The organism is Flavobacterium piscinae (assembly GCF_004122145.1).
In the GTDB taxonomy this organism is placed as follows: Bacteria; Bacteroidota; Bacteroidia; order Flavobacteriales; family Flavobacteriaceae; genus Flavobacterium; species Flavobacterium piscinae.
Window position 1 is genome coordinate 1 of sequence record NZ_SBKQ01000015.1, and the last position, 57,671, is coordinate 57,671.

Below are 57,671 nucleotides of genomic sequence, written 5' to 3' on the forward strand. Positions count from 1 at the left end.
AAGGAGAGTAGTAATATACTTCTTCCCTTCACAAGACTTTTGTTTTTTTTCTTTCTAAGCTTTTGAATTATTTATAAAAAATGACGAAATATTTAACAATTTTAATTTGGTAAAACCATAGTTATCGAGGGGCAATCTTTTGTTTGACAAACGATGGAGTCTAAGGAAAATGGAAAATTACTACATATTAATATAAAATATTGAATATATGGGTTTTAAATTAGCAATGCAACAGTAAAACTTTTATTATTTTAAGCATTTTAACAGATTTTTAAGTATTTCAACGGGAAAATAATCGATTTAAAAAAAAACTTTCATATTATTAGTAACATTAAATGAAGTTATTAATCTCTTATCTATAAAAATGAAAAAACAAATTTTACTTTTCATCGTATTGCTTCTTACAGCAATCGGTTATGCTCAACAACCGGAAAAAAAGAATGACTGGGTTGAAAATTACTTTAGTTATTCGCCTGATGGTAAACAACATTTTACTTTGAGTGAGGACCAAATTATTATTAAGTTTTTACCCGGTGTCAGTTTTGAACAACAAGCCGATATACTTAAAAGAGAGACCTTATTAAAGCCACTCTCTAAAGACATGTTGTTGCCTGCTCCGGCCGTAACTATTGCTCAAGTGAACGGGAATGTAGGAGCTGAACAGTTGAAAGCTTTATTGAAGAGACTAACACAACAGGATATGGTAGCCTATGCCAATCCGTTTTTACTCTATAAAGACGGTACTAAACAAGGTATTACGGATAGGTTTATAGTCAAGTTAAAGATGGATTCTGATATTGCCATTTTGAATGAAATGGTGAGTCAAAATGGACTTTACATCCTTGAACAGTATCACTATGATCGTAAAGTATATATTGTAGAAGTTCCAAAATCTACCGGTTTTAATGCTTTAGAGATGGCCAATAGATTTTTTGAAAGCGGAAAGTTTTCGTCAGCAGAGCCTGATTTTTTATTGTTACTCAATAGGTCAGCAAACCTTTCAACACTTATGCGAGATGAATCTGCAACTGTGAACACTAACGATACTTTTTTAGATTATCAATGGTCGTTAAATAATACGGGTTCCAGTATTCAATACAATGGTACCCCGGGTAGTGATATGAAAGTTTTTGATGCTTGGGGAATTTCTACCGGATCGGCAGCCATTAAAGTGGCCATTCTGGATGAAGGTGTTGATTTGGTTCATCCTGATTTACTGGCTAACTTATTGGCCGGTTTTGATGCAACCGGATTAGGTTCAGGCGGTGCTCCCTCGGGAGATGATGCCCATGGAACTGCTTGTGCGGGTATTGTTGCTGCTTCCGGAAACAACAATTTGGGTATTTCCGGAATTGCCTACAATTGTAAAATCATACCGATACGTATTGCTTATTCAAATTCATCCGGCAACTGGGTAACGTCCAACGCAACGATTGGTACCGCTATTGATTGGGCTTGGGATAACGGTGGGGCAGATGTGTTAAGCAATAGTTGGGGTGGAGGATCATCGTCCAGTTTAATTAATGACGCCATTGACAGAGCGGTTACACAAGGAAGAGGCGGACTGGGTGCTCCCGTCCTTTTTTCCGCAGGAAATGGGAATGGAGCAGTAAATTATCCGGCCTATTTACCGAACGTAATTTCTGTGACGGCTATGAGTATGTGTGACCAAAGAAAGAGCCCTTCCTCCTGTGATGGGGAAGCATGGTGGGGGTCAGATTACGGAACCAATACTGACGTATCCGCTCCCGGAGTTAAAATTTATACGACCGATATTAGCGGTGCAGCGGGTTATTCTTCAGGAGATTATGCCCCAACCTTCAACGGTACATCCAGTGCTTGCCCCAATGTTGCCGGTGTCATGGCTTTGATTCTTTCGGCTAATTCAAACTTAAATATGCTTGAAGCACGTCAAATACTGGAGTCCACCTGTAGCAAAGTGGGCGGATATACCTACAATACCAATGTAAGCGGACAACCAAATGGAACTTGGAGTAACGATTTAGGTTATGGAAGGGTAAATGCGTTAGCTGCATTGCAATTGACTACGGTTGCTTGTACCAGTCCTCCGGTTGCCGGAGCCGCAAATGCTTCTCCTTCCTTTTTATGTCAGCCTGCTCCTGTTTCACTTTCATTAGAAGGAGTTGTTTATTCTATTGATCAAACCTATCAATGGCAGAGCAGTACGAATGATATTGACTGGACCAATATTACGGATGCTACTTTATCTTCTTATAGTACAACAGTAGCTACTTCTACTTATTTTAGATGTTTGGTTACGTGTAGTGGAAGTACCAGTGAGTCCATTTCTACGCTGGTTACCGTTGCTCCTTTTAATCAAGTTGCCGTTGTTGGCAATAGTGTTGAAAGTATTTGTGCCGGTGAAAGTGTTTCTCTAAGCGTTACCGGTGCCTCCGAATATAGTTGGTCGCCGGCTACAGGACTTAATCAAACAACCGGGGCGACAGTCATTGCCAATCCAACAGAAACGACTGAATATACGATTACGTCAACAAATGTTGGTGAATGTTCTACGTCTGCCACCATTACAGTGATTGTAAATCCATTACCCCCAACCCCTGTGATTAGTTCGAATAGTCCTTTAAACGTGGGAGAGACATTAAATTTGACGGCAGAAGTTGCACCTGCAGAGGGATATGTACTCAATCCAAATAGTGGCGTTTCATTTATTGATATTAGTGCCACCGGAGAACCAATTGTTGCAATAAGTGATGATAGCAGACATTTAATTACTATTCCTGCTTTTACTTTCAATACAATTGAATACACCAGTGCATTGGTCAGTGCTAATGGATATTTTGTATTTGGTTCGAATACTACCGGAACTACTAATAATTTTACAAATTTACAATTACCCACCACTATTTTTGCTACAACCGGTTCATCAGCCGGAGTTTGTGCCTTCTGGGATGATTTATTTCCAACAACAGAAAGTTCTATTGTGACAGAAACGATTGGAAATGTTTATATCGTTCAATGGAATTTATTTAAGCCCTATGATTTGAGGACTGCACCGGAGTCTATCACCTTTCAAATACAATTCAACTTAGCCACGGGGCAAATTAATTTAGTATACCCTGATGTTTTTGTAGATAATGCAACCTATAATTTTGGAGCAAGTGCAACGCTTGGATTGAATTATTCCGGAACGGAAGCGTTACAATATTCGTATAATACCGCAAGTTTACAAAATGGACAAAGTTTGACCTATACGCCTAAAGAATATATTTATTCGTGGACGGGACCCAATAACTTTACTTCAGACGAACAGAATCCTTCTCTAGCTAACGTTACACTTAATGCAGCAGGCACTTATACTTTAGCACTTTCCAGTGAGTCCGGCTGTAGTGTTTCCTCTCAACTAGAGGTTACTGTTATAGGAACTTTTACAACCTATTATGCTGATGCTGATGGGGATGGATTTGGAGATGCATCCGCTATGTTAGAAGCGACCGAACAACCGGAAGGTTATGTGTTAGATAATACCGATTGCGATGATACCAATGAAACAGTTTACCCCGGAGCAATTGAAATTTGTGATGGGTTAGATAATGACTGTAATGGACTTACAGATGATGAAAATATCAACCCAATTCCTATTTGTAATGATATTACAATTGTATTAGATGAAACCGGAAATTATACGTTAACACAAGCTGATATTGATGCGATTGGTGCAGGTAGTTCAGATAATTGCAGTGCCATAACACTGAGTGTTGATACGACTACTTTTGATTGTAGTAATGTTGGGCAAGCTAACCCAATTACAATGACAGTTACTGATGGAAATAACAACTCAGCTACTTGTACAGCAACTGTTTTTGTTACAGAAACTCAACCACCTGTTTTGGTCTGTGAACCGGCCATATTCATCAGTAATACACCGGGCCTTTGTTCGGGTACAACCATTTTAACAGAACCAACGGTCACTGATAATTGTACGACCAATGCAAATTCATTAAAATTTGATGGAATTAATGACCGTGTAACGCTTCCGGAATTTAATATTGGCACATCGGATTTTACGATAGAAACTTGGATTAAGCCCAACGCTAACGTTGCCGGTTATTTAGTTAGTAACCGAACTAATGAACCTAATCAACAGGGGAATTGGTTTGTACTTTCTCGTCAAGCATCCGGAAATATTGCATTCGAAATGGCAGCATCAGGTTCACCTTCTTATTTGCCAATGGTAAGTAATAGTTCTACGCCACCAAATACATGGACCCATATTGCCGTTTCCAGACAGGGAACAATGGTTACGCTTTATATAAATGGTGTGGCAGATAGTAGTGTAAATGATAGCTTTGTACGTAATTTATCTACAGGTAATTTTTCATTATTAGGAGGTTTTCCTGCTTTTAATGCGGCATGGTTTAATGGGAAAATGAAAGAAGTTAGGATTTGGGAAGTGGCAAGAACAGCAACAGAAATTAACACCTATATAAACAGTGCAATAACACCACAAGCCGGATTAAAAGCGGTTTATCATTTTAATCAAGGGACAAATGGCTTAGATAACACCGGTATAACCAGTTTGATAGATGATTCAGGGAATAATTTAAACGGTACATTAGTTAACTTTACACTTAATGGCACATCTTCAAATTTTGTAAATGATATGTTTATGTATAATGATGCCCCTGCAATTTTTCCTTTAGGTGATACCCTAGTAACTTGGACAGCAACTGACGATTCCGGAAATTCAGCAACATGTACACAATTGGTAACCGTTAACGATACAGAAGCACCAATTGCTCAATGCCAACCTGTAACGGTCACTCTTGATAGTAATGGCGTAGGAACGATTTCGGCGACTGATTTAAATGATGGATCAACTGATAATTGTGGCATTCAAAGTATCCAAATTGGTAATGTCTTGTCGCAATATCTAAAAGACGGTAATTTTAATAATATTGGACATGGCCAATCTTTTACAGCGAGTACAACTGGATATTTAAAATCGGTTAAGATTTTGGTGCAAGGAAACCAAACAGGTAAAACGATTCATTTTTATAATAGTGGTACTGGAAGTGGTATTTCAGGATCTGTAGGCACTCCTGTTTATAGCGAAACCAATGTTGCATTTGTTGACAGTGCAAATGGAACGATTTGGACAGAAATAGTCCTTTCGACCCCTTTTCCTGTTATTGCCGGTAATCAATATAGCTTTGTGATTGAAGAATTTTCACATGTTTATTATACAGGTTTTGGAAATTCATACAGTGGAGGTAGTTTTATTTTTAATTATGATTTATCATCAGGGTGTTGCTCATGGGGTGATATGGCTTTTGAATTGTCATTTCTTGAAGATGAAGCCACTTTTGATTGTTCCCATTTAGGAACCAATACAGTCGCTTTAACCGTAACCGATGAAAGTGGTAATATGTCTAGCTGTTTTACTACAGTAACAGTAATTTCTACAAGTGTTTATTATGCAGATGCTGATAATGATGGATATGGAAATCCTGCTGTAAGTTATGTAGGATGTGCTCAAGCGGGTTATGTCTTGGACAATACTGACTGCGACGACACGAACAATACCGTTTATCCGGGAGCCACAGAAATCTGTTATGATGGTCTGGATAACGATTGTGATGGCATCATCGACAATGGTTGTACGCCAATAGTATCGGTTGTTCAACCAGCACAGTGTGGAATAACGTTATCAACCCTTGACAGTTATGTTTATGCCAACTTGGTAGCGGGAGCACAAGGATACCGTTTTAGAGTAACCAATTTATCAACCAATGAAGTACAAACCATTGACAGAGCTTTACGTGTTTTCCGATTTACACAATTAACAAGCTATGCTTTTGCTACCGAATATTCGGTTGAAGTTTCTGTGAGAATCAATAATGTATGGCAACCGTTCTACGGCACACCATGTACTGTTTCTACACCGGATACCACTACGCAAATTCAAGCTTCTCAGTGTAATACCGCTATCAGTAACTTGAACAATTCAATTTTTGCTGATATTGTACCTTTTGCAACGGGTTACCGATTCAGAGTAACGAATACGTTGAATCCAATCGATGTACAAACCATTGACCGTCCGATTAGAGATTTTAGAATGACTAATTTGGCTACTGTAGAATTCAACACCACGTACAATGTGGAAGTAGCAGTTAGAAATACAGACGGAACGTATTTATCATACGGACCGGTTTGTAACATTACTACACCTATGTTCCCAACTGTTGGTTTGGAAGATGCACAATGTGATGAGTACTTAGTAAGTTCTAACACAGAAACATTATTTGCAGAATCTTACCCTGGTGTTGAACAATACCGATTCTTATTGGAGAACATCAACCTACCCTACAACCAAACAGTTGACAGAGCCACAAGAACAGTTACATTGAATAATTTCACAGGATTAGTACCGGGAGAAATGTATACCGTACGTGTTGCAATTCGCTTAAATGGTGTTTGGGGACCTTATGGAAAATCGTGTAGTATCATTACTCCTGGTGGAGAAATCATACTTATCCGAACAGAGGAATCAACTAACGAAACAGGCTTTAGAGCAATAGCATATCCAAACCCATTTGCAACAAGCTTTACTCTTGATGTGAGAACATCCAACACTGAAGTAGTAAGCTTGACCGTGTATGACATGGCAGGAAGACTTTTAGAAGTGAGAGAAGTAAAAGCACAAGACGTTACCAACTACCAATTTGGTGACCGTTATTCATCCGGAGTTTACAATGTGATTGTAACACAAGGAGAAGAAACGAGAACTGTGCGAGTGGTGAAACAATAAAACAAAGTTGCTGTGGGACCGAGGTTCTAAGGTACTAAGTTAACTAAAGAGAAACCTCCGAGCAATCGGAGGTTTTTTGTTTAGGATGCTTTGAGAAGTTTGATTATTTGCAAAATCAAAAGGAAACTTCGTAGGAGAAATGAACTCACTATTTTATATATAAATAGTAAGACCCATGAAATTTAAAGAACTACTACAAAATAATGAATAATCATTAATTTCATAACTTTACTAAAAAAAGTGATGAAAAAATGCATAACTCTCGTGTTTGTGTACTGTTTAGGAAGCCTATTCCTCTCCTTTAGGATTCCCACTAAAGAAGCAACGGCTGCCAAAGGAATTGATTTTTTTAAAGGCACCTTTCAAGAAGCGTTGGCTTTGGCTGAGAAAGAACAAAAGTATGTATTTGTTGAGGTGTATGCCACCTGGTGCGGTCCTTGTAAACAATTGAAACGAACGACGTTCAAGGACAAAGAAGTGGGGGTGTATTTCAATAAAAACTTTATCAATATTGCCATTGACGGCGAAACGGAAGAGGGCGACAAAATCCTTAGTCGATATAACATCCGTTCGTATCCCACGTTGTTGATTTTGGATGCCAAAGGACGAGTGCTAACCCGACAAACGGGTTTCATGAAACCGTATATTTTAATAAATTTCGGGAGAAGGGTTGTGCCTTAAATTATATTTCTAATTCTAAATACATTATCCAAACACAATTTTTATTTTCAACCTTTCTTATTTTTTCAACAATCGTTAGCATTCTTATTTTTATATAGAAAAGTATCTTTTCATTAAAAAACTTGTTTCTTCAATTGTTATATCGTAATATTGCAATATAATAATTGAAACAACATGGGAGCATCAAAATCAGATTCTTTTTCGGTGGAACAGAATGAAATGGCTACTTTATTTAAAGCACTTTCACATCCGGCACGGATTGCGATAGTCGATTATTTATTGACAGTTGACACCTGTATTTGCGGCGATATTGTTGAGGTTCTGCCTTTGGCTCAGCCCACAGTTTCACAACATTTAAAGGAACTTAAAAACGCTAATTTTATCCAAGGAACGATTGAAGGAACCGCCATTTGTTATTGCCTAAATCCGGATACGATTGCTCAAATTGAACATCATTTTGGTGCGATTCGTCAAAAGTTGAAGAATAAATGTTGTTAATTCAATTCCAAAATCTTAATACTTAATACTTCAATCTTACTACTTTTATAATGAAACTATCACAAATAAAATCAGCTTTAAAAAACCTTTCTACCATTACTTTTCAATTGCCAAGTGGCGAATTAGTACCCCGTCATTTTCATGTGACAGAAGTGGGAAAAGTGACTAAGCATTTCATCGATTGTGGCGGAACCGTTCGTACCGAGGAAGTCATCAATTTTCAGCTTTGGGAAGCGAATGATTACGATCATCGCTTACATCCTGACAAACTGTTAAACATCATTGAACTTTCTGAAAATACATTGCACTTACCTGATGCAGCCATAGAAGTAGAATACCAAATGGCAACCACCATTGGTAAATTTCATTTGGATTTTGATGGTACCAATTTCTTATTGACTTCCAAACTAACCGATTGTTTAGCGAAAGACAAATGTGGCATTCCGCCTGAAAAGTTGAAAGTAAAAATAGGGGAGTGGAAACCGAAGGCTAACTCATGTTGTACACCGGATTCGGGTTGTTGTTAAATTTAAAATCTAAAAAATCTAAAAAATCTAAAATAAACCTTTTGCGAACTTAGTGCCTTCTTTGTGTGCTTTGTGGTTAAAAAAATGAATATGTCAGAAAAAAAACAACAATGGGAAACCGTCTTTTCCACTAAACAAGAAACAGAAGTGAGTTGGTATCAAATTAAACCTACCACTTCACTTCAATTCATTCAAGCTTGTAGGGTATCAAAAGATGCCAAGATTATTGATGTGGGTGGAGGCGATAGTTACCTGATTGACCATTTGTTAGATTTAGGTTATACTAATTTAAGTTTACTGGATATTTCTGAAGCTGCTATTGAACGAGCCAAAAACCGATTAGGAGAGGAAGGAAAAAATGTCACTTTTATTGTTTCGGATAGTTTGCATTTTCAATCCGATGAAAAATTTGACGTTTGGCATGACAGAGCTTCTTTTCATTTTTTTACGGAAGCTGACGATATTCAACACTACAAAGCCAACGTAATCGCCAATACAACTCCAAATGCTCATTTTATTTTGGGGACTTTTTCTGAAAATGGACCATTGAAATGTAGTGGACTTCCTATTACACAATATTCAGTTGAAAAAATGGAAGCGGTTTTTGGGGATGATTTTACATTGGAAGATTACTTAACCGAAGACCATCAAACGCCTTTTGATACGGTGCAGAATTTTATTTTTTGTTATTATATAAAACGATAATATGTTTGAAAATTTAACTAAAACCATTGAATCAATCGCTAAAATTGAAGTGCCAATTGAACGCAAAGACGTTTTACAACCCTTAATTGATTACCTTCAAAATAAAGTAAAGGCAAATGAAGAAATTCGTTTAAACTTTATTTGTACGCACAATTCCAGAAGAAGTCATTTGTCACAAATTTGGGCAAAAACGATGGCGTTTCATTTTGGGATTGAAAAGGTTTTTTGCTATTCCGGAGGAACGGAAGCCACGGCAATGTTTCCCAAAGTAGCTGAAACTTTAGTAAGTCAAGGTTATCATATTCAACAATTGAGTGAAACTGAAAATCCGGTTTATGCGGTTAAATTCGATGACAATCAACATCCGATTATCTGTTTTTCCAAAGCGTATTTTGATGATTTTAATCCGAAAAGCAATTTTGGAGCCATCATGACCTGCAACAACGCCGACGAAGGTTGCCCCATGGTTTTTGGAGCAGATGCTCGATTTCCCATCAAATACGATGACCCAAAAGCCTTTGACGGCACGGAACTTATGAATGAAAAATATGCCGAACGCAGTTTACAAATTGCCAGTGAACTCTATTATGTTTTTTCTCAACTAAAAAAATAATATGTCAGCAACCAATTGTGCACCCGCAGTCAATCGAAAAAAGTTAGGTTTCTTAGACCGCTATTTAACCCTTTGGATATTTTTAGCCATGTTAATAGGCGTGGGAATCGGCTATTTTATTCCGAGTTCCTCCGGATTTATTCATTCGTTTTCCTCGGGAACGACTAATATTCCGCTGGCAGTCGGATTAATTTTAATGATGTATCCGCCTTTGGCGAAAGTCAATTACAGCAAAATGGGCGAAGTGTTTCAAAATACCAAAGTTTTAGGAGCTTCTTTACTGTTGAATTGGGTAATTGGTCCTATTTTGATGTTTTTCTTAGCCATACTTTTTTTAAACGGTTATCCTGAATACATGATTGGAGTAATCCTTATAGGTTTAGCTCGATGCATTGCCATGGTAGTCGTTTGGAATGATTTAGCTGAAGGAAATCGAGAGTATGCCGCCGGTTTGATTGCGTTGAACAGTATTTTTCAAGTGTTGTTGTATAGCGTTTATGCCTACCTTTTCATTACCGTATTACCTCCTTATTTTGGGTTTGAAGGTTCGATTGTGGACATCAGTATCGGTCAAATTGCAGAAAGTGTGGGGATTTATTTGGGTATTCCCTTTGCCTTAGGATTTTTAAGTCGTGCTTTTTTGATGAAAATGAAAGGGGAAGAATGGTTTCAAACGAAATACGTTCCCATTATTTCACCCATCACCTTGATCGCTCTTTTGTTTACCATTGTCTTAATGTTTAGTTTAAAAGGTGAATTAATCGTTGAAATTCCGATGGATGTGCTTCGAGTTGCCCTACCATTAGTGATTTATTTTACCATTATGTTTATGGTTAGTTTTTTTGTAGGCAAGTATTTTGGAGCCGACTACTCCAAAGCTACTTCTATTGCTTTTACCGCTACAGGGAACAATTTTGAGTTAGCCATAGCGGTAGCAATTGGCGTTTTTGGCATCAACAGCGGACAAGCATTTGCTGGAGTCATTGGTCCTTTGGTGGAAGTACCCGCTTTGATTGCGTTGGTGAATTTGGCGTTTTGGTTTAGGAAGAAATATTACGTATCCAAATCATAAAAAATGAGAGCATTTATATCAATTGATTTATTTTTTATCTTTGATTAAATGATTTTAGTATGGCCAAAAATAAAACAGCTGAAACAACAGTCTATGTGGAGGATTTTATCCATTTATTTGTAGATAACGACCAAAAAAAGGCTGATAGTTTTCAGTTAATCAAGTTAATGCAGGAATGGTACGGTTTTGAGCCGAAAATGTGGGGACCCACTATAATTGGTTTTGGCAGCTATCATTACAAATATGCTAGCGGTCACGAGGGTGATGCTCCCCTGCTTGGTTTTTCTCCCCGTAAGGCGGAATTTTCATTGTATGTGTTCTCACCAAGAGAAGACAACAAACAGTTGCTGGACAATTTTGGAAAATACAAAATGGGTAAAGCGTGCCTTTATATCAAAAAACTAGCGGATATTGATATTTCTGTCTTAGAAGCAATGTGTCGGGATTCGATTGCGTATTTAGAAGAACATCATGCGTGTGCGTGTAGAAAGTAAAACACTAAAAGTATAATGAAATGAATACAAAGAATATTTTTTTGCTTTTAGCACTACTTCTGTCCTCCTTTCTCAATGCCCAAGTAGCCAAAGATTCCGAATTGTTTTTAGCTTTAAAAAAACACGACAGTCTTTTTTTTGAAAAAAGCTTTAACGAATGTGATTTAGCGTTTTTGGAGAAAGCTATTCATCCTGATTTGGTTTTTTATCATGACCAAGGGGGTGTTCAAAACAAAACAACTTTTTTAGAAAGTGTTAAAAACAATATTTGTTCCAACCCCAATCAAAAACCCATACGGAAAGTAAAAGGCGATAGTTTAGCAGTTTTTCCATTATATGAAAATGGAATTTTATATGGAGTATTTCAGCAAGGAATACATGAATTTTACCTGCGAGAACAAGGGAAAAATGATGTTTTGACAAGTACTGCTCGCTTTACTCATGTGTATCTATTGATAAATAATCAATGGATTTTAAGAGAAGTATTAAGTTATGATCATCAATAAAAAACAAATATGGTAGTAGCAAAAGGGATAGTAGTGCTTTTTGGAATAGTATTCCTTTTTGCGGGTGGTGTCATGTTGATTCGACCCACACTTTTTCGCAGTTGGATAGCCAAAGCCGGCAGTACTCCACTCATAAATTATGGAGAAATTACGATTCGTTTGATACCTGCTATTGCGATGGTGTATGTGGCTCCAGAAACTAAATTGCCACTGTTTTTTCAGCTTTTTGGAGGGATTATGATAGTGACTTCATTGGTTTTGTATGTCACACCTCGAAAGGCACACCATCAACTTTCGTTAGGTTTTGCAGAAAAATTAAAGCCGGTTTATTTGCAATGCATTGCTCCTTTGGCTTTTGTGATAGGAATGGGTTTGATTTATTTTTTATTTTAATTTCCGCCCAAGGTGAGCCAAAAACACCAACCGCCAATTCTGCCCAAATTAAAATTAAAACAAGTAAAATTATACCGCAAAATAAGATACGTTTTTTGGTTGAACGAATGGTTCTCAAGACCAATTCAATCGCTAAACCGGTTCCAGCTAAAAGCGTTCCGGCTACTATAAAATCAAAAGTAGACCAGTTTACTTCATCCGTCAATTGCATGGCTATGAACGGAATACTTAAAATGAGGAGTACTATGCCAAAGATTATCAATATCCTTTTAGACATATGCTTTTACTTTTTCAGTGTTTATCATTTAATTTTATCAAAAATGTAGCCACCTTTTACGGCACCCCACACTTGTTTGCCGTCTTTGTCAAACCCTTGGTCCCAAGAAAGAATTTGGGTAGGCGTTACGGTTACTTTTGAAGAAGCGTATGACGCTCCTCGCAATTCACTCGGACAGGTTTTTTCACCGGTTTGCCCGATGAACGTGCCGTCAGCTTGCTTTTTTAAAATGACTTCACAGCCGGGTTTGAGTTCTATATCGGATTCCGCTAAGTTATCAAACACTTCCGGAGTTTTCCATTTGCCAATCCACTCTTTTTCGTTTTTGAGGGTGTATATTTCGCTGATGAATGCATCATTGCGTTGCGATACCTTATAAATCCGCACCCGATACGGACTGTCTTGTTTTTCAAACATGGCTTGTTCGACATAGAGGTAATGACCCTTACTTTTCCATATCGGCGTCATGCGAAGAGAAATGTTGAAATATGCTTTGTCTTCTATTGATTGTTTTTCTGAGGAGTACGTTCCTTGCATGATGGCAACAAGGTATTCTAAATCCGTTGCTTTCTTTTCTTGCGTTGATTTACATCCGAAAAGGATGAAAAGAAAAAATAATGATATGATTTTCAAGTTCATGGCTATGTTTCAGGTTTCAGGTTTCAGGTTGATGGCTATTTATTTTATTTTCAAAGAAAAAGAAAATTTCTCAAATTTTTCAAATCTGTGTTCCAAAAAAAGCTTGATTTATTCTATTTCGCAATATTCCGAATCATCCCACCAAAAATAAAAAAATGAAACGGCACTAAGCTATACCAATATAATCTACCGAAAAGACCTCTTGGGCGAAAGGTGGCAATTTGATGTAAAACATTGTGTTCATCAATTCTAAATTCAAGCCAGGCTTCGCCGGGTAGTCTCATTTCGGCAAATAGAAGCAATCGTTTTTCTTCTTTGTTGGCTAAAATCACTCGCCAAAAGTCCAAAGAATCACCATTGTCTAAATGGGTTGGGTGTGTTCTGCCTCTTCTTAATCCAACGCCACCAACCAACTTATCAATAAAACCCCGCAATTGCCACATCCAGTTGCCGTAATACCAGCCTTTTGAACCACCGATTGTCCAAATGTTTTCCAGGACTTTATCCGGATGTTCAATTTTTATTTTCTGCTCATCTTTTAAACAACCAAAGGTAGGGACTTGTATAAATTCTGATAAATTATATTGAAATTCGCTACTTACCAAACTGTCTTTCCAACTGGAAATGACCAGGTTTTGTTCGATTTTGATAAAGGCTAATTTGATGGCATCGTTATAGGAAATGGGTTTGATGCCCAACATTTTTTGTAACCGATTGTCTTTACAAATGACTTCCATTTTCATGCTATCCACCAAGTTCATGGCAAGTTTATACGAAGTTGAAGTTACAAAATACAACCAATACGAAGACAATTTGGGTGTCATGACCGGAACGGTAAATATCCAATTTTTGAATCCTCTGGTTTTGGCGTATAATTGCATCATTTGTTTATAAGTGAGCACATTGGGTCCGCCAATATCAAAGGATTCATTGTAACATTCAGGTTTGAGTAATACGCCAATCAAGTACTGAATTACATCGCGAATCGCAATAGGTTGGGTTTTGGTGAGTACCCACTTTGGCGTAATCATCACGGGTAATTTTTCACACAAGTCCCGAATGATTTCAAAGGAAGAACTACCGGAGCCTACAATAATTCCGGCACGAAGAACGGTGACATTATAATTCCCTTGGTATAAAATATCCTCCACATTTTTTCGGGATTGTAAATGTTTAGAAAGGGAATTATCGTTGACAATCCCACTCAGATAGATGACTTGTTTCACCCCGATATGATTCATGTATAAATTGAAATGCTCGGCTGCTTTGGCTTCCATTGTATCAAAAACTTGAGTGGAAGATGACATGGAGTGAATTAAGTAATACGCCACATCGATGTTTTTAGGAATATTTTCGAATGACACTTCTTCTAAAAAATCTACCTCCCAAATGGTGATAGCGTTCAGCGTTGTAATGTCTAATCCCAAACGATTCTTATCGCGAACACAACAAATGATTTCGTGATTTTTGGACAAAAGTTCGGGAAGCAATCGTCTGCCCACATAACCGTTGGCACCTGTCAGAAGGATTTTCATAGCCGCTATTTTTTAGAAAGATACTAAGAAAAACGCTTGAACAATCGTTAAATTGTTTTAAAGATGTTGACGATTGAACTGCTGATGTACTGCACACCTATGGCAATCACAATGAAACCAATGATTCTGGAAATCGCTACGATACCTGATGCACCTAATATTCTGGAAAGGTAATGAGCACTTTTTAAGACTAAGAAAATGACCACTGCCACGCCTAAAATAGCTAAACACGCAATGACTTTTTCACTTATTTTGGTGTAATCTTGATAAAATGCTATTAACAGTGAAATGGAACCGGGTCCGGCTAACATTGGAATGGCCAAAGGCGTTAAGGCAATTTGGTTACGCGTCTGGGCATCGCTCTCCACTTTTTTATTTACTCCGCGGGTTTTGTTAAAGTTTCCGGTGAGTAAAGAAAAACCGGAACTAACAATAATTAGTCCTCCGGCTATCCGAAGAGCATCAATACTGATACCGAAAAATTTCAAGACATATTCTCCAATAAAAAAAGAAATCACTAAGATGATAAAAACATTTAAAGCGGTTAACAGCGATACTCTGGATCGTTCCGCTTTGGTGTAATCTTGCGTTAAACCCACAAAAATGGGGACGGCTCCTAAGGGGTTGAGTACCGAAAATAGAGCCGCAAAAATGTAAATAAATAATTCCATTGTTTTTTTGCAAAAATAAAGACAACTCTAAAACGAAGGGTTATCAAATGAATAAAACAAAGTTACTATAAATCGTCGATATAAGTGGGAGAATTATTCGTTTTAAAATTATTTAATTTTTCGATAAAGCTATTTACACTTTTGTTCTTGGGTGGAGCATCAATCGAGATATAATGATGATCCATGTGGAATGTGTAGGAATTAGCCGGTTTAAAAATGACTAACTTATAAAATGGAATCACCAAGGAGAAGGTTTCCAAAAGCGATCGAAACCGAATGATTATTCCTTTCGGACGCAATTCAATATTACAAAAATTACGGTTATTGTCATAGGAAAGCAACGTTGCAATTTCCTCACTCGTTTTGATAATATCTAATCGGGGCGAACCAATTCCGTTTAATTTGATGTTATCCATCAACCCAAATGGTTTTCCTACCAAATCGTTTATTGCTTCGTTAATTTTTTTTTCGTTATAGGAAGTGTTTACGAGCATTTTTAATGTGTCAATTTGTGAATGTGTCAATTAGTCAATTTGACAATTTGACAATTTGACAATTTGACAATTTGACAATTTTAAAATAAAGTTACTTGGTAAAATTAATCAATTGAATTCATTGAAATCATTGAATTAATATAGGTTTAAGAATTGTTCTATTTATAAAGTGTAATGAAATTTGTAAAAAGCATTACCTTTGCCACTTAGAACAGTAATATGAAAAAAACCTTAGTGATAGGTGCTTCCACAAACCCGGAACGCTATTCTTTTATGGCAATTAACAGTTTAGTTAAAAAAGAGCACCCCGTAGTAGCCATTGGTCAAAAGTTGGGTGAAGTAGCCGGTGTAAAAATCCAAACCAAACAAATTCCGTTTAAAAATATTCATACGGTCTCGTTGTATTTGAATCCAAAAGGGCAACGGGATTATTACAATTACATTGTTGGGTTGCAACCCAAACGCGTTATTTTTAATCCGGGGACAGAGAACCCTGAGTTTTATGCGTTGTTGGGGATAAATAATATACAAGTTGAGGTGGCTTGTACGTTGGTTTTGCTTTCTACGAATCAGTTTTAAGCGTTGTCTGTTGTCTGTTGTCCGTTGTCCGTTGTCTGTTATTTGTTGTCTGAACGTTGAAAACTGCGACTGCCAACTGCGACTTACCGTCTTCGAATGAGCATTAATCCTATAAAAGTCAGTAAACCATTCACGATTAGGATTTCGAATCCAAATTCAAATTCGAACCAGGCTTTGCTTTTTAGGTTGAGTACAACGGATGAAATGACTGCGAAAATGGCGACCATTGGTACCCATTTGTCTTTTACGTTCCATTTGGTAAATAATCCAAAACTGTAAAGTCCCAAAAGTGGACCGTACGTAAATCCGGCAAATTTTAATACTTTATCAATGATGCTGGCATCTTCTACAAAGTATTTGAAACCTAAGATAACCAGAACAGAAACTGCGACAAACATTTTGTGAATTTGTTTTCGGATGACGACTTGTTTTACGGAATCATACTTCTTTTCAATTTCTAAAATATCAATGCTAAAAGAGGTAGTTAGCGAAGTTAACGCACTATCCGCACTAGAATATGCTGCCGCAATTAATCCCAGAATAAAGAAAAAAGCCACGCCAATGCCTAAATATTCATTGGCCAGAATAGGGAAGAGCTGATCTTTGTGGGCATCAATGTTATATTTTAATGCATATTCGGTGAATAACAATCCCATGACTAAGAATAAGAAATTCACAAACGTGAGCACAATGGTAAACCAAAACATATTCTTTTGAGCATCTTTTAAGCTTCGGCAGGTGAGGTTTTTTTGCATCATATCTTGGTCGAGACCGGTCATGACGATGGCTATAAATGCACCCGATAAAAACTGTTTCCAGAAATAATTAGGCGAACTGATGTCTTCAAAAAAGAAGGTTTTAGAAAAATCACTTTCTGCAATAAAACCTGAAATGTTAGTAATATTTAACCCTAAATCCTGAGAAACCGTAACAATACAAAACACTACTGCAATGAGCATAAAAAGTGTTTGCAGTGTGTCTGTCCAAATGATGGTTTTGATACCGGATTTATTGGTATACACCCAAATGAGTAAAATGGTGACGGTGACAGTAATCCAATACGGTACATTTAATTTATCAAAAACCAATGTTTGCAAAACATCAGCTACTAACATTAATCGTAAATTGGATCCTACCGTTCGCGAAATAATAAAAAACCAGGCTCCGGTTTTGTAGGCATTTCTACCAAATCGGTCACCTAAATAAGTGTAAATTGACGTAAGATTTAATCGGTAGTAGAGTGGCAGTAAAACGGTTCCGATTACAAAATACCCCACAATATAGCCCAGCACCAATTGAAAATAAACAAATTGAGACGCTTCTACTTTTCCGGGAACGGAAATAAACGTAACTCCGGAGAGTGAAGCCCCAATCATTCCGAAAGCTACCAAATACCAAGGGGAATTTTTGTTGGCTTTAAAAAAGGCGTCGTTTCCTTCGTCTTTTTTACTGATTAAAGAGGAAATTAAAATGAGTAATCCAAAATATCCGAGAATGAGTAGAAGAATAGCAATCGGTTCCATTTGTAATTTTTAATTGGTTTGCAAATTACAAAAAGGAACCGGTTTTTAAATTAGAACTTATTTTTATTTAAAAATTCCTTCCAACGGTTTCAGTTGTTCCATGTCGATGTCCGATTTTTGAAGGGCACTTAAGAGTGTCATAAAATCCTCAGGATTCATTTTGTCACCTAAAATGCGAACTACAGCAAAGCCATTTTCGTCTTTACTTCCGTAGAGTACAAATTCTTCGATAGCATCGTCTTTTCCCACAAAATAAATGGACGCACCTTCTTTACCCGAACCAAACTTCATTAATTCCTGGTATTTTTCATCTTTTAAAATTTCTTTCACTTTGGTTCGTTCGCCATCAAATTTTGCTTTATTTTCTTCATTGATTTTAAAAGCCAAAACATTCATTTTTTTAAATGTTTTTAAGGCTTCTTGCTGTTCAATGGACAAGGCATCCGGTTTGATATTCAAGATGCTTGGTGACATATCTACCGAAATAAAATCAGTAGATTCCGTTTTTTCCACAAAATATTTTTGTAAGCTGGGTTCTTTTTCACAAGCGATGAAACTCATCAGCACAAGTGAGAACAATAATTTTTTCATATTATTTACTTTTTAAAGTTTGTAAAATCCGTTCTTCATTTTCAGAGAGAGGCAAGGTGCTATTGGTTTCCCAGAAATTTTCTGTAAAGTTCATGCCATTGGAATAAAGGTTTCTCTCTTTAAAAATTTTATTTTTTTCAGGTTGTGTTGTAACATTATCATTAAAATCGGTAACAACCAAATCACTAATACTCATCATTCGATCATTCATTTGTTTACCAAATTTAATGTGTAAATCAAGTAAGGATTTTCGATAACTTGGAATATATTTACCATTTAAGTACTTGTATGTTTGTTTAATTTGTATGTCATGAATGGTAAATTTCATGATTAAAGCATTGATAGTTTCTACAAATTGTTTGTGATTATCTGACATTTTTACATCAATATCCAACACAACTTTATGGGTTGGGTCATACGTAATTTTACCGACCAACAATGCTTTTTCAACAGAGGCTCTTGGTTTTATGTAAATCACTTCCAAAGCATTGCCAAATTGATCTTTTTTAGAACGCAATTCAAATTCGTAATTCTCGTTGGCTTTGTCTGCTGTAAGTCTATCTATATATTCATAGGTAAAAAAACCATTGGCTGCTTTTTGAATATCAAAAAAAGAATCTATTTCAGATAAATCTGCTTTTCCTTTTTTCTCTATTTCCTCTGCATTAGCCAATTGAAAGGCACGACTTTGATTTACTAACAGTTTGCTTTCAATTTTTTCTTTCTTTTTGGGTAGAACATAAAAATCAATTAAGCCATCTGCGAATTTAGAATAGTTGTCATTGATTTTTACAAATTCACGGTAATAGGTTTCTAGCTTTATACTTTTATCCAATTGATTTTTTGAGTTCGCTAAAATCCCAGCCAGTATTTGATGGATAGGTTTGTTGGTTACAATCACTTCCTCCAACGCCATTTCGTCTGCTTCAAGTTCAATGTTAATTAGTTCAGCTTTAATTTCTGAAACTAAAAAAAGTTGAGTTTTATACCCAATATGACCAATTTCAATTTTTTCGGCCCCATTTGGAATATAAAATTTGAATACACCATCGTCATTTGAAATTACACCTTGAGTAGAATTTTGAACAAAGATGTTCGCATACGGTATACTTTCTTTTGAACTTTTGTCTACAATTTTACCTTCAAAAATAACGGTTTGTGCATTTAATGACAGTGAAATTAATCCGAAAAGAAACAAATAAATTTTTTTCATGTGTTGATATAAGTTAGATTTTGTGAGGCACCAAGGTAAATATTTTCAATAAAAAAACTTTGCCAAAATTGGCTTTTGACAAAGTTTCATCATTTTTCTTCCCCCGATTACTTATTCCCTTTTGATGCTTTTTTCAAATTTTCGCCACCGGGTAGATTCATTTGCTCGGTTAAGGCTGAAATTTCATCTAAGTTGAAGTTACCGGTTAATGAAAACAAAACGGTTTCGTTGTCTTTTGCATTTCCTTCGATGAACATAAAGAGTTCTTTTACGATGGAATCATTGGCACCGGATCGCATGTAGATTTTTACGTTTTTTCCACCATCAGAAATTCGCATTAACTCATCCATGCCGGCTGTTTTCAAATATTTTTCTGCCGTGGCACGCATTTCAGCAGTTTGTCTTGGGCTCGAAGTAATGAACACTTTAAGGTTATCCAATTTCTTGAGTAAGTTCACATACTGTTGCGTTTCTTTATCATTGGCTTTCACTTTACTCATCATTTCAAACATTTTTTTGTTGACAATGATGGTTTTTATATCTTCCGGTCCGTCAAATTTGTCAAAGACTGACTGACCAAACAGTACTTGTGAAACAAATAATGTTACAAATAAAATTAACGAGGTTATAATTCTAGACATTTTTTTATTTTTTAAAGATTAAATTTTTTGAGTTTTCGTATTCATTAATATAGTTTACACTTTCCATGCCAATGTTTACATTTTGAGATAAAAGTGCTAATGCTTTTTGCGTTTCTTCAAAAGCTTCTTCCGGTGATTCAAAAGAACCTAATTCAGATTTTGCAAGTTGTTTTTGTTTGGTTGGCGGATAATTTACAAGGGTTATTACACCTACTAAGAATACTACACTTGCTGCGATTGCTATCCGGGTAACAGGAAATCGTTTTTTAGTTTTTAGGGATAGTAATGGCGTAAATTTTTCTTCTTTTTCAGTAGTAAGATAACCAAAGAGCGGTTTGTATTGCTCTAAATGAGCGGCTACTTTTTCAGTTGAAAAGTACTGTTTCAACTGCGTTTCTTCTGCAATGGTGGTTTCTCCTTCGAAGTATTTTTCTACTAATTGTTCTATTTTAGCTAATTCCATAATGATGGGTTTTAGTCATTTTTTCTCTAATTGTTTTTCGTGCTCTGGATAAGTTTACTCGAACAGCTGTTTCATTCATATCGAGAATTTTCGCGATTTCTTCAAATTCATATTGCTCGATATCACGCATTTGAATGATTAATTTTTGCTGTTCCGGTAATTCGTTAATCATTTTTTCAACCCAATGCCAACTGTCTTGATCTTCCACTTTTTTTTCTAACGATGCTTCTGTAGATGTAAAATTGTTATGTACAATTTTCATGTTTGATGCTCTTTTTGATTTTAATTGGTCCAAACAATAATTTTTTGTCATTGTCATCGCAAAGGCTTCTACGCTTGCATAATTAGTTAAACCATTTTTATTATCCCATAATTTTACCAAAATGTCTTGCGTTGCATCCTGAGCTTCTTCATTGCTAACCAATAAACGCTTAGCAAGTCGAAAGACCTTATCTTTAAAAGGAGCTATTAGCGTTATAAACTCATTTTGGTTCATTGGTCAGGTTTAAAACTTGGTTATATAGTCAAGACGAATGACAATCTTTTTTGTTACAAAGAAATTGAAATTAAAACTAAAGTTATTAAATTTACGTTCTTAAAAAGAAAAAGCTATGCGAATATTTTCAAAAATGATTGCCTTTGTTTTCTTTTCACTTTTGGTTTTTCAATCGTGTGAAGATATTGATGATAAGCCGGTTCCGTCGGAATTAGAAATTAAAGATTTTATTTGGAAAGGTTTAAATCTATACTATTTATGGCAAGCCGATCAACCTAAGTTAGCCGATGATTTATTTGAAACGCAACGTGATTTAAATGTTTTCTTGGAAAGTTATGAATCTCCGGAAGCTTTATTCAGCGATTTAAAAGTAGCTCCTAATATCGACCGATTCAGTGTAATGTTTAGTGATTACAGGGTGTTGGAAAATGCCCTTCAAGGAGGTTTTAAAACAAACGGAATTGAATTTAGCTTACGTTTTAAAGACGCCTCACAAACCGATATTTTTGGCTATGTGCGTTACATTTTGCCAAATACAAGTGCATCAAATCAAGGCGTTGAACGCGGAATGATATTTTATGCTGTAAATAATATTCCAATGTCATCGTCCAATGAATCTGTTTGGCGAGCCGCTTTTGCTGAAGATACTTATACCTTACAATTTGCCGATTTTGATGGAGGAAACATCACGCCAAACGGAGTTTCGTTAAGTTTTACTAAGGCTCAATATACTGAAAATCCGGTTTATATTACTAATGTAATTGAAGTGGATGATAAGCGAATCGGTTATTTAATGTATAATGGATTTTTCTCCAATTTTGAATCCCAACTCAACCAAGCTTTTGGGCAGCTGAAAGCAGCAAATGTTACCCATTTAGTCTTGGATTTACGTTACAATTCCGGTGGCTCTGTAGATACCGCTACAAGATTAGCCAGTATGATTACCGGTCAATTTAATGGTCAAGTGTTTGCCAGACAAGTTTGGAATCAAAAAGTGATGACATTTTTTAACCAAGAAAATCCGGAATTATTAATTAATCGATTTACTAATTCAATTGGGAATGGCAATACCATTAATAGTTTGAATTTAAATAAAGTGTATGTGCTCACAACGGGTTCAACTGCCTCTGCCAGTGAATTAATTATCAATAGTTTAAAGCCCTATATTACCGTTGTTCAAATTGGAACTACAACCGTTGGCAAAAACGACGGGTCAATTACATTATACGATTCGCCAACTTTTGGAAGAAATAACAGAAACCCAAACCATCGCTATGCCATGCAACCATTGGTTTTAAAAATAGCGGATAAAAACGGAAATGGCGAATACCAAGACGGTATAGATCCTACGCTAGAACAATCTGAAAATGTGGCCAATTTAGGTGTGCTGGGCGATCAAAATGAACCTTATTTAAATACCGCTATTAATGATATTTTAGCGAACGGAAGAGTTGGGAATCGATATGTTGAATCAAAAGATTTACAAGTTGATAACAGTAAATCAATGCGAAAATTTAGCGACGAAATGTATATCGAAAAAGTTCCGGAAGGATTGTTTAAAATTTTATAATAAAAAAGGCTCTTTATTGAGCCTTTTTCTTTTTAGAATAAAAAGTTGATTCCGAGTTGTACATTTCGACCACGGGTATTGTACCCCACGGTTTCCACAAATTTTTCGTTTAAAATATTGTTAACTGCTCCAAAAACAGTCAATCGGTTTTTCATTAGTTCATACTTAATCAATCCATTTACCAGTTGATAAGAGCCTAAAAAGACATTGGTAGTTGTAAATGTTCCGCCATCAAAAAAAGCATCTCTTCTGCCATCAACATATTGATAGTTGATAGAAAACAACGTTCGCTCATTTGCCTTAAAATCTAGTGCAAGATTTCCTTTATGTTTGGGAATTAAACGGTTCAATTCTTCCGGAATATCCGTAAACGAATAATTTCCGGTCACTCTCAATTTAGAGGAAAGCTGATAACTCAACGTAGTTTCAAATCCACGTACTTTATTTTCTCCCTCCACATTCACATAATAGGAAGCAAAGGTTTCCGGATCAAAAAAGAAACCAATCGAATTCGATTCTTCTCTGTAAAAACCAACCGCATTAAACGTCATTTTTTTGTTTAAGAAAGTCGTTTCAAAACCTACTTCGGCTGTTACATTTTCTTCCGGAGTCAACACTAAATTTCCGTATGGCGAATACAATTGGTACAAACTGGGCGTGATGTAAGCCGTGCTATACGAAGTAATAATTTTTAAAGGAAAATTTTTAAAATGATACGACGGATTGACATTATAAACCAATTGATTGTCATAAACCGAATGCAAATTAAGTCGTGTTCCGGCATTAATGTGTAATCCAAATTTTGAATTAAAAACTGCCGTTACGTAAGGGTCAATCATATTAAATTTGGCATTTTCCCTATTAATCTCATCAAAAGGTGTTTGAGTGTACATGTCGTGAAACTGAAATTGTGTCCCCACCACCATAAAAAAGTTTTTGTTGAAATTGTATTTATTAACGGCATCAACCACCACACTTCTGGAAGTATAAACATATTGATCCGTAGTTCCTGAAAAGGAGCTGAATTCATCATAACTTCTTTCCAACAAAGTAAAACCGGAATTTACAATAAATTCCCCTTTTTTGTATTTGTATTTCGGATTAAAGCCAAAACGAAATTGCTCTGAAAGCGAGACATTTTCCAACACATCCGGATTGTTTACATTGTCAAACGGGCCATCATAATCCGTTTTCATGCGGTCGTAATTGGCAAAAAAATCCAACTTCAATTTTGAAGTAGTTTGAAAGCCTATCTTTGCCAACGCATTGACTCTCGAAAACCGGTCTTCTTCAAAATTTTCACCGGCTGCTTGCGAGATACCTTTGGTTTCCGTGCTGTTTAGTGAAGCATAATAATCCACTATGTTCACCATACCATTTAACCCAATACCTTGATTGAAATCTTGCGGATTCGCCTTAAAACTTTCCGCAGTATTCTGTGTGCCAAAATGCATGTACGCATTTCCGGCAATTACTTTTTTTGCCGCTTTTTTCAAGGTAATAGTAATCACTCCGGAAGCCGCACCGGTGCCATACAAAGTGCTCGCTGCACCTTTCATGATTTCAATGCTTTCCACTTGTTCTGCCGGAAGCAATCGCAAATCATACTCTAAATTAATTCCCGAAGCATCCGTCATTGGAATACCATCAATCACAATCAATACCTGACGATTTCTTCCGCCACGGATAAAATAGCTCAAATTTTTTCCATTTGCACTCTGGTTGCCATTGACTTCCAAACCAACGGCTTGACTTAAAATGGTGGCCACCGATTGACCGCTGTTTCGTGCCAAATCCTCTGCCGTGATTTTTTCAATAATTTTACCTGATTTTTCTTTGGACTGCCCAAATTTAGTGTCCGAAATAACGACTTCTTTCAACGAAATCGTGTCTTGTTGTGCCAAAGCACACGTTCCCCATAACGCCAAAATAGCGGAATAGTACCTGAATTTTTGATTCATTTTAAGTTAAAAATAAATTTACTAAAATGGGAGAAAAGCATAGAATTTACCCATACCCAAACCTTTTTTCCCGAAAGTTTGTTACTCAATGTATTAGGCAGGTCTCCTGGCTTGCGTCTTGTTGTTGGCCTTCTCATTCGCCTAGGCGAACAATGGCATGAAAGTGAACAACAAGCTGATTAGCTCACAGTTGCGGGTACAGCTCAGGATTTAAATTGGAGCAACTAATTTTCTGCTTACTGAAAACTGTCACTGCCTACTTTTTACCTGATTCCCTTTTAATGCTCGGCCTAAAAAAGGCGTTGCAACCAAAATACTCGACAAAACTAAACATTTTTAAGTAAACAATTCTTAATTTTTTTTTCAGAAGCTTTTCCGGCTTTCCGTTTCAAGCTTTTTTGTCTTGTTGCTTTTTTCTAAGGCACAAAAAGAGCTTCCTTTGGTCGCTTTTTTGTGCCAAGAAAAAATGCAACAATCCTGCAAAAGGCTTTCCACTGCAATCCGGGCTAGGGGAGAGTGCTTCTAAAAACAGAATTAAGATTTGTCATTTTTCTTATTCATCTTCATCCACAACCAAATAAATCCTACCACAAAGTGAAGCAGAATTACTCCTCCAACGATGTACATAAAGGTGTTTGAATCCCGCATTGTATTTTTTTTGTAAAGTTAAAAAGTCAGAATCTTCCAAAAGATAACATTTGTTACAAACGCTTACCTTTGTAAAAAATAGATCAATGAAAAAATATAGTTTGCTTTTTATCTTCACCATTTTGTTTATTTCCTGTCAGCAAAACCCAAAAACTAAAATTGACATTACTTCTCCAGAAAACTATATTCGCTACGCCAGCGGACTTTCTATTCAAAAATATGCTGATTTTTCCATTGTATCTGTTTCTAATCCTTGGCCCACAGCCGATAAAAAGTATACTTATATTTTACATAAACCAACCGCTGTAATTCCGGATAGTTTAAAGCAATATTCCGCCATTCAAGTGCCTGTAAAATCCATCGTAGTCACTTCCACTACACACATTCCGGCTTTAGAATTATTAGAAGTTGAAGACAAATTAGTTGGATTCCCAAACACCGATTACATTTCTTCCGAAAAAACCAGAACTTTAATCGAAACCGGAAAAGTAAGAGAAATAGGTAGTAATCAAAGCTTAAACACCGAAGTTTTACTCGATATGCAACCCGATGTCATTATCGGTTTTGGTGTAGATGGCGAAAAGAAAACCTATGATAATTTACTACAAAATGGGTTAAAAATCCTTTACAACGGCGATTGGACCGAACAACATCCGTTGGGTCGTGCCGAGTGGATTCAACTTTTTGGTATTTTGTTTGGGTTAGAAGAAAAAGCAGACACCGTATTCAAAACCATTGAAAAAGAGTATCAAGAAGCTGTTAAATTAGCCCAAAAAGCCACTTCAAAACCCACTATTTTGAGTGGAGCCATTTATCAAGATCAATGGTATTTGCCACAAGGAAAAAGTTGGGCCGCTCAATTTCTAGATAATGCGAACGGAAATTATCTTTGGCAGGATTCCGATGGAACCGGTAGTTTATCCCTTTCCTTTGAAACCGTTCTCGAAAAAGCCCAAAATGCCGATTTTTGGATTGGTCCCGGTCAATTTACTTTGTTTGAACAACTTGAAAAAGCCAATCCCAACTACAAACATTTTAAAGCCGTTCAAAACAAAAATGTGTATTCCTTCAGTTCCAAAAAAGGAAAAACCGGTGGGATTATTTATTATGAGTTAGCTTCCAATCGTCCGGATTTGGTTTTAAAAGATTTAATTAAAATTTTGCATCCGGAATTAATGGAAGAGTATGAATTGTACTTTTTTGAGAAATTGAAATAATTTATCAATTACAATTTTATTTAAGTCTTAGTATATTTACGCCATACTTAATGTTCCTTAATTTCTTAATGGTTTAAAAAATTGCCAACTCAAAAACATAAAATACTATTCCTTTTATTAATCTTCGTGTTAATCGGAACGTTTTTGCTAAACCTCAGTTTAGGTTCCGTTTCTATTCCTACAAGCGATATTTTTAATTCCATTATCGGTAATGAAATTAAATCGTCTTGGGAAATTATTCTATGGAATTTCCGTTTACCAAAAGCTATCACCGCCATTTTAGTGGGGATGGGCTTATCGGTTTCCGGATTGTTAATGCAAACCTTGTTCAGAAATCCACTTGCCGGACCGTATGTATTGGGTTTAAGTTCAGGTTCCAGTTTAGGTGTCGCTTTTATGATTATGGGAGCAAGTTTTTTACCCTCTTTTTTAGTTTCCGATTACGGAATTGTTTTGGCTTCTTCCATCGGGAGTTTTTTGGTTTTATTGGCGGTTTTAATCGTTTCTCAAAAATTACGCGATACGATGGCGATATTAATTGTCGGACTCATGTTTGGTAGTTTTACGAGTGCGATTGTGAGTGTGTTGAGTTATTTCAGCACCGCACAAGAATTGCAAAAATTCACTTTTTGGTCAATGGGAAGTTTGGCAAATTTGCCATGGAGCTCTATTCTCATTTTAGCCATTTGTTGCGGAGTAGGATTGGTCTTGAGTGTTTTTAGCATCAAACCTTTAAATGCGTTGTTATTAGGAGAAAATTATGCTAAAAGTCTTGGTTTAAATTTCAAAAAAACACGATTGATTATCATCATTGCTACCAGTATTTTAGCCGGAAGCATCACAGCTTTTGCCGGACCCATCGCCTTTATAGGATTGGCTGTTCCGCATTTAGCTAAGTTGCTATTTCAAACCAGTAATCATTTTATATTATTTTGGAGTACGTTATTAATTGGTGCCATTATAATGTTGGTTTGCGACAGTATTGCTCAACTTCCCGGCAGTGATTATACATTACCCATTAATGCCATTACTTCCATGGTTGGAGCTCCGGTTGTGGTTTGGCTTTTAGTTAGAAAAAGGAAAATAATGATTTAGTATAAACCACATAGAAACATAGCTTATGATAACGCAAAAATATTTAGACGAATTGACTTATGAAGTCGTTGGTTCAGCGATTGAAGTTCATAAATTTATGGGTAGAGGATTACTAGAAAGTGTTTATCATCAATGTTTAATTGAAGAGTTGAAACATAGAAAAATAAATTTTTTAACAGAGATGAAAGTCCCTGTAGTATATAAAGGAAAATCTTTAGATATTAATTTTAGGTGTGATTTATTTATTGAAAATTGTTTAGTAGTTGAAATTAAGTCTGTGATTGATATGCGTAAAATTACTGAAGCTCAACTTTTAAATTATATGAATTTATTAAAAGCACCTAAAGGAATTTTAATTAATTTTAATTGTAAAAACATTTTTAATGAAGGACAAAAAACCTATGTAAATGAATATTTTAAAAAATTACCCAAACAATAATTCTATCAATAAAGCTTGCTTTATCAACTATGTTTGGACGCATAGAAATTCCTATGTCTCTATGTGGTAAAAATAGTAAAATATAAACTCAGCAACTCAGTATCTCAGTAACTCAGCAACTCAAAAAAAATGATTCTCCAAACCCAAAACCTCTCCATCGGCTACACTTCCAAAGCAACCACCAAAACAGTTGCCTCTGAGATTTCTATACAATTGGAACAAGGAAAATTAATCGGTTTAGTGGGAGCCAACGGCATTGGAAAATCCACTTTATTGCGAACGTTAACCGGTATTCAAAAACCCCTTTCAGGAACGGTTTTATTGAACGATAAACCAATCGAATCATTTGAACCTTTAGCTCTAGCTCAACAAATCAGCGTAGTATTAACCGAAAAGTTACCACCAAGCAATTTAACCGTTTATGAATTGATTGCCTTAGGAAGACAACCTTACACTAATTGGCTGGGTAAATTAACAGACGAAGATAAGATTCAAATTGACAAAGCCATTGTATTAACCGAAATCCCTCATTTAATCCATCAAAAACATTACGAAATCAGTGACGGACAGTTGCAAAAAGTGTTAATCGCCAGAGCATTAGCACAAGATACAACGTTAATTGTTTTGGATGAACCTACCACGCATTTGGATTTATTGCACAAGGTTTCACTTTTTAAATTGTTGAAAAAATTAACCGCCGAAACCCAAAAATGCATCTTGTTTTCTACCCACGATATTGATTTGGCCATTCAATTAAGTGACGAAATGATTGTGATGGATGGACAGACTGTCATTCAGGACCAGCCTTGTAATTTGATTTCACAAGGAGTTTTTTCTTCACTTTTTCAAAATGAGCATATTCAATTTGATGCAACAAAAGGGAAGTTTGTAATCAAATAAATATCAATTAAAATTATATTTTCCTTAATTTTACTTTTCTAAAAAATCATCGCCAAATGTCAGATATTATTCTTTTTACCATCGTATTTATTATTGCTTTAGCCACTGGAATTTATATTGGAAAACAACTTTTTACTGCTCAAGCCAAATCTGAGAAGTCAGGTTTGGAAGAACGAATTAATGGATTACAAGCTCAAATAGAGCAATTGAAAATTCGTTTTCAAGAAGAACAAAATCAATTTTCTAAAAATGTAGAAATCGAACGAAAAGAGAAAGAAGAAATTCGTCGCGAAAAAGATTCCTTATCTCTCCAACTCACCAAAAAGGAAGCCGATTTTGAAAATCTTTGGCAACGCAACCAAGAACAAAAGCAAGAAGTAGAAGAGTTACAGAAAAAATTTACCAAAGAATTTGAAAATTTAGCCAATAAAATTCTGGAAGAAAAAACCGTAAAGTTTACCGAACAAAACAAAGAAAATTTAAAAACTATTTTATCGCCTTTGCAGGAAAAAATTCAGCATTTTGAGAAGAAAGTGGAAGATACGCATAAGGAAAGTATCGATTATCACGCTGCTTTACGTCAACAAATTGTGGGGTTGAAAGAAATGAACGAACAGATGAGCAAAGAAACACTCAATTTGACCAAAGCCTTGAAAGGCGACAGTAAAATGCAAGGGAATTGGGGCGAATTAATTTTGGAACGCGTTCTGGAAAAATCAGGGTTAGAAAAAGGAAGAGAATACGAAGTGCAACAAAGTTTTGTAACAGAAGAAGGTAATCGCGTGCAACCGGATGTGGTGATTAATCTCCCGGATGGAAAGAAAATGATTGTTGATTCTAAAGTTTCCCTCACGGCGTATGAGCGATTTGCTAATGCTGAGGAAGATCAGGAAAAAGGGCAGTTTTTAAAGGAACATATCACGTCTATCAAACGCCATGTGGATCAATTGAGTTCTAAAAACTATTACGATTTATATCAAATGGAAAGTCCGGATTTTGTTTTGCTTTTCATTCCGATTGAGTCAGCTTTTGCCATTGCTTTAAATGAGGATAATTCGTTGTATAATAAAGCATTTGAGCAAAATATAATTATAGTAACGCCCACTACTTTATTGGCAACACTTCGCACCATCGACAGCATGTGGACCAATCAAAAGCAACAAGAGAATGCGTTAGAAATTGCCCGTCAAGCCGGAGCTTTGTATGATAAATTTGAAGGTTTGGTTTCTGATTTAATTAAAATTGGTAAAAAAATGGAAGAAGCCAAAACTGAATACGGCAACGCCATGGGTAAATTAGTAGAAGGAAAAGGAAATCTAATTGGCAGTGTGGAACGTTTGAAAAAAATGGGAGCGAAAGCGAAAAAAGCATTACCGGAGGCTATTATAAAAAGAGCGGAAGATGCAACAGAAGGTTAGTGTTTGATTTATAGCTTCGGCGACAAAAGTTGAAGATTATCGAAAAATTAAAAGTAATTAGACCAAAAATTTGTTCATTAAATAAATAATATGTTATTTTGAAGCATAAATAATAAAAGATGAAAAAGATTTATGGTGCTTTCACTGTTTTTTTAGCAGTAGCATTATTTGCCTCCTTTTTAATTTCTTGTTCTGACGATGATAAATACACAGAACCGGATGATTTACCTATTGCAACGGATGATGTTTCAACCTACACTGCGGGAAACACAGCTGTTATCAATATTTTAGACAATGATACTACCGGTGACCTTGTAAATCCGGCAAGTGTAAGTTTAGTTAATGGTTCAGATACTGATTCAAATGGGACGTTAGATCGAAGAGAAATTACAGGAGAGGGAATTTGGACTGTAAATGCCACCGGGGTTTTGACATTTACACCGGCAATGAATTTTTTATCAAGTCCAAATCCAATTACCTACACTGTTCAAGATAATCAAGGAAATATTTCAAATGCAGCAACGGTATCATTGACCGTTATTTCAGGCGTTACTGTAGATTTATCTTTAGTTCCTTACCCAAAACTTTCCGATTACCAATTTTTTGTGGGTGTGATGAAAGATCAAAATCCTACTTTAGGGGTTTTACCATATGAACCGGCAAGCTCATTGTTTACCGATTATGCGTTGAAAAAACGATTTGTTTGGATGCCTGAAGGAACGTTAGCAACATACAATGGCGATGGCAATGTTTTAGAATTGCCTGTAGGGGCTGTCATTATTAAAAACTTCTATTACAATAACGTTCAACCCTCGAATACAACCCGTATCATTGAATCAAGATTAATGATACGCAAATCAACCGGTTGGATTTTTGCAGAATATGTTTGGAATGATGAGCAAACAGAAGCCTTTTTAGACATGAATGGAAGTACAACCGCTATTTCGTGGTTGGATCAAAACAATATATCCCGAAGTACTAATTACCGAATTCCCTCTGAAGGAGAGTGTTTCGTTTGTCACAAGTCAAATGAAGTGGCGGTACCAATCGGTATTAAACCTCAAAATATTAATGTCCCATATAATTATATAACGGGTTCACAAAACCAATTGGCAAAATGGGTTCAAATGGGGTATTTAGAAAATAACTTACCCTCAAACATATTAACTACAGTTAATTATAAAGATGAGTCACAGCCTTTGGACTTACGTGCTCGTTCTTACATTGACATCAATTGTGCACATTGTCACCGAAACAATAGTCATTGTGATTACCGCCCGATGCGATTTGCATTTGAAGAATCGGCAGATCTAGTTAATATGGGTGTTTGTGTTGACACACAAGATATGTCAGGATTTCCTTCAGCTTTGGGAAAAATTGTTACACCCGGAAACATCAATCGTTCAATGTTACACCACCGCATGGGTTCAACCGATCCGGCGGTCATGATGCCTTTAATTGGTAGAACGTTGGTGCATGAAGAAGGATTGGCATTAATCGAGGCATGGATAAATTCTTTAGAACCTTGCGAATAAATTGAATATACTAATTAATTAACTTTTATGAAAAAAATTACATTTTTATTTTTAGTGATGGCCAGTATGCAGAGTGCATTTGGTCAGTCCACTTGTGCTGAACCTACTACATTAAGTGGTCCCGGCCTTTACGTTGTAGAAGGTATAAACGGGACGGATGTAGCTAATCCGATTTGTGCTGATAATGGTGTTATCACTAATAATGCAAAATCAGAGTGGTTTGTGTATACACCTACCGAAAATTTTACAGTAACGATAACAACAAATATAGATGAAAATACCCCTCGAGTTGATACTCGTTTTCATGTATACACAGGAAGTTGTGGAAATTTGGCTTGTTTTGCCGGTGATGATGATAGTGGTAGTAACTATTCATCCGTTGATACTTTTGTAGTTACTGCTAACACAACTTATTTAATAGCTTTTGATAACAGATGGACCTCGAACGGGTTTACTTTTCAATTGATTGAACAACCTTATGAAGAACCTGCGGGTAACCCGGTTAGTTTCAGTAATACTGGATTGAGTTCTATCAACAGTCAATACAATATTTGCGTTGTAGATATGAATGATGATGGTATGGATGATATTGTTGGTGTAAGTTCTACCAACATTCGTATCCACACACAAGGAGCAGGTGGAACATTCAGTTTTGTGGATTATCCTACCACGGCTGCAGAAAATATGCCTAGCTGGAGTTTAGCTGCCGGAGATTATAATCGTGATGGTGTAAATGATTTAATGTATGGTGGTGGAAGTGGAGTAACCTTCATGAAATCTACTGAAGGTGGAGGTTTTGAACAAGACAGCTTTGAACCTTATGTATTTTGTCAACGGACTAACTTTATCGATATCAATAATGACGGTCATTTAGATGCATTTTCATGTCATGATGTGCAACCCAATGTTTATTTTTTAAATGATGGAACAGGCGAATTTGATTTTTATCAATCTAACGTAACTCCCGGAGCTATATTATTAGGAATTTTTCCTTCCGGAGGAAACTACGGTTCTATTTGGATAGATTATGATAACGATGGTGACCAAGATTTGTTTATTGCGAAATGTAGAGGTGGATCCAGTGGAGCTAAGTACAATGAATTACACCGAAATAATGGTGATGGAACTTTTACGGATGTTTCTGTAGAATCTAATCTTCGTGACCCTGTTCAAACATGGTCTTCTGCTTGGGCGGATTATGATAATGATGGCGATATGGATGTTATTGTAGGTGCGAGTTCTACGGCAGACGGAACACACAAATTCATGCAAAACAATGGGGATGGTACTTTTACGGATATTACTGCCGGTTCAGGTTGGGATACAAACACCAGCACAAGTATTGAACATATTGCTCATGATTTTAATAACGATGGATTTGTTGATGTAATGGGTGGCGGTTCAAAAATTATGTATAATTTAGGTGATGGAACTTTTGAAGCTGCTTCAACTGGATTTGGTATTGGAGCTGTTGGGGACTTAAACAATGATGGTTTCCTTGATTTTCAAAACGGAAGTACATTACGTTTAAACAATGGAAATTCAAACAATTGGATAAAATTTAATTTGCAAGGTGTTCAAAGTAACCGTAATGGTATTGGTGCTCGTATTGAAATTTATGGTGCTTGGGGTAAACAAATTCGCGATGCCAGAAGTGGTGAAGGATTTGAATACATGAGTTCTTTAAATATTCATTTTGGTATTGGTGAAGCTACTGCCATCGACCAAGTTATTATTCGTTGGCCATCCGGAATTGTTGATACCATTGATAATCCTGATACAAATCAAACATTAGTTGTAGTGGAAGGTTCTACCTTATCTGTTGGCGATAACGCTTTTTCATCTTTTTCAGTTTATCCAAATCCTGCTTCTGATGTAGTAACAATTAAATCAAGCTCATTAGCTCAAGTTGTGAGTGCTGAATTGTATGATATGAATGGTAAAAGAGTATTTGAATCAGCAGTTGAAAATGATACAATTTCAATCCAATCACTTTCTTTAGGGACTTATATTCTTTTAGCTAAAGACAGTGAAGGAACATTATCAACACACAAGTTGATTAAACAATAATACCAAACTAAACTAAATTTTGAAAAGCCCTCCATTTGTGAGGGCTTTTTTATAACTTTGAATTTCAAAAAAACATCAAAATGAACTACATACTTTTTGACGGACCGGTTCGTAATGCACTTTTGCCCTTTACATTCACTCGTCCGGTAGCTGATATTCGAATAGGAATTTTAACCATACGTGAAAAATGGGAGAAATATTTAGGCTATACTACTACAACAATTACCGAAGAATACCTATCTGAAAAATACCCAATGGTAGAAATGGACGATAATATTTTAATCAACGCTTCTTTTCTACCCAACGAGGTTTTGGTTGAAATGATCAAAAGTTTAGAAAAAAACCAAGCGATTTTTAAAGGGGATGAGGTGGTTGCGTTCTATACAAATGATACGCAAGAAGAAGTGGATTTTGACACCTATGAAATCATTGATTATAATGAAGAAGGGTTACGCATCGAGCACACTTGGGATATTTTTGCCAAAAACGATGTCGCCATCCGTGAAGATTTTGAATTGCTAACCGAAGGAAGAACATCACAACCCATACCAAAAAGTGTGAATGTGATTGCTCCCGAAAATATATTTATTGAAAAAGGAGCAAAGCTGGAATTTGTAACATTAAACGCTTCAACCGGTCCGATTTATATTGGTAAAAATGCCGAAATAATGGAAGGTTCTGTCATTCGAGGTCCATTTGCCTTATGTGAAGAAGCTCAAGTAAAATTAGCTACCAAAGTTTATGGAGCCACCACTGTTGGACCTCATTGCAGAATAGGAGGCGAGGTGAATAACTCCGTTCTGTTTGGGTATTCCAATAAAGGGCACGATGGCTTTTTAGGAAATGCCGTGTTGGGCGAATGGTGTAACATTGGAGCCGATTCTAATAATTCCAATTTAAAAAACAACTACGAAGAAGTAAAATTATGGAGCTACGAAACCGGTGGTTTTGAAAAAACCGGACTACAGTTTTGCGGACTCATGATGGGCGACCACAGTAAATGCGGCATCAATACCATGTTTAACACCGGAACTGTCGTAGGTGTTTCCACCAATATTTTTGGTAGCGGATTTCCACGTAATTTTGTGCCGAGTTTCAGTTGGGGCGGAGCAGCCGGATTTTCAACTTATATTACCAGAAAAGCCTTTGAAACCGCTCGAATCGTCATGTCTCGTCGTCATGTGGAATTCACCGAACAAGATGCGAAGATTTTAGAGCATGTGTTTGAGGAGACGAAGAAGTGGAGGAAGGAGTAAATCTTACGCTTAACCGCAAAGTTCGCAAAGGTTTACGCAAAGGTCACAAAGGATTTATCAAACTTTTTTAGCGTTCTTAGCGTAAACCTTTGCGAACTTTGCGTTTAAATTATTATTTTACTTTATAAAAAAATCCCTCAATCCATTTCCAATTGTAATTGAATACATAAATAACAATAGAAAGCACAATCAAAAACAAAATAACTTTTACAATAAGCTTTTTTCGTTCTAGTTTTCGTTCAGCAAGCATTTTTTCTCGAATGGATTCCAATAATTCAGGTGTCGCTTGAATGTGATCCACAAACTCAGACGTTTCGTTGGACGTGTTTTCCAGACGTTTTAGTTTGTCAATATGACTTCTTTTGTTAAATTTAGTAAGCCACGTTCCGAATGATGCAAATCCAATTGACATTTATTTCTTTTTTACTTTCTTTAAAGATAACAAATTCAACGGATTAATCCCCAAACCTTCCACATTTTTTCTCGTAAACCGTGCCACTTTATCATAAAACAACGGAATAATCGGAGCTTCTTCTATGATGATTTGATCCATTTGTTGATACAATTCAAATCGCTTTGCATCATCCGTTTCTAAAAAAGCTTTTTCATACAACGCATCAAATTCTGCATTGGAAAAATGGGTGTAATTCGGTCCGTTAGGAGCAAAGTTTTTACTGTAAAAAAGCGATAAATAATTTTCTGCATCCGGATAATCAGCAATCCAACTCGCTCTGAAAAAAGTAACTTTCCCGGTAGCAATTGCTTGACGTAATGTCGAGGGCGGATTCACATCAATTTCCACATCCAACCCAATTTTTTGCCATTCGCGTTGCAAGAATTCGCCAATATCAATGTACGTCGCATTCGTACTCAAAACGATTTTAGGCTTTTTAATGCCGGTTTCTTTGACAAATTCTGTGACTAACGATTTGGCTTTTTCGGGTTCAAAATCATAGCCTTTTTGGTGGTTAAAACTCGGCATGCCACTTGGAATGATTCCGCTGGTGGCCGGAATTCCCATATTATTTCGCAAATAGGTAATCATCTTGGCTCGATCAAAACCATAATTCAAGGCTTGACGTATGCGTTTATCTAAAATCGTTTGATCTGTACAATCCATTCGAAAACCTAAATATTCGGTGTTGAGATAGGCTCCGCTAATCAAATTCACGTCTTGTTTATATTTAGGTTGCAATTCCCCTTTTTGTGTTAGAATTTCATCTTTATACGACGGGTCTAAACCGGAAACAAAATCAATTTTCCCTTGAATGAATTCTAAAAATCCACTTTGTTTATCAGGCAAAAATGTAATCGAAACCGCTTCTAAATAAGGCAATTGCTTTCCGTTTTCATCTTTCTCAAAATAAATCGGATTTTTTCGCAACACCAATTTTACATTTTCTTCCCAAAATTTAAATAGAAATGGACCGGTTCCGATGGGTTGGGTTCGAAAATCGTAATTCGGACTTTCGATAATTTCCTTTGGAACCACCGAGGCATATTTCATCGATAATAATCCCAAAAAAGCCGGAAAGGATTTCGTTAATTTTATTTCAAAAATAGAATCGTTTATGGCTTGAAAATTCTCTACATTTTGCAAAATCCATCCGCCGGGCGAAGCGATTTTTTCGTCTTTTAAACGGTTCAAACTGTATTCAAAATCAGTAGCTTTCACGGTTCGGGTGGAATCTTTCCCAAACAAATGATGTTTGTGAAAATATACATCCTTGCGAAGTACAAATTGATACGTTTTTCCATCTTCCGAAATTATCCAACGTTTAGCAATATCGGGTTGAATGTGCAAACTGTCATCCAACTGAACCAATCCGTTAAACAATTGATTACACGCCCAAATGATGTTTTGCGATTTGGAAAAGGCGGGGTCTAAGGTGGCAATGTTCGCACTTTCGTTATACCGAAAAACCAGATGGTCGAGCTCTTTCGATTGGTTTTTTCCACATGAACTAATCATGAGTAGGAGGTAACCAAATGATATATAACGAATTAATGATTTCATTTTCCCAATTATTGTGTGTAAATTTGCAACCTTTATTTAGGGTAAATATAAGGAATGTTACCCTTTTTCCAATTTAAGGGAATATAGATTATGACACCAAACGCCAAAAAAGTTGCTTTTTATACTTTAGGATGTAAACTGAATTTTTCAGAAACCTCAACCATTGCTCGAAATTTTCAACAAGAAGGTTTTGAACGCGTTGATTTTGAAGAAGTTGCTGATATATATGTGATTAACACCTGCTCCGTTACAGAAAACGCCGATAAACAATTCAAACAAATTGTCAAAAAAGCATTGAAAAATAACGAGAAAGCGTTTGTGGCTGCCGTCGGATGTTATGCTCAATTGAAACCGGAGGAATTGGCTGCAGTAGATGGAGTAGATTTGGTTTTAGGTGCGACAGAAAAATTCAAAATCACCGATTATTTGAACGACTTGACTAAAAATGATTTAGGTGAAGTACATTCCTGTGAGATTGAAGAAGCCAATTTTTATGTGGGAAGTTATTCCATTGGCGACCGAACCCGTGCGTTTTTGAAAGTACAAGACGGTTGCGATTATAAATGTACGTATTGCACGATTCCGCTTGCTCGTGGGATTTCACGTAGTGATGAATTGCAAAATGTATTGAAAAACGCTAAAGAAATTTCGCAACAAGGCATCAAAGAAATTGTGTTGACCGGAGTAAACATTGGTGATTACGGTAAAGGTGAATTTGGAAACAAAAAACACGAACATACTTTCTTAGAATTGGTTCAGGCGTTGGATGGAGTAGAAGGCATTGAGCGATTACGAATTTCCTCTATCGAACCGAATTTATTAAAAAACGAAACCATTGAATTTGTTTCCAAAAGCCGAACTTTAGTCCCACATTTTCACATTCCGTTGCAATCGGGAAGCAATGACATTTTGAAGAAAATGAAACGTCGTTATTTGCGTGAATTGTATGTGGATCGTGTGAATAAAATTCGCGAAGTGATGCCGGATGCGTGTATTGGTGTGGATGTAATTGTGGGATTTCCGGGAGAAACGGATGAACATTTTTTGGAAACCTATCATTTTTTGAATGACTTAGACATTTCGTATTTGCATGTATTTACGTATTCTGAACGAGATAATACCGAAGCAGCCGAAATGGAGGGAGTTGTGCCGATGAACATTCGCTCCAAAAGAAGTAAAATGCTTCGTGGTTTATCCGTCAAGAAAAGAAGAGCCTTCTATGAAAGCCAACTCGGAACTACACGAACCGTTTTGTTTGAAGCGGAAAATAAAGAAGGCTACATTCACGGTTTTACGGAAAACTACGTAAAAGTAAAAGCACCCTGGAATCCTGAGTTAGTGAATACATTACACGAAATCAAACTGACGAAGATTGATGAAGATGGTTCGGTGAGAATGGAGTTTGTTAGGGATGTTGTTTCAATATAAAATTTATAATTTTTCTCATTTTGTGTCATTTCGACGATAGGAGACCCGAGCGATAGCGAACAGGCGAAGCAAATCACATAATCTATGGCAAACTATTTTTTTTGGGTGAACTAAGCACTCTAAATGTTATGAGATTCCTCCTTCGTCGGAATGACAAAGCGGCGTGGGAAAACTGCTTCTGTAATCAAACTGCAAATTGCGACTCAGACTGCAAACTGCGACTGGAAACTGGGACTGCAAACTACCTCACAAAAACCGTCACTCTTCCCTCAATCGTAAAACTCGAAAAACCGATATTTTTAGTAATCCATTCCATTGTTTTGGGATGATAGAAAAACACGTGTGAATGGTCATTTTTGTAATACCACGTGTCAAAATTTTGGGTTTCGGAGAAAAAATCGGTCATACAAATGAGTTTTCCGCCGGGTTTTAGAAGTTGGTGGAGTTTTTTGAATTCCTCAAACGGATGATGAAAATGTTCAATTACCTCACAACAAGTAATATAATCGTATCGTTTTTCCAAAACTTCCGGTTGGTTGGAAAAGAACGGGTCGTATTCAACAATGTTATAGTTTTTATCTTTCAATAATTTAACGATGACCGAGTTGGTTCCGGAACCAAAATCCAAACCGGAATGCTTGGAGGAGAAATCTTTTAGCACTCTATTCACAATAGGCGAAGCAAATTGCTGGTACCCTTTATCGTTTACATCATTATTGTGAAATTCGTAGTGTTTTTTTTCTTCTGCTTCTGAAAGATAGTTTTTATCATCTAAAAAAACAGAAAAGCAATTGGTGCAAAAATAAAACTCACGGTGTTGGTGCGTGTAAAAATGATTAGATGGCGAAGAACAAAGCGGACATTTCATACTTTACAATTTGATACCGGGAGGAAGTAATTCTTTGTAAATCGGGTTTTTTCTGAAAAAATGAGCTACTTTCGGGTGGGTGGGTACCACTTTTAATTTTCGTTCTTCAGCTATTGAAAGTACTTCTATGATGAATTCGTTGATAAAGTCTACGTTTAGGTCTTCCGGATGGTTTAATTTTGTTAAAAACAACTTTCGTTCCTGCACGGCATACTCCATGACCAATAAACCGAGATCGGTTTGGGTTTCAAATTGTCTTAATAATTGATTGTCTTTGATTTCCATACTTTTGTTGGGTTAGGAAAAATAAAATTAGTTATGCAAAGGTACGGATTTTTAAATTTTTTTCTTTCATAAAGAATGTTAATGTCTGCTACTGTTAAAATTAGCACTAAATTAACGACCCATTCAAATTCAATTTCGCATTAAAGTTTTACTTTTAGAATTTAAATTAATGATATGGAAAAAATTCCGGTTTATTTCATGCCCGGTTTGGCAGCAAGTACCTCTATTTTTGAAAGAATTGACTTGCCGAAAGATCAATTTGAAATGTATTTATTAGAGTGGATTATTCCTCATCCCAAAGAATCGATTAAGGAGTACGTGACGCGATTATCGAAAAATATTGAACATGAAAATCCGGTTTTGATTGGCGTTTCGTTCGGTGGTGTTATTGTTCAGGAAATGGCAAAAGTGATTTCGGTGCAAAAAACTATCATTATTTCAAGTGTAAAATCCAATAAAGAATTTCCAAGACGTTTAAAAATTGCCAAAACAACCAAAGTTTACAAGTTATTACCCACCGGTTTAGTTCAAAATGTAGAAGCTTTATCAAAATTTGCCTATGGTGATACAGTAAAGCAACGTTTGAAATTATATGATCGCTATTTGTGTGTGCGAGACAAATGCTATTTAGATTGGGCAATAGAAACAATTATCCTTTGGGATAGAACGGAAGTTGATTCTACAGTAATTCATATTCACGGTGATGCAGATGATGTTTTTCCCATAAAATATATTCAGGATTGTACTGTAGTAAAAGGTGGAACGCACATCATGATTTTAAATAAATTTAAATGGTTCAATGAAAATTTACCAAAAATTATTTTAAATAATAGCTGAGTTGGACTGTTTTTTGTAGTTTTACAAATAACAAATAAATTAGGTTAGTTATGAAAAGGATAAAAAATGTAGCAATTGTATCGGTTTTACTAGTTTTGAGCGGACTTTTTGTTTACTCAACATCAAGGAAAATTGTGGTAACAGAAAAAAGAGAAGTTGTATCTCTTCCTTTGGAAATTGATTTCTCCGGAGAAAAAACACCGTTACATATAGCAGATGTAAGAGAACGTTTAGATAGAGAAATGGTTATTAACACCAATTTACATTCTTCGACTACCTTAATTTTAAAAAGAGCAAACCGAGCTTTTCCGGTGATTGAACCGATATTAAAAAAATACGGTGTCCCGGATGATTTTAAATACCTTGCCGTAATTGAGAGCGGCTTGGCTAATGTGGTTTCACCTGCCGGAGCTCGTGGAGTTTGGCAATTTATGCCACAAACCGCCAAAGAGCAAGGAATGGAAGTAAATGATTATGTAGATGAACGCTATCATTTAGAAAAATCAACAGAAGCAGCCTGCCGTTATCTTTTGGAGGCCAAAAATAAATTTGGAAATTGGACTTTAGCGGCGGCGTCCTATAATGCAGGAATGGGGGGAATCAATAAACAATTAACGAATCAACAAGTTTCTGATTATTATGATGTTTTGCTAACGGAAGAAACTTCTCGGTATGTATTTCGAATTTTAGCATTAAAAGAAATAATGCTCAATCCGGCTAAATATGGTTTTGAAATTCCAAATGAGCAATTGTATCATCCCATTGAAGTGAAGAAGATTGAAGTAGATTCTACCATAACTGATTTGGCGACATTTGCGAAAGACCAAGGTATTAACTATAAAATTTTAAAGTTACATAACCCGTGGTTACGAGATAAAAAATTAGAAAATAAATCTAAAAAAGTATATACTCTAGAAATTCCTACAGAGGGTTATTAATTTATACAATGAAAATGACAATTTCTACACTGCTTTTATTACTCTGTATCGGATTGTTAGCGGGATTGCTTAGTGGATTAATTGGCATTGGCGGAGGAATCATCATGGTGCCTTTACTATTGCTTTTAGGCATGTCTCAACACGAATCGCAAGGAACCAGCTTAGCAGTTCTTTCAGTTCCGGTTACTGCTTTAGCGGCATTTAACTATTATAAAGAAGGCTATGTTGATTGGAAATATGCAGCGATTATTGCCGTTTTTTTTGTAATAGGGGGTTATATTGGCAGCAAGTTCGCCATTCAAATTGACGAAAAAATCCTCAAAAAAATCTTTGGATTCATATTATTGCTGGTTGCCGGAAAACTTATTTTCGGGAAGTAATTAATTGGTGACCAAAAATTCTTTTTTATCTTGTTTAAATTTATTCAACTCGTCTAATCGTTCTTTAAACACTAAATAATTTATTTCTAATGCTTTTTTAGACGGTGTCTTAAAGTGTGTTGGCGTTGCACCTCTTTTTATATTGATTACTTGTAAATGCTCATCAATTAAATAGCATGTAGGAAAACCAAGAGTTTCTCTCATGCTTTCCACAATTTCATTATCATTTTTATAATTCTTATGTGCATAGCAGACTTCAATGTGGCTATTAAATTTTTTAGCAAACTTTTTCACCTCTTTCTTTTTACCCCAAACGATTACAATAAATTCAATGTCTTTATTTTCTTTGGCTAATTTATTCAAAGCCGGTATTTCTCCTTTACCGGGAACACACCAAGCAGCATATGTGATTAAAAATATAGGTTTTTTTACTTTACTTATTTTGAGTTTTCGGTTGGAAACTCTTTTTAAAGTGTAATCGTTAAATTTTGAGCCTATGAGTTGATTTTGAACTAAACTGTCAAACAAAAACTGACCCCTTTCAAAATCACCATTGCGATAAGCCTCATTACTTTGTGACTTATATTTGTGAAAGTTTGTACGAACAGCTTCAGTAAATAATTTAGGAGAATCCTCAACATTTTGACTCAGAAGGACTAAGTTTGAAGTAACAAATACTAATATGAGAATAATATTTTTCATATTTGAAGTAATTTGATTCAAACAAAGCTATTTAATTTTATTAACAAATCCAAAAAATATCGGTTAATAACCTGTTAATAAGTCAAATAGTAAATAAACTGCCACAAAAAAGACCTAAGTTTACTTCACAAGCATCTTTTTGACACTTTTTTTATTTCCTTGATAAACAGAAACAACATACATGCCTTTGGCTAAATTTTTAATATTTATGGGTTCATTGAAGGTTGAGGAGACTAAAACTAGCTTACCAATTAAATTGTGAATTTCTATTTTGTCAATCGCAACAGTTGAATTGATTTGCATGTATTCGTTCGCCGGATTTATAAAGGTAATTAAATCAATTTCAGTGGAAGGTTCAACAGCTAGTGTACAATCATCACCTACTACATAGGTAAAATACTTGGTTACAGATAATCCTCCTGCAAATGCAAATTTAACTGCGTAACTAATGGTAGAACCCATGGTTTGCTCTGTGATTGTATAAGTAAATATATTTCCTGAGACATTTTCCATCTGATATTCCGTAAATGGATTTTGTCTCCATAAGAAAGCAACCACACCCACTTTGTCTGTGTCTAATAACTCAAAAGTAATTTTTACATTGTTTCCGATGGTTTCAAAAGCATAATTATAACCAATTGAGAACGTACCTTGTTGGGTTTCGGTATCTATTCCTGAACAACCTGTTACCCCTGTTGTTGTGGCACTGAGTAGAATTGGGTTATTAATGAATTCATTTCCGGTAACATCGCTTGCGGAAACAGAAAAATCATAAGTAGTGTTCGGTGTTAAATTCGGAATGATCACTGATTTTTCCTCACCGGATGGATTTGCCGTTGTAATATTTTCATTACCATAACTTATAGTGTAGGCTACATTTCCAGAATTGTCATCGGCATTGAGTAACAATTCTATGGTTGAGCTCGTCACTTCTCCTACAGATGCTGTAAAATTTGTCGGTCCTTCGGTATCCTCCAATGTATTTTGATAAACTCTTACATAATCAATTTCCATAGTTGCTTGCGTAAAATTGGATGGAATGTTTCCGGCAACTCCACCCATCGCAATATTTAATAAAAGGTATTGTTCGGCATCAAAAGGCCAAGTTTCTGCATTTTTTACGGCTGGATTATAGGTATAGAAGGCTACTCCATCAAGCAAAAAAGTAATTTCAAAAGGCGACCAATTCATTGAATACACATGAAAATCATTACCTAAGTTTGCAGCAATCGTACCGCCGTGATTCACAGTGCTTCCAAATGAAGAGGGGGTGTGAATAGCACTTTGAATATATCCTTCCGGTTGTGATTGGGTGATTCCATGTTCCATGATATCAATTTCACCACAAGCAGGCCAACCAGTATTTCCAAATGCTGCATCAAAAAAACCACCGTCTTCGTTTACGTTTTTTCCTAACATCCATAGAGCAGGCCAAGTTCCTTGATTGGTTGGTATTTTTGCACGTATATCTACTCGACCATATTGAAAAGCAAATTTAGAGTTTAATCGTGCAGAGGTAAATTGTTTGGTAACGCCTTGATTGGTATAATTTTCTCTTTTTGCCACAATGTTTAAAAAGCCATTGTTTACAAAGGAATTGGTAATTAAGTTGGTATAATGTTGTACTTCGCCATTGAACCAGCTTCCACCGTTAGGAAGTTGTGTTTGATGATGCCATTTGGTGGAATTGATCGCTCCGTTTGTGTCAAATTCATCCGACCAAACTAAATCGTTGTACTCCACATCAACTTGTGCATTAGCTTCGTAAGTAGTTAGTATTATTAATAAAATAAGTACTAAAAATCGGCTGTTTTTTATACTAAATAAATATTTTTTCATAGCATTTTTTAAAAGGAAAAACCTTTAGTTTATCAACATATAGTATAAAAAATGGGGGTTTTTATTTTTTTTCTTGGTATTTTAATTCTTCGTTTTTATCCCACAATCCCCAGTAAGCACCTACTTCGCCTTCCGGCCCAACTTTCCATGATTCATCAAAAGAAGAAAAGTAGAAAATTTCAATGTCATTTTGCTCTGACCAATTTTGGGTATCGATAAAATATTTCATTGCATTTTCATTTGAGGCCACAGCTCCTTTTAGTGAGCCGCCTTGACTCGGCCAACCTGTTTCGGTGATAATTACACGTTTACCATTTCCTGCCTGTTTAGCAGATTCAAACATGCTTTTCATGTGATGGAAGGCATATTCAATCGGGCATCCTTCCCAATATGGATAGCAGTTGGTTAAAATTACATCACATGCTTCAGTAATTCTTGGACGATGTGAAAACTCGTAATACGCATCTACATAGCCAACCGGAATATTTGGAAGAGCTTCTTTCACACGTTGGATGTAATCCAGTAATTGATCTTCGGTTAAATCGTTACGGTACATTACTTCATTACCTACAGCTGCAATTGTTACACAGCCTTCGTTAGCTAATGCAATTAAAGCTTCGATTTCAATTTCATTTTTTTCTAAGTCATTTCCAAGCCATGCTCCAACTAATGTTTTCATTCCATTTTGATGTGCAATTCTTGGGATGTGTTCATTTCCTTCAATACAAGAAAAAGATCGCACCCATTTGGCATAGGGTTTTAAGATTTGAATACGACGGTTTACTTGTTCGCCATAAATAACATCACCCGGTTTTTGATGGTTTTCATACATACTGAAACAAATGCCATGCATTCCTTTTTTTAAGGTTTTTAACCATAATTTGGATAATTCCTCTGAAGTATACTCTGAGATTTGTATTTCCTGATGATTATTTTCTCCACCAGTATAATTTTTATTTTCATCGAATGAAAAATAATGACCTTCTCTAAATGACATACGTATCTGTTTTTAATTCAAATTTTAGCTTTTCGTTTTTATCCCAAATTCCCCAAGCAGTACCTACTGTTCCCTCTTGTTTTACTTTCCATGATTCGTCAAAAGAGGAGAAATAAAATAGTTCAAAATTATTATTTTTTGCCCATTCTTGAGAAGCTATAAAGTATTTCATGGCATTCATTTCTGATGGTAATGCTTCCTGTACATTTTCCCCCTTACTTGGCCAACCCGTTTCTGCTATTATAATTTTTTTGCCCTTAGAAATAGTTTGGGTTAGCTCCATCATATTTTGTAAATAGGATACGGAATAGTCATTGTTTGCACCTTCCCAAAAAGGATAGAAATTAACCAAAAGTACATCAGAAGTAGTTACCAATTCGGGTCTTTCTAAGAATTGGTAATAGGCATCTACATAGCCAACGGGAATGGTTGGAATGGCTTCTTTTACTCTTTTTATATAGGCAATTAGTTCTAGTTCTGAAATCTCATTTCGATGTAGCACTTCGTTTCCAACAGCAGCAATATCAACCAAACCTGCTTTTGCTAGTTTAATAAGGTTTTCAATTTCTTTATCATTTCTATTTCTATCATCACTAATCCATGCACCGACCACTGTTTTTAATCCTTTTTGATGAGCTATTTCCGGAATTAATTCATTTCCTTCAGTACATGAGAATGAGCGAATCCATTTGGTGTGTGGAGCAATAATATCCAACCTTCTTCTAATTTGATTGGCAGATAAAATATCTCCAACTTGTTGTCCTTCAACATATGGACTAAAACAAAGTCCATGAAGACCATCATTTAGGATTTCTCCATAACGATTTATTAATTCGGACTCGTTTTTAAGATTAAGTTCAGTTGAATTAAAATTGTTGTTTTTGATCAACGATTTTAATTTACCAGGGAGATAAGAAGATGATTCTATCAATTTATTACTTTTTCTTTTTTCTAGTTCTGCACTTATTTCTTTGGCTCTTTTTTCTGTAATGTCATAGTTTCTCATAATATACATTGCAATCAAAGTACCTACTATTGGAAAAGCAGAGAAAAACAATCTCAATCCATCAACGGCACCATCCGGTTGGGTTGGAGCATTTGGTGTAAAATCAACTAAATACATTATTAATCCACTTAAACCACCAGCAATAGCAAATCCGAATTTTACCATCCACCAATAAATTGCACCAAAAATACCCTCTCTTCTATGTCCGAAGTTTAATTCATCTAAGTCGCAAACGTCTGCTGTCATAGACATCATTAAAGTAAACAAGCCCCCTATACCGAAAGAAAAGAATGGCAAGGCAAACAAAAAAAGATAAGGTTTTCCCGGAACAAAAAGAAACCAAAGTAAAATGTAGCCAAATATTGAAATACCTTGAGAGGTTAAAAAAGCATTCTTTTTACCCATCATTTTGGACATTCTTGCAACAATTGGTATTACTAAAAAAGTTGTCGCTAACGCACCAATGCTACCAAAAAGTGTTGGCCAAATCCAAGCAGCACCTGCATCTCCATTAAACAAGTAGTATACGATTATAAAAAATGAAAAAGAGGCGACAGTGTTAAATGCATTAAAAATGAAAAATGTAGCAATGCAAAGTTTTCGGAAAGGTTCTAATTTAAATGCTTCTCTGAAACCTTTGATAATTTCGTTAAAACTGGAACCAATGTTTTTCATTGTTAGCGGCTTTAAGTTATTGTCATTTAAAGTGGATTCACTTTTAATGAAAACCGCCGGAACAACAGCTAAAAGACCACAACCTATACCTACCCAAATTGCTAAAGTTTGTGCTGCTACATCTGCCGAAGAAAACCATGATGGATCATACATCACCACCCAAAACCAAGGTGCAATAACCCAAGCCCATTGACCAATCCATTGTGAAACTGCCATTATACTGGTGCGTTCATGAAAATCGTTACTCATTTCATATCCCATTGCAACGTATGGAACACTAAAAATCGTGAGCCCTAAATAAAACAGTAATGACCAAAGTAAGAAATAATAAAAATTATACGTTATCCCATCTGCTCTTTCTAATTGCCACATTAAAATAAAGGAAATAGCCATTATGATAGCACCAATGAATACATAATGTCGTCTTCGACCCCATTTAGATTTGGTATTGTCTGAAATAAAGCCCATAATAGGGTCGGTTATCGAATCGAAAACTCTTGGTAAAAAAAATAAAACGCCCCACATCCATGTTGGGAATCCTAAATCTTGCACTAAAACAACCATAAATATACCTAATGCAGCAGGGAACATTTGATTGGCCAACATTCCCAATCCAAATGCGATTTTTTGTCCCATTGCAACTTTTCCGTTAGAAATATTATTTGACATAAATTGTTGTTTTAATTTGTTATTATCTATTTTTTAATACTAAAGTTTGCAATGCTCTTGCACTTATAGTTAAATTTTTCTTTTGATCCCCTATATTCACTTGAATACCATGAGGCTTTTCAGTCGGATTAAAAACAACCACTACAATTGTTCCGTCGGGATTTTTAACAGCAGTTGTCATTAACTCTTTATTTTCAGTTGTACATCCAATTTTCACAGCACCCGGACGCATAAACTTACTAAAATGTGCCATCACATAATACAATGGTGTAAAATAGACTTCATCTTTTTCAGGGTCAACGATAACAGGAGCCACACACCAGTTTTTAAACCAATTTGGACCACCTTGTTTGTCTAAAACCATATTCCAATCGACCCAACCATCAACCCAATTGTTTAAACAGCCTATAATGTCAGTAGCATAACGATTCACCGGGGCGTATTTTGGGTGTAAATATTTTTCTTTTTCACTTGCCCAATCCCAGCCCCAATCGGTGGCTTCTTTTTTCCAATACCAAGCATCATCTTGCCAATGTGGGATTTCGGAGTCTACACATCCTTCCGTTTCAATTAAATATTTGTTAGGAGCTTTTTTGTGGGCATATTGCAACTGATCCGGAAAAAAATCATAGGTGCTTTCATACCAATGAATGGCTGTTCCGGCAAAGTATTTTGAGGTTTCTTCGTTTTTATACATGGCATCCACCCATTCCGGTAATCCGGCTCTGTTTTGATCGTAGCCAAAGATTTTCACATCTTTCCAACCGTCTTTTTCTAATTTTGGTCCGAGATGATTTTGTACAAATAAAGTCATTTCTTCCGGAGAAAAATGAGTGCTTTCCCAATTATTTCCGTTTCCATGCGGTTCATTGATGACGGTAACTCCCCAAATATCAATACCTTCTTTTTTATAAGCCTCTAAATATTTTGAAAAATATAAGGCAAAGGCATCATTGAATTCAGGCAATAATTTTCCACCAACGTAATTTTTATTGTCTTTCATCCAAGGCGGACAAGACCAAGGCGACGAAATGATTTTAAAACCATCTTTAGAAATCGCTTTTGCTTCTAAAATCATTGGAAGTAAATCATTTTTATCATCTTCTATGGTGAAATGTTCCATTAACGTATCGTTTTCCACTTTGGCATAGGTGTAATTACTCAATGAAAAATCACAAGAGGCTATGTGAGTTCTAGTTAAGGAGTACTTTGCACCTTCTTCTCCAAAATAGGCATTCAAAATTTTCTTTCTGTTTTCTTTACTCAATCGATTGAGTAAATAGGCCGAAGCTTCCGTAAAAGAGCCGCCAAAACCAGTGATGGTTTGAAATTTTTCTTCCGGATTGATGTTGATGATCACCGGATTTTCATTTGTTGAAAATTCAGTCAATTTTGTAAGCGAATTTCCACTTTCGGAAGTTTCATATACTTCAATTTCTAACTCTTTAGAATCGGAACAACTGCTCATAAAAAAGGTAATGATTAACGTAAAGGTTAATAAATTGATTTTGTGATTTATGTTTTTATACTTCGTCATTGCTTAATTTTTTAAAATTGAAGAAGGTGTTTTTACATCCAACCACAAGGCTTTTTCGTCGCCATTATAGGTTTTGGTAATTGGTTTTCCGTTTCGGGTTAATTTTTTAAATGTTCCTTTTTCTACTTCTTTCCAAAGAGCATATTTGGCTTGATTTTGTAGATTAATCAATCCGAAATGATTTTCTGAACCTTGCGGATTGGCAGCATCTTTCCAATTTTCATCAAAAGCTTCAAAATAGAAACAGGAAACTTTTTCTTTGTTGCTCCATTCACGCATTAAATTATAAAATTGAGCGGATTTATATTCATCGGTAGCTTTGGCACCATCATTACCGTAATGTTCGTTTGACTGAGTTGCCCAGCCGGTTTCACCGATATGAACCGGTTTGTTTACCCCAATTGATTTCATATAAGCCACCACACTATTGTATTGACCGATGGCGTAATCTCGTGATCGAAGCATGGCTGCATCAATCTTTTCTTTGTCTGTTAACGTTTTCTCACTTTCTTTAATTCCCCAAAAAACGGGATTGTAATGGGTATCGTGCATGGGATACGTATGCATCGAAATATAATCAACAGCTTTGATTAATTGATTTAATTCTTCTACATGGTACTCTTTTCCACCGCCTCCCCAAGAAGCAAAATTGTCTGAACTCGTGATTAAAATGTCTTTCGGTAACTTGTTTTCTGTTTTCAAATGCTGAAGATGATTCACCCACTTCAATATAATGTTTGGTGTAACATAATAACTGGTTGCCCATTTCACCATGGCTTCATTTCCCACAGCAATAATTTTAACAATATCAGGAAATTGATTGGTTAATCGAACTGCTTCGGCAATTTCGAAGGCATTACGATCGCTTTCTTCGTGGTGAATAGGAGGCAAATTCGTCCATGCGTTTTTACAATCGATCCAAGCACCCAGCATGACAAACATTTCAAATTTGTTGTCTTCTTTTTTTAATTCGGTAATGGCTTTTAGTAAATTGGAAACTTCTTCATAATGCACATTATAGGTTCGTAGAACTTTAATATTGATGGCAGAAAGAAGTTTTAAATCTTCTTTAATTTCAGCAATTGTGGGTTGAACTTCGCGAGAATTCGTTCGATATCCACCGTAACAAATAGCTTGATAATTTGTGTTTCCTAAAATCATTTGGGCATTAATTTCTTTTGAGACTATATTTTTATTGTCTTTTTGATTACATGATAGAACCATGAGGAATATGATGTAAATCAACTTTTTCATTAGCGTAAATTATTCTCAGTTAATGAAACAATAATTTGTGTAATCTCGCCGGTTCTATCAAAAACTTTTTTACTGTTTTTATCATCTAATTCTAAACTTTGAACGACTTCTTCTGTTCCGTTTTTATTGATTAGTTTGATAGTGTTGGTTCCATTAATTTTATAAATAACCGGAACTTGACAAACGGTAAAGGCCAAACAATTTTTATCGATTGTTATGGTTTTGCTATTTCCATCAACCAAAGAAAAAGAAGCTTCTTTTGGTTGAACTAAAAACTCATTTCTGTTTAATAAATGTGGATGAAATTGTAGTTTTCCTTGGTTCATTTTTACACCTAATTCGCCAATTCTAGTGAGAATATCTTCTTTCACCTGACCTGTCATTCCCGGTTGTTGAGCACCTTTGTTAAATGGTGTGTGTGAATAGGGATCAGTTGGGAAAGCACCATAAACTTCCGGTGATTTGTGAACCCCAATTCCATTTCCAATTTCATAGAAATGAGCAATTAATTGGTCAATGACTTCTTTATTTTCTTGGTTTTCAATCGCTGATTCAGTTACTTCATAAACGGCAAGATAAAGTTTTGAAACCATGTGCCAATAAATAGAACCCAAACCTTCATAACCATAGAAAGTTCCGGAACGACCGGTAAATGCTTTGTGATTGAATACATTTTCAAAAATTTGCAACACTTTTTCGGTCTCTTTTGCAATTAAATCTCTAAATTGTTCTTGCTTTCCAAGTTCCTCTAAAGCATTTTTGACATCATTTGCATTATGGAAATTTCCATTAAAATGAAAACCACCTTTGATATCTTTATTAATCAGTTGAAAGTTGTTTTGCTGAAGTAATGTTTTCATTAATTCAGAGTTTTCCACTTTTTCTTTTGGAATTGTATTTTTATCTAAAAATTTTGGAAGTTCTTTATTTGGGTATAAGATGTAACTCTGTTGGTCGGGTCGGTATAAAGAACTGTTTCTCAACCCATCGAGTACCTCTAAAGATTCTTTCCCTTTTAAAAATCCTGAACTTAAAACGGCCACTTGACCCTCTAACATTTCCGGTAAATACGAAATGGTAATGCCATTGTTTTCAAATGACATTAAATTATAGGCATGATAGAGTTTATCTTGACGTTGGTTGGCTTTAATGGCGTGTTCAATAAATGCTAAACTTACTTTAGTAAATGTTTTTAAACCAGCCATCGAATGCGTTCTCTTTTTACCCCAAAATCCACTGTTGTAAATTTGATGACGGTAATCGGAAGCTGCTTTTCCTAAAGCATCGACAATTTTCTTTCTATTTTCATTATCTATTGAGGAAGACAACTGCGGTTGAAATGCCAAAAGATTTTCTCTGATGGCATGATAAAATTCAACCATTTCATTCGAAATTTTAATGGTTTCTTGGTTTGAATTTTCTAATAATTGCTCGAAGAATTTTAAAAATCTTCTTAAATAATAGAGTGTTACCATCGAAACACCATTTCCTACCAACGCATTATTAGCATCGTTCCATTCCGGACGTTGGGTGTTCATCCATATTCCGGCTTCAGGGATAAAATTGGACATTTTTGCCAAAACTGTTGCCAGAATTTTTTCAATCAAATTAACGTGATAAATTTCATCGTTATTGTCACGCAATAAAGCCCCGTCTGCCCCAATTTCGCTTCTTCGTTTATTGATTTTCGCTTCCCACTCATGGCTGTAAGCAATAGTGTCTTTGGAGTTTTGCACAATTTCCTCATACGATTTTATTATATAAGGAACGGCAGCATATACAAAACAGTCTTTATCGAAATAAGAATTTAGTTTTCCCGGTTGATATTTTTCGATAAACTCTAAAAACTTTAATAAATAAATGATTTGGTGGTCACCCCAATATCCGATGTATGACCACGGATTGTCGGGTTCAATGGCTTCCCAATCAAAACCGCTTTTGGTGACACGATACGGATTGTACCCATCAAAAGTAGAAGTATTCAAGAATTTATGAATCATTCCGTCTATAAAATCAGGGAAGGCATAAGCGAGAGCTTCCCAATTTTGGAAGATGTCACGCCAATTTCCTTCGTAATCCAATATTTTTGAACCGTCTATTTCACTTCTTGTGTTAATGGAAAACTTATTCCATGGCCGACTTGGGTCACCGTGTCTTCTACTAAATTTAAGCGGAAGGTATTCCGTACACAATCGAATCAAATCGGCATCTTCTGATTTTTGAATACGTTGTTGTAAATCGGAATAATCGAAAGTGTTTGGTAATTCGTTTAAAAAGCTTTTATTTTTTTCAAAAACAAGTTTGTTTGCTTTTGAAATGTAAGACGTAAAATCTTTTTTCTCAATTTGATAATTGTGATCAAAAATTCCCCCTCGCATAATGTTGAACAAAACATTGGAAAAATGGCGGGTATCTTTTCGGGCATCCGCTGTGAATTGTAATCCATCCGCCGTAGCATTTAAAGCGATGAGGTTTTGCGTACCAAGGTTCACATCATCAACCACTTTTTGTTCCAGCGAATTATCAGTACAAATAGCATCTGCTAATTCAATGATTTGAGCTTGATTTTGGTTAACATTGGCAATTATTTTCCAACTCTCAGAAGAATTACTTTCTAAATTCAAATCGGTAGAAACAAAGTAGGCCCCTTTTTCACCTTTTACATCTGTTTCAGTGGATGGTTTTTGATTTTTTCGGAAAGCTGCAATTTGTTTAGATGAAAGCAAATAAGTAGGATTTTTTAGTCCCAATGACCATGCGATATTGGCTTTTAAAGCTTCGCTAGGTTCAGCTTTATCCACGATGATGGCACTGAGAGCAAAAATCCCTAATCCGCTTTTTTCTTCTAATTCGCTGCGTTTGTAAGCATCAACCAAATTACTGGTAGTGGCTTGCAAACCGCTTTCTACACCATGAGGTAGAATATTTTGAATTCCGTCTAATAGTGTAATTTTATAATTTTTGTCTGAAACGTTAATGATTTCTGAGGTTCGAACAAAGCCAAATACGTTACTTGAATTCCAGTGATAACGAAACGTGAGTTGCAAATCATGGAAAATTTCTTCAAATATGATTTTATTGCCGTATGTATTCTTGTATAAATTTCTACTGATGTTATATTTATCATTGAATCGTTCGGAAAAAGGCTCCCAAATTAAGGTATTGTCATTCAAATGAATTTGAAAAACAGATTTACTTCCGGTGATATCGGCAAATTCGGTAATTTTATCATCAGTGTAATAGGGGAATAGGGCGAATTCTGCATTTTTTCTTCCGGCTGATAATCCTCCATTACTGGAAATAAACAGCCAATGATTGGAATCACTCACGATACTCATGAAAAACGGCCGCATACGATCGGAGTTTTCTATTTTATAATAACTTTCTCCTTTAATGTTAACCATTTCCATGGATATTGATTTCTCTTTTGTGACTAATTCTTCAAGATTCATAGTATACCGACTTTGGCTCATATTTTTTAACTGTATCTTTTTTTGCTTTTTTTATTCGTAAACTCTTATGTAATCTACCAACATCGTTTGAGGGAATGAGGTGTCTGAATTTGGAGACCCAGGTAAATTTCCGCCAACTGCCATGTTTAAGATTATGTAAAAAGGTTGATTAAACACCCATTCACCTTCCACATCGGCTGGTGTAATTTGGTTGTATAATACATCATCAACGTAGTAGTTGATATAATTTTCTCCCCATTCAATACCAAAAATATGAAAGTCAGTATCAAATCTACTATTGGGTAAAGTATAAGTTTTTGAAACAGATTGACCCGCAGAATAACCCGGACCATGAACTGTTCCAAATACTTTTGTGGGTTGATTACCTAGGTATTCCACAATGTCAATTTCACCACATTGTGGCCAACTCACTTCATCAATATTAGCACCAAGCATCCAAAAAGCCGGCCAAAGTCCTTTTCCCCAAGGCATTTTGATGCGAGCTTCAATTCGACCGTATTTTTGTTCGAATTTTCCTTTGGTCAATATTCTTGCAGAAGTGTAAGAAGAACCTAGGTATAACTCTTGTCGTGCAGTGATTTTCAACATTCCATCTTCCACAACAATATTTTCTGGTCTATCAGTATAATATTGTTGTTCATTATTCCCCCAACCGTTGTTTCCGGTTCCGATATCAAAACTCCATAAAGCAGGATTTGGTGCTCCATTACCATCAAATTCTTCTTGCATAACCAGTTTTGTTTTGGTAATTACTTGTTGTTTTTCATCTTCGGAGCAAGCTAAAAGAAGTAAAAGTGTACTTGCTAAGAGAAAACTTTTTTTAGTTGAACTATGTTTTAATGTCATTTTTATGTTTTTTTAAATAAATTTTATGATGCTAGTTGTAGAAATAAATATTGTCTGCATAAAGCACAGAACCATCGCCTCCTTCTAAAATAATTTGTGCTAAATGGGAACGACTAGCTAGATTTGGCATGTTAGCGAAAGGAATATCAATTGATACCCAGTTTTGCGAAACTAATGTTGGAGCTGTAAAAGTGGTTGAATGTCTTGTATCATCACCACCACCGAAAACACCACCGGCACCAAAATCAACTACAATTACTCTAAGTTCTCTTCCCGGTGCAATAGGGCCCGGAATGAATACATCAATGTGAAAATGGGTCATGGCTGTTGCGTCTACAGTTGGACTACTGAATTCAATTCCCACAAAATTAAAAATGGTATAATTCAATATGTTGTCACCGTTTACAGAAAAATCGTTGGAAACGGTTGTTTGCCAAGGTTGCCAATAACCGTTATAATAATTCACCGGAACATTATTATAGGTGTCAGAGAAAATAGAAATCACATTGGCTTGATTTTGTTGAGGTTCAGGAGCATGTACAAAAGTCCCCACGCAATTAATTGTTAAACTTCCGGTTGCATCAACACCATTAATTGTAGCTGTAATAACTGCAGTTCCTGTGCTCAATGAGGTTACTAATCCGGTTGCATCAACAGTGGCAACAGCAGGATTGGAAGACTCATAATTTAAATAAGCTGAACTTAAATTGACCACTTGATTTAATCCGTTAGGTAGATTAAAAGTGGATATTATCCCTTCCACATTTGAATTAACACCTACGAAAGTGGTTTCAGAAATATTATTTCCGTTCATTATTGATGCTTGTCCATGAGCGATAGTGCCTAATTTTTCAAATTTTAATTCATCAATCCAAAAAGTATAGCCAAACCCATTTGTGCCTTGACTACCGGCTGCATATCTGAACATTCCTCTTTCTTGAGTTAGTTTTGAAGCGTCAGGAATAGGGATAATTACTTTTGTCCAATTGGTTCCTACACTAACATTGGTTATTGTAGCCATGTATTTGTTTTGATCGAAATCTTCCCCAAAACCAAATTCACCAATTACAACCCCTTGTGAAGCTTTTACATAAAAAGTTAAAGCATCATAGTCTGTTAAGTTACGACCGGCTCCATCAACTCTTAAAATTGCACCGGCATAGGAACCTTCCGGATCATTTGCATTGGGTACGTCAATTCGCATTGATGAGGTACTGTTGTAACCTTCTGTATTATCAACAGACCAAGCTGTTGCTTTAGATCCTCCATAAGGAAAATAAAAATCACTTCCCATTCCTACGAAATCGTCGATAAATACTTCTGCTGTTTTAGCAAAAGTTGCATCAATGGCTTCATCAGACAAATCTCTCTCACAGTTTAGATTGGTAATTAAAACCAATCCCAAAAGGAGTGTTTTTCCTAAATAATTAATTTTTCTATTTTTCATTTTTATCAATTTTTTAAAATTATTTTCCAATATTTATGTGAATATAAGTTCTAATTTCCCATTCAGAACCATTTCCGAATCCTACCGGACTTAAAACAGGTTCAGCAGGGAAAGTGTTCGGTGGTATAGCGGTTGGAGAATATCTTGGAGAATATTGGTCTAATGAACGCCAAATTCCCATGATTCCGATTCTGGTGTCCGGTAAAATAAACCAGTTAGGTTTACCGACAGAAGTTGAAATATCAATTGAGCTTTGTAAAGGGTACGTTAAGTTAAAATCTCTATGGTAATCAAATGGACCCCAATCGTTTATTTTTAACGAAGTAACTACTTTTACTTTTCTATAAATTGCTCTTAAATCATAGCCCATTCTGTTGATTGTTCTTTGAGAATCACCATTGGCTTGTCCGTTTCCGAAATAAATATTGGCAATCAAACCAAAATCGGGCGTTAATTTGGAAACAATTCGTGTATTTGATTCCCATAAATCTTCTGCAGGAGCAGAACCAGGAAAAGCAAAAGAAGAACGATTTGCTAAAAATCCAATCGCAGCATCCATAGTTGTTGGTAAATGACGATAAACAAATCCTGTACTAAAGGCAAATTTTGCATCTTCTACCATATCATTATTCCATTCGTACATCCAAGTTGCTGGAGTAGGGTCGTAAGTTAATAAAAGTTCACCTCCAACAGTTTCTCTATTTGCTCTAACAACAAAAGGATCATCCAAAATATTTCTTAATCTTCCCGGAGCTTCAACACCATTAGGCATGGCATCTACTAATGGTTTTTGCCATAAAAAGTTAGGAGCAATTTGAAGTTTAGAATTGACATTAAAAGTGAAACCGGCTAAGAAATTCATTTGATTACCACTTCCTGAATCTTTTAATCGCCAACCTGTGAAAGTTTGTGTAGCATCTGCACCACCATTAGCAACTAAACCTTGAATTGCACCTTGGGTGT

General features: G+C 35.8%; 49 protein-coding genes and 1 riboswitch (1 of these 50 running past the window's edge). Of the genes, 24 read left to right on the forward strand and 25 right to left on the reverse strand.

Annotation, left to right across the window (positions count from 1 at the left end; genetic code table 11):
- Positions 1–364: 364 nt before the first annotated feature.
- The 10 genes from EQG68_RS13170 (at position 365) to EQG68_RS13215 (ending at position 12,279) form a co-directional block, all read left to right on the forward strand.
- Positions 365–6,790: a S8 family serine peptidase gene (locus tag EQG68_RS13170; RefSeq protein ID WP_129465358.1), complete on the forward strand. Its 6,426-nt coding sequence runs from the start codon at positions 365–367 to the stop codon at positions 6,788–6,790.
- Positions 6,791–7,033: 243 nt separating this feature from the next.
- Positions 7,034–7,471 (forward strand): thioredoxin family protein, encoded by a 438-nt coding sequence (locus EQG68_RS13175; protein WP_129465359.1) that lies wholly within the window; start codon positions 7,034–7,036, stop codon positions 7,469–7,471.
- 174 nt (positions 7,472–7,645) lie between these two features.
- Positions 7,646–7,969, forward strand: a complete 324-nt coding sequence (locus EQG68_RS13180; RefSeq protein WP_129465360.1) for an ArsR/SmtB family transcription factor — start codon at positions 7,646–7,648, stop codon at positions 7,967–7,969.
- A gap of 50 nt (positions 7,970–8,019) precedes the next feature.
- Entirely contained in the window at positions 8,020–8,496 is a 477-nt protein-coding gene (locus EQG68_RS13185; protein WP_129465361.1) for a DUF6428 family protein, read from the forward strand.
- Between the two features lie 90 nt (positions 8,497–8,586).
- The gene (locus EQG68_RS13190; RefSeq protein ID WP_129465362.1) at positions 8,587–9,201 is read left to right on the forward strand and encodes a class I SAM-dependent methyltransferase; all 615 of its coding nucleotides are present in this window, start codon (positions 8,587–8,589) and stop codon (positions 9,199–9,201) included.
- Between the two features lies 1 nt (position 9,202).
- A complete protein-coding gene (locus EQG68_RS13195; RefSeq protein ID WP_129465363.1) occupies positions 9,203–9,814 on the forward strand; it encodes an arsenate-mycothiol transferase ArsC in 612 nt (203 codons plus the stop codon).
- A 1-nt stretch (position 9,815) separates the two neighbouring features.
- Positions 9,816–10,886 (forward strand): ACR3 family arsenite efflux transporter, encoded by a 1,071-nt coding sequence (gene arsB / locus EQG68_RS13200; protein ID WP_129465364.1) that lies wholly within the window; start codon positions 9,816–9,818, stop codon positions 10,884–10,886.
- A gap of 59 nt (positions 10,887–10,945) precedes the next feature.
- The gene (locus EQG68_RS13205; protein WP_129465365.1) at positions 10,946–11,380 is read left to right on the forward strand and encodes a DUF1801 domain-containing protein; all 435 of its coding nucleotides are present in this window, start codon (positions 10,946–10,948) and stop codon (positions 11,378–11,380) included.
- 20 nt (positions 11,381–11,400) lie between these two features.
- Positions 11,401–11,886: a nuclear transport factor 2 family protein gene (locus EQG68_RS13210; protein ID WP_129465366.1), complete on the forward strand. Its 486-nt coding sequence runs from the start codon at positions 11,401–11,403 to the stop codon at positions 11,884–11,886.
- Between the two features lie 9 nt (positions 11,887–11,895).
- Positions 11,896–12,279 (forward strand): hypothetical protein, encoded by a 384-nt coding sequence (locus EQG68_RS13215; protein ID WP_222845217.1) that lies wholly within the window; start codon positions 11,896–11,898, stop codon positions 12,277–12,279.
- 301 nt (positions 12,280–12,580) lie between these two features.
- On the opposite strand, the gene EQG68_RS13225 is transcribed toward EQG68_RS13215, so the two are convergent.
- From EQG68_RS13225 to EQG68_RS13240, 4 genes are all read right to left on the reverse strand, one after another.
- Positions 12,581–13,195 (reverse strand): chromophore lyase CpcT/CpeT, encoded by a 615-nt coding sequence (locus tag EQG68_RS13225; protein WP_129465367.1) that lies wholly within the window; start codon positions 13,193–13,195, stop codon positions 12,581–12,583.
- A gap of 113 nt (positions 13,196–13,308) precedes the next feature.
- Complete coding sequence (locus EQG68_RS13230) at positions 13,309–14,730, reverse strand: SDR family oxidoreductase (protein WP_129465368.1); 1,422 nt, start codon at positions 14,728–14,730, stop codon at positions 13,309–13,311.
- Positions 14,731–14,777: 47 nt separating this feature from the next.
- Positions 14,778–15,401, reverse strand: a complete 624-nt coding sequence (locus EQG68_RS13235; RefSeq protein WP_129465369.1) for a MarC family NAAT transporter — start codon at positions 15,399–15,401, stop codon at positions 14,778–14,780.
- A gap of 65 nt (positions 15,402–15,466) precedes the next feature.
- Entirely contained in the window at positions 15,467–15,925 is a 459-nt protein-coding gene (locus EQG68_RS13240) for a hypothetical protein (RefSeq protein ID WP_246011758.1), read from the reverse strand.
- 189 nt (positions 15,926–16,114) lie between these two features.
- Here EQG68_RS13240 and EQG68_RS13245 point away from each other — a divergent pair, with 189 nt between their 5' ends.
- Positions 16,115–16,474 carry a CoA-binding protein gene (locus tag EQG68_RS13245; RefSeq protein ID WP_129465371.1) on the forward strand — a complete coding sequence of 120 codons (360 nt, stop codon included), beginning with the start codon at positions 16,115–16,117 and terminating at the stop codon, positions 16,472–16,474.
- Positions 16,475–16,557: 83 nt separating this feature from the next.
- Here the strand turns inward: EQG68_RS13245 and EQG68_RS13250 are convergent, their stop codons facing one another.
- The 6 genes from EQG68_RS13250 to EQG68_RS13275 form a co-directional block, all read right to left on the reverse strand.
- The gene (locus tag EQG68_RS13250; protein ID WP_129465372.1) at positions 16,558–17,997 is read right to left on the reverse strand and encodes a sodium:solute symporter; all 1,440 of its coding nucleotides are present in this window, start codon (positions 17,995–17,997) and stop codon (positions 16,558–16,560) included.
- Positions 17,998–18,060: 63 nt separating this feature from the next.
- Positions 18,061–18,588: a DUF4252 domain-containing protein gene (locus tag EQG68_RS13255; protein ID WP_129465373.1), complete on the reverse strand. Its 528-nt coding sequence runs from the start codon at positions 18,586–18,588 to the stop codon at positions 18,061–18,063.
- Position 18,589: 1 nt separating this feature from the next.
- The gene (locus EQG68_RS13260) at positions 18,590–19,801 is read right to left on the reverse strand and encodes a carboxypeptidase-like regulatory domain-containing protein (RefSeq protein ID WP_129465374.1); all 1,212 of its coding nucleotides are present in this window, start codon (positions 19,799–19,801) and stop codon (positions 18,590–18,592) included.
- Positions 19,802–19,908: 107 nt separating this feature from the next.
- Positions 19,909–20,442, reverse strand: coding sequence for a DUF4252 domain-containing protein (locus tag EQG68_RS13265; RefSeq protein ID WP_129465375.1), 534 nt, complete (start codon positions 20,440–20,442; stop codon positions 19,909–19,911).
- 4 nt (positions 20,443–20,446) lie between these two features.
- The gene (locus EQG68_RS13270) at positions 20,447–20,905 is read right to left on the reverse strand and encodes a hypothetical protein (RefSeq protein WP_129465376.1); all 459 of its coding nucleotides are present in this window, start codon (positions 20,903–20,905) and stop codon (positions 20,447–20,449) included.
- The gene (locus tag EQG68_RS13275) at positions 20,892–21,401 is read right to left on the reverse strand and encodes an RNA polymerase sigma factor (RefSeq protein ID WP_129465377.1); all 510 of its coding nucleotides are present in this window, start codon (positions 21,399–21,401) and stop codon (positions 20,892–20,894) included. The genes EQG68_RS13270 and EQG68_RS13275 overlap by 14 nt, the downstream gene beginning before the upstream one ends.
- A gap of 115 nt (positions 21,402–21,516) precedes the next feature.
- Here EQG68_RS13275 and EQG68_RS13280 point away from each other — a divergent pair, with 115 nt between their 5' ends.
- Positions 21,517–22,971, forward strand: a complete 1,455-nt coding sequence (locus EQG68_RS13280) for a S41 family peptidase (protein ID WP_129465378.1) — start codon at positions 21,517–21,519, stop codon at positions 22,969–22,971.
- A gap of 32 nt (positions 22,972–23,003) precedes the next feature.
- On the opposite strand, the gene EQG68_RS13285 is transcribed toward EQG68_RS13280, so the two are convergent.
- Positions 23,004–24,932 carry a TonB-dependent receptor plug domain-containing protein gene (locus tag EQG68_RS13285; RefSeq protein WP_129465379.1) on the reverse strand — a complete coding sequence of 643 codons (1,929 nt, stop codon included), beginning with the start codon at positions 24,930–24,932 and terminating at the stop codon, positions 23,004–23,006.
- A gap of 79 nt (positions 24,933–25,011) precedes the next feature.
- A riboswitch (cobalamin riboswitch) is annotated at positions 25,012–25,260 on the reverse strand.
- A gap of 406 nt (positions 25,261–25,666) precedes the next feature.
- On the opposite strand from EQG68_RS13285, the gene EQG68_RS13290 reads away from it, so the two are divergent.
- The 8 genes from EQG68_RS13290 (at position 25,667) to EQG68_RS13325 (ending at position 35,510) form a co-directional block, all read left to right on the forward strand.
- Complete coding sequence (locus EQG68_RS13290; RefSeq protein ID WP_129465380.1) at positions 25,667–26,797, forward strand: ABC transporter substrate-binding protein; 1,131 nt, start codon at positions 25,667–25,669, stop codon at positions 26,795–26,797.
- Between the two features lie 81 nt (positions 26,798–26,878).
- Positions 26,879–27,892 carry an iron ABC transporter permease gene (locus EQG68_RS13295; RefSeq protein ID WP_164975463.1) on the forward strand — a complete coding sequence of 338 codons (1,014 nt, stop codon included), beginning with the start codon at positions 26,879–26,881 and terminating at the stop codon, positions 27,890–27,892.
- 25 nt (positions 27,893–27,917) lie between these two features.
- A complete protein-coding gene (locus tag EQG68_RS13300) occupies positions 27,918–28,331 on the forward strand; it encodes a GxxExxY protein (protein WP_129465382.1) in 414 nt (137 codons plus the stop codon).
- Between the two features lie 129 nt (positions 28,332–28,460).
- Complete coding sequence (locus EQG68_RS13305; RefSeq protein WP_129465383.1) at positions 28,461–29,231, forward strand: ABC transporter ATP-binding protein; 771 nt, start codon at positions 28,461–28,463, stop codon at positions 29,229–29,231.
- Between the two features lie 56 nt (positions 29,232–29,287).
- Positions 29,288–30,649, forward strand: coding sequence for a DNA recombination protein RmuC (rmuC, locus tag EQG68_RS13310; protein WP_129465384.1), 1,362 nt, complete (start codon positions 29,288–29,290; stop codon positions 30,647–30,649).
- A gap of 119 nt (positions 30,650–30,768) precedes the next feature.
- Positions 30,769–32,184 (forward strand): Ig-like domain-containing protein, encoded by a 1,416-nt coding sequence (locus EQG68_RS13315; protein WP_129465385.1) that lies wholly within the window; start codon positions 30,769–30,771, stop codon positions 32,182–32,184.
- A gap of 27 nt (positions 32,185–32,211) precedes the next feature.
- The gene (locus tag EQG68_RS13320) at positions 32,212–34,254 is read left to right on the forward strand and encodes an FG-GAP-like repeat-containing protein (RefSeq protein ID WP_129465386.1); all 2,043 of its coding nucleotides are present in this window, start codon (positions 32,212–32,214) and stop codon (positions 34,252–34,254) included.
- 80 nt (positions 34,255–34,334) lie between these two features.
- Positions 34,335–35,510 carry a GlmU family protein gene (locus tag EQG68_RS13325; protein WP_129465387.1) on the forward strand — a complete coding sequence of 392 codons (1,176 nt, stop codon included), beginning with the start codon at positions 34,335–34,337 and terminating at the stop codon, positions 35,508–35,510.
- 112 nt (positions 35,511–35,622) lie between these two features.
- Here the strand turns inward: EQG68_RS13325 and EQG68_RS13330 are convergent, their stop codons facing one another.
- Together EQG68_RS13330 and EQG68_RS13335 are read right to left on the reverse strand one after the other, a co-directional pair.
- A complete protein-coding gene (locus tag EQG68_RS13330) occupies positions 35,623–35,922 on the reverse strand; it encodes a hypothetical protein (protein ID WP_129465388.1) in 300 nt (99 codons plus the stop codon).
- Positions 35,923–37,527, reverse strand: coding sequence for an ABC transporter substrate-binding protein (locus EQG68_RS13335; RefSeq protein ID WP_129465389.1), 1,605 nt, complete (start codon positions 37,525–37,527; stop codon positions 35,923–35,925).
- Positions 37,528–37,617: 90 nt separating this feature from the next.
- Here EQG68_RS13335 and mtaB point away from each other — a divergent pair, with 90 nt between their 5' ends.
- Positions 37,618–38,955: a tRNA (N(6)-L-threonylcarbamoyladenosine(37)-C(2))-methylthiotransferase MtaB gene (gene mtaB / locus EQG68_RS13340; protein ID WP_129465390.1), complete on the forward strand. Its 1,338-nt coding sequence runs from the start codon at positions 37,618–37,620 to the stop codon at positions 38,953–38,955.
- A 241-nt stretch (positions 38,956–39,196) separates the two neighbouring features.
- On the opposite strand, the gene EQG68_RS13345 is transcribed toward mtaB, so the two are convergent.
- Together EQG68_RS13345 and EQG68_RS13350 are read right to left on the reverse strand one after the other, a co-directional pair.
- Positions 39,197–39,823 (reverse strand): methyltransferase domain-containing protein, encoded by a 627-nt coding sequence (locus EQG68_RS13345; protein WP_129465391.1) that lies wholly within the window; start codon positions 39,821–39,823, stop codon positions 39,197–39,199.
- A 3-nt stretch (positions 39,824–39,826) separates the two neighbouring features.
- A complete protein-coding gene (locus EQG68_RS13350; RefSeq protein WP_129465392.1) occupies positions 39,827–40,108 on the reverse strand; it encodes a GNAT family N-acetyltransferase in 282 nt (93 codons plus the stop codon).
- 174 nt (positions 40,109–40,282) lie between these two features.
- On the opposite strand from EQG68_RS13350, the gene EQG68_RS13355 reads away from it, so the two are divergent.
- The 3 genes from EQG68_RS13355 to EQG68_RS13365 are packed head-to-tail and all read left to right on the forward strand — an operon-like array spanning position 40,283 to position 42,263.
- On the forward strand, positions 40,283–40,945 hold the full coding sequence (locus tag EQG68_RS13355; RefSeq protein ID WP_129465393.1) for an alpha/beta fold hydrolase: 663 nt from the start codon (positions 40,283–40,285) through the stop codon (positions 40,943–40,945).
- A 50-nt stretch (positions 40,946–40,995) separates the two neighbouring features.
- Positions 40,996–41,883: a lytic transglycosylase domain-containing protein gene (locus tag EQG68_RS13360; protein WP_129465394.1), complete on the forward strand. Its 888-nt coding sequence runs from the start codon at positions 40,996–40,998 to the stop codon at positions 41,881–41,883.
- 14 nt (positions 41,884–41,897) lie between these two features.
- Positions 41,898–42,263 carry a sulfite exporter TauE/SafE family protein gene (locus tag EQG68_RS13365; RefSeq protein WP_129465425.1) on the forward strand — a complete coding sequence of 122 codons (366 nt, stop codon included), beginning with the start codon at positions 41,898–41,900 and terminating at the stop codon, positions 42,261–42,263.
- Here EQG68_RS13365 and EQG68_RS13370 read toward each other — a convergent pair whose 3' ends face one another.
- The 10 genes from EQG68_RS13370 to EQG68_RS13415 all read right to left on the reverse strand — a co-directional run.
- The gene (locus tag EQG68_RS13370) at positions 42,264–42,965 is read right to left on the reverse strand and encodes a TlpA family protein disulfide reductase (protein ID WP_129465395.1); all 702 of its coding nucleotides are present in this window, start codon (positions 42,963–42,965) and stop codon (positions 42,264–42,266) included. It abuts the gene before it with no gap.
- 120 nt (positions 42,966–43,085) lie between these two features.
- Positions 43,086–44,804 (reverse strand): family 16 glycosylhydrolase, encoded by a 1,719-nt coding sequence (locus EQG68_RS13375; protein WP_129465396.1) that lies wholly within the window; start codon positions 44,802–44,804, stop codon positions 43,086–43,088.
- A 61-nt stretch (positions 44,805–44,865) separates the two neighbouring features.
- Entirely contained in the window at positions 44,866–45,801 is a 936-nt protein-coding gene (locus EQG68_RS13380) for a glycoside hydrolase family 17 protein (RefSeq protein ID WP_129465397.1), read from the reverse strand.
- Positions 45,791–48,151 (reverse strand): MFS transporter, encoded by a 2,361-nt coding sequence (locus EQG68_RS13385; protein WP_129465398.1) that lies wholly within the window; start codon positions 48,149–48,151, stop codon positions 45,791–45,793. Before EQG68_RS13385 ends, EQG68_RS13380 begins: the two co-directional genes overlap by 11 nt.
- A gap of 22 nt (positions 48,152–48,173) precedes the next feature.
- Complete coding sequence (locus EQG68_RS13390) at positions 48,174–49,619, reverse strand: glycoside hydrolase family 30 protein (RefSeq protein WP_129465426.1); 1,446 nt, start codon at positions 49,617–49,619, stop codon at positions 48,174–48,176.
- A 72-nt stretch (positions 49,620–49,691) separates the two neighbouring features.
- Positions 49,692–50,942, reverse strand: a complete 1,251-nt coding sequence (locus tag EQG68_RS13395) for a glycoside hydrolase family 17 protein (protein ID WP_129465399.1) — start codon at positions 50,940–50,942, stop codon at positions 49,692–49,694.
- On the reverse strand, positions 50,942–54,394 hold the full coding sequence (locus EQG68_RS13400; RefSeq protein WP_129465400.1) for a hypothetical protein: 3,453 nt from the start codon (positions 54,392–54,394) through the stop codon (positions 50,942–50,944). Before EQG68_RS13400 ends, EQG68_RS13395 begins: the two co-directional genes overlap by 1 nt.
- Before the next feature lie 51 nt (positions 54,395–54,445).
- Positions 54,446–55,261: a glycoside hydrolase family 16 protein gene (locus tag EQG68_RS13405; RefSeq protein ID WP_129465401.1), complete on the reverse strand. Its 816-nt coding sequence runs from the start codon at positions 55,259–55,261 to the stop codon at positions 54,446–54,448.
- A 31-nt stretch (positions 55,262–55,292) separates the two neighbouring features.
- A complete protein-coding gene (locus EQG68_RS13410) occupies positions 55,293–56,708 on the reverse strand; it encodes an Ig-like domain-containing protein (protein WP_129465402.1) in 1,416 nt (471 codons plus the stop codon).
- A 19-nt stretch (positions 56,709–56,727) separates the two neighbouring features.
- A protein-coding gene (locus tag EQG68_RS13415; RefSeq protein ID WP_129465403.1) for a glycoside hydrolase 5 family protein crosses the window boundary here: on the reverse strand, positions 56,728–57,671 show its final stretch. Its footprint extends 2,182 nt past the window's final position; only the last 944 of its 3,126 coding nucleotides appear in the window; its start codon lies beyond the right edge, outside the window; it ends in the stop codon at positions 56,728–56,730.

Coding starts and splice junctions, on each gene's coding strand:
- EQG68_RS13170 (WP_129465358.1), top strand. CDS start 365: ATGAAAAAACAAATTTTACTTTTCATCGTATTGCTTCTTACAGCAATC.
- EQG68_RS13175 (WP_129465359.1), top strand. CDS start 7,034: ATGAAAAAATGCATAACTCTCGTGTTTGTGTACTGTTTAGGAAGCCTA.
- EQG68_RS13180 (WP_129465360.1), top strand. CDS start 7,646: ATGGGAGCATCAAAATCAGATTCTTTTTCGGTGGAACAGAATGAAATG.
- EQG68_RS13185 (WP_129465361.1), top strand. CDS start 8,020: ATGAAACTATCACAAATAAAATCAGCTTTAAAAAACCTTTCTACCATT.
- EQG68_RS13190 (WP_129465362.1), top strand. CDS start 8,587: ATGTCAGAAAAAAAACAACAATGGGAAACCGTCTTTTCCACTAAACAA.
- EQG68_RS13195 (WP_129465363.1), top strand. CDS start 9,203: ATGTTTGAAAATTTAACTAAAACCATTGAATCAATCGCTAAAATTGAA.
- arsB (WP_129465364.1), top strand. CDS start 9,816: ATGTCAGCAACCAATTGTGCACCCGCAGTCAATCGAAAAAAGTTAGGT.
- EQG68_RS13205 (WP_129465365.1), top strand. CDS start 10,946: ATGGCCAAAAATAAAACAGCTGAAACAACAGTCTATGTGGAGGATTTT.
- EQG68_RS13210 (WP_129465366.1), top strand. CDS start 11,401: ATGAATACAAAGAATATTTTTTTGCTTTTAGCACTACTTCTGTCCTCC.
- EQG68_RS13215 (WP_222845217.1), top strand. CDS start 11,896: ATGGTAGTAGCAAAAGGGATAGTAGTGCTTTTTGGAATAGTATTCCTT.
- EQG68_RS13225 (WP_129465367.1), bottom strand. CDS start 13,195: ATGAACTTGAAAATCATATCATTATTTTTTCTTTTCATCCTTTTCGGA.
- EQG68_RS13230 (WP_129465368.1), bottom strand. CDS start 14,730: ATGAAAATCCTTCTGACAGGTGCCAACGGTTATGTGGGCAGACGATTG.
- EQG68_RS13235 (WP_129465369.1), bottom strand. CDS start 15,401: ATGGAATTATTTATTTACATTTTTGCGGCTCTATTTTCGGTACTCAAC.
- EQG68_RS13245 (WP_129465371.1), top strand. CDS start 16,115: ATGAAAAAAACCTTAGTGATAGGTGCTTCCACAAACCCGGAACGCTAT.
- EQG68_RS13250 (WP_129465372.1), bottom strand. CDS start 17,997: ATGGAACCGATTGCTATTCTTCTACTCATTCTCGGATATTTTGGATTA.
- EQG68_RS13255 (WP_129465373.1), bottom strand. CDS start 18,588: ATGAAAAAATTATTGTTCTCACTTGTGCTGATGAGTTTCATCGCTTGT.
- EQG68_RS13260 (WP_129465374.1), bottom strand. CDS start 19,801: ATGAAAAAAATTTATTTGTTTCTTTTCGGATTAATTTCACTGTCATTA.
- EQG68_RS13265 (WP_129465375.1), bottom strand. CDS start 20,442: ATGTCTAGAATTATAACCTCGTTAATTTTATTTGTAACATTATTTGTT.
- EQG68_RS13270 (WP_129465376.1), bottom strand. CDS start 20,905: ATGGAATTAGCTAAAATAGAACAATTAGTAGAAAAATACTTCGAAGGA.
- EQG68_RS13275 (WP_129465377.1), bottom strand. CDS start 21,401: ATGAACCAAAATGAGTTTATAACGCTAATAGCTCCTTTTAAAGATAAG.
- EQG68_RS13280 (WP_129465378.1), top strand. CDS start 21,517: ATGCGAATATTTTCAAAAATGATTGCCTTTGTTTTCTTTTCACTTTTG.
- EQG68_RS13285 (WP_129465379.1), bottom strand. CDS start 24,932: ATGAATCAAAAATTCAGGTACTATTCCGCTATTTTGGCGTTATGGGGA.
- EQG68_RS13290 (WP_129465380.1), top strand. CDS start 25,667: ATGAAAAAATATAGTTTGCTTTTTATCTTCACCATTTTGTTTATTTCC.
- EQG68_RS13300 (WP_129465382.1), top strand. CDS start 27,918: ATGATAACGCAAAAATATTTAGACGAATTGACTTATGAAGTCGTTGGT.
- EQG68_RS13305 (WP_129465383.1), top strand. CDS start 28,461: ATGATTCTCCAAACCCAAAACCTCTCCATCGGCTACACTTCCAAAGCA.
- rmuC (WP_129465384.1), top strand. CDS start 29,288: ATGTCAGATATTATTCTTTTTACCATCGTATTTATTATTGCTTTAGCC.
- EQG68_RS13315 (WP_129465385.1), top strand. CDS start 30,769: ATGAAAAAGATTTATGGTGCTTTCACTGTTTTTTTAGCAGTAGCATTA.
- EQG68_RS13320 (WP_129465386.1), top strand. CDS start 32,212: ATGAAAAAAATTACATTTTTATTTTTAGTGATGGCCAGTATGCAGAGT.
- EQG68_RS13325 (WP_129465387.1), top strand. CDS start 34,335: ATGAACTACATACTTTTTGACGGACCGGTTCGTAATGCACTTTTGCCC.
- EQG68_RS13330 (WP_129465388.1), bottom strand. CDS start 35,922: ATGTCAATTGGATTTGCATCATTCGGAACGTGGCTTACTAAATTTAAC.
- EQG68_RS13335 (WP_129465389.1), bottom strand. CDS start 37,527: ATGAAATCATTAATTCGTTATATATCATTTGGTTACCTCCTACTCATG.
- mtaB (WP_129465390.1), top strand. CDS start 37,618: ATGACACCAAACGCCAAAAAAGTTGCTTTTTATACTTTAGGATGTAAA.
- EQG68_RS13345 (WP_129465391.1), bottom strand. CDS start 39,823: ATGAAATGTCCGCTTTGTTCTTCGCCATCTAATCATTTTTACACGCAC.
- EQG68_RS13350 (WP_129465392.1), bottom strand. CDS start 40,108: ATGGAAATCAAAGACAATCAATTATTAAGACAATTTGAAACCCAAACC.
- EQG68_RS13355 (WP_129465393.1), top strand. CDS start 40,283: ATGGAAAAAATTCCGGTTTATTTCATGCCCGGTTTGGCAGCAAGTACC.
- EQG68_RS13360 (WP_129465394.1), top strand. CDS start 40,996: ATGAAAAGGATAAAAAATGTAGCAATTGTATCGGTTTTACTAGTTTTG.
- EQG68_RS13365 (WP_129465425.1), top strand. CDS start 41,898: ATGACAATTTCTACACTGCTTTTATTACTCTGTATCGGATTGTTAGCG.
- EQG68_RS13370 (WP_129465395.1), bottom strand. CDS start 42,965: ATGAAAAATATTATTCTCATATTAGTATTTGTTACTTCAAACTTAGTC.
- EQG68_RS13375 (WP_129465396.1), bottom strand. CDS start 44,804: ATGAAAAAATATTTATTTAGTATAAAAAACAGCCGATTTTTAGTACTT.
- EQG68_RS13380 (WP_129465397.1), bottom strand. CDS start 45,801: ATGTCATTTAGAGAAGGTCATTATTTTTCATTCGATGAAAATAAAAAT.
- EQG68_RS13385 (WP_129465398.1), bottom strand. CDS start 48,151: ATGTCAAATAATATTTCTAACGGAAAAGTTGCAATGGGACAAAAAATC.
- EQG68_RS13390 (WP_129465426.1), bottom strand. CDS start 49,619: ATGAGCAGTTGTTCCGATTCTAAAGAGTTAGAAATTGAAGTATATGAA.
- EQG68_RS13395 (WP_129465399.1), bottom strand. CDS start 50,942: ATGAAAAAGTTGATTTACATCATATTCCTCATGGTTCTATCATGTAAT.
- EQG68_RS13400 (WP_129465400.1), bottom strand. CDS start 54,394: ATGAATCTTGAAGAATTAGTCACAAAAGAGAAATCAATATCCATGGAA.
- EQG68_RS13405 (WP_129465401.1), bottom strand. CDS start 55,261: ATGACATTAAAACATAGTTCAACTAAAAAAAGTTTTCTCTTAGCAAGT.
- EQG68_RS13410 (WP_129465402.1), bottom strand. CDS start 56,708: ATGAAAAATAGAAAAATTAATTATTTAGGAAAAACACTCCTTTTGGGA.